Raw genomic sequence first — 56,408 nt, forward strand, 5'->3', positions numbered from 1 at the left:
GGGCGGGGGGGGGGGGGGCGGGGGCGGGGGGGCGGGCGGGGGCGCCCCCCGCGCGCCCCCCCGGGGCGGCCCCGCCCCCCCCCGCGGGGGCGGGCCCCCCCCCCCCCCCCCACGACGCCACGTGCGCGGTGTTCGGAGGCGAACACCTACCGACCGGCCTGGACCCCGACTGCTGCCACTGAGAGTGCCCCGCGGGACTCGGTGCCGGTGTGTGCCGGCCGGGTCCCGCGGGGGTCAGCGGCGCTGCATTCGGTTGGCGATGGCGTGGCCGATGAAGAGGTAGACCACGGCGGCGAGCCCGTATCCGGCGACCACCCGGGCCCACGCCTCGTCGAACGTGAACAGATCGTGCGACCAGCCTGCCAGCCAGGAGGCCGCGTCATGGACGAACTGGACCAGGCTGTTGGCCCGGTTTGCGTCCAACAGGTACATCAGAATCCACAGGCCGAGGATGAGGGCCATGATGTCGGCGACGACCGCGACGACCGTGCCGGCCTGATTCGCGCCAGTGCGATATCGAGACATGAACTTCGGATTGCCGCTTCACGCGCGGTGAAACAAACGGGTGTGCGGGCCAGGTCACCCGGTCGGAGTAGCCCGAGTGGCGCAGTCGCGGCGCCCGGGTGAACCTGCCGGAGGAAGCAGACCGCTCGGGGAGACACGTCCGGAGGACCTCGTGCCCGTACCCATACGGCGCCTCTTCGTGGCGCTCACCCTGTGCTGCGCCCTGGTGGCAGGCTCCACCGCCTGCGGAGGCGGCGAGAAGGCCAGTACGAAGCAAGCCGCGACGGTCGCACCCGCCGTCGACGCGGCCACGCCGAGCCCGACCACGTCCGCCGAACGCCAGAAGTTCGCCAAGACCCGCTTCGTGGCGAACGCGGCGCTCGCCGCCGGCGCCACCTATCAGTGGATCGTGAAGCCCTGGAAGGCGGGCAAGTTCAAGAAGGGCGCCAAGGGCCGCAAGCTGACCCTGGTGAAGGCGGGCCTCGCCGGTGTGTTCGCCTACAACCGGCTCAAGGCGGCCCAGAAGAACGCCCAGGGCGACCCGACGCTCTCCAAGGCCCTCGCGCCACTCACCGCCGGTATCGAGGCGCTGAAGAACCTGCCGTCCAAGCTCCGCAAGGGCGACGACAAGGCGGCGGGCTCCTTCGACGACATCATCGACAAGGTGAAGGACGCGGGCAAGAACGCCGGCGCCCCGGTCAAGGACAAGGTGCCCTCGACCTCCGAGCTGTCCAAGGGCTAGGGCCTCTCGTTTGGCCTAGGAGTTCAGCTCCGCCAGCACCCGCAGTGTGTGGGGGTCCGGTGACAGGGCCAGCAGGTCCGTCACCGGGCCCCGGCGCCACAACTCCAGCCGTTCGGCGATGCGTTCGCGGGGGCCGACCAGGGAGATCTCGTCGGCGAAGGCGTCCGGCACGGCCAGTACGGCCTCCTCCCGCCGCCCGGCGAGAAACAGCTCCTGGATCCGCCGGGCCTCCTCCGCGTACCCCATGCGGGCCATCAGGCCGGCATGGAAGTTGCGGGCCGTGTGCCCCATCCCGCCGATGTAGAACCCGAGCATGGCCTTCACCGGCAGCAGCCCCTCGGCCACGTCGTCGCACACCTTCACCCTGGCCATCGGAGCCACCACAAAGCCCTTCGGCAACTCATGCACCACGTCCCCGTACACCTCGGGCCGGCTCGGCGCCCAGTACAGCGGCAGCCAGCCGTCGGCGATGCGGGCGGTCTGCGCGACGTTCCTGGGCCCTTCGGCGCCGAGGAGCACGGGAAGACCGGACCGCAGGGGGTGCGTGATCGACTTCAGGGGCTTCCCGAGACCGGTGCCGTCCGGCCCCCGGTACGGCAGCGGATGGAACCGTCCGTCCACCTCCACCGGCGCCTCCCGGCGCAGCACCTGCCGTACGACGTCCACGTACTCCCGGGTCGCGGTCAGCGGCGACTTCGGGAACGGGCGGCCGTACCAGCCCTCCACCACCTGCGGCCCGGACAGGCCGAGGCCGAGCAGCACCCGCCCGCCGGAGAGGTGGTCCAGGGTGAGCGCGTGCATCGCGGTCGCGGCCGGCGAGCGGGCGGCCATCTGGGCAACGCCCGTACCCAGCCTGATCCTCGACGTTCGCGCGGCGATCCAGGTCAGCGGGGTGAAGGCGTCCGAGCCCCAGGACTCCGCCGTCCACACGGAGTCGTAGCCGAGCCGTTCCGCCTCCCGGGCGAGCGGCACCTGCCCGGCGTCCGGACCGCGTCCCCAGTAGCCGAGTGCGAGACCGAGCCGCATACGCCTGCCTCCTGACGCACCGTCAGACACGAGCCGGGAGGCGACTGTACGACAACGGCCCCCCGCCCGGAAGGGCGAGGGGCCGGTGCGGTACGGCGTACGGCTCAGCCGCGCTGGATGCCGGAGGTGTCCTGGAGGACGCCACGGCGGCCGTCCTGGGTCTGGGCGACCAGCGCGGCACCGCGCTGCTCGACGGCCAGGTACCAGGTGCCGGGGGCCAGTTCGGCGATCGGGTTCGACGAGCCGTCCTCCCCGAACAGCTGTCGGGGAACCGGCACGGCGAACCAGAACGGCGAGAAGTCCCCGCCGGCCGGCTGCGGCGCCGGAGCACCCTGCGGAGCCGGAGCACCCTGCGGCGCCGGAACGCCCTGCGGGGCCGGCTGCTGACCGAACGGCTGGCCCGGCTGCGGCTGGGCGCCGTACGGCTGCTGCGGCTGGGCACCCGGGTAGCCGTAACCCCCCTGCGGCTGGGCGCCGTAGGGCTGCGGGGCGACCGGCTTCGGGGCGGAGACCAGGGCGGCCTGCAGCGCGGGGACGAGGGGCGTGGCGATGGCGGCGGCCGTGAGCACGAGGGCGGCGATGAACCCGAGGATCAGGCCCGCGCCCGCGTCCGCGTTCTCCATGTCGAGCATGGTCCACAGCAGCGTCCAGGTCGCCATGATCGAGAACGCGGTGCCGACCGCGCCGAGGTCGAGCCCGGCCACCTTGCGCGGCTGCGGCAGGCAGCGGTTGACGACGATGAGAACGGCACCGATCACCGCGCCCATGTAGGTGCCCAGGCCCACGCCCAGGGATTCCCACGCGTTCCGGCCGTACTCGGAGCCGTAGCCGGAGATGGTGTAGAAGTCGAGGAACGACGCGATGAACAGCACCACCGCTGCTCCGATCACCACGCCGTCGCCTCTAGTGAGGGAGCGGATATTCACTTCAGGTCCTTCGTAGGTCGTCTCGACGTCGGTAGACACTACCGTCCGCAAGATCCGGCTGTCCGGCCGGTTCCGCCCGCCGGTCACGACCGACGCAGGAAACTCACGATTCCCTCAGAGATCCCTTGCGCCGCCTTCTGCCGCCAGGCGCCGCTGGTAAGCAGTGCCGCGTCCTTGCTATCGCGCATGTTGCCGCACTCGATGAACACCTTGGGAACCGTTGACAGATTGAGACCACCCAGGTCCGTGCGCGTGACGAAACCGGTACCTCCGCCAAGGTAGTTCGAGGGCGGCTCACCGGTGTCCCGGACGAAGTTGCCCACGATGCGCACCCCGAGGTCGTGGGAGGGGCCGACGATCTTCCGGGTGTCCGCGGCACCGGAGTGGACGGACCCCGGCAGGATGACGTGGAAGCCGCGGTTGCCGGGCGCGGAGCCGTCGGCGTGGATCGAGATGGCCGCGTCGGCGTGCGCCTGGTTCCCGATCCGGGCCCGCTCGTCCACGCACGGGCCCCAGGCCGGGCTGTCCCCGTCGTGCGTCAACTTCACCGTGGCACCCAGCCCTTCCAGGAGCGCGCGCAGCCGGTGCGCCACGTCGAGCGAGAACCGGGCTTCCGGGTAACCGGCGTTGGTGGACGTACCGGTGGTGTCGCACTCCTTCCAGTTCGTCCCGATGTCCACCTTGCGGTTGATCTCGGACGCGTGCTGGAAGTTGCCCGGGTTGTGGCCCGGGTCGATGACGACGACCTTGCCCTTGAGTGGCCCGGAGCCGGCCGGCGTCGCCGACGCGGAGGGCGAGGAGGGCGCGGGGGACCGCTTGCCGTCGTCGGTGGGCGAGGCGGACAGGGCCGACGGCGAGGAGGACGCCGGGGCCGTGCGTGAGGCCGGGGCGGGGGACACGGCACGGTCCGGCCCGTCCGAACCACCGCCGCCCACCGCCTCGTACACCAGCCAGCCGAGCAGCGCGCCGGGCACGAGCGCGGCCATCGCCACGGTCAGCGGGCCACGCCGGGGCCGGCGCGGCTGCGGGGGATCGAAGTCGGGGCCTACGTACGACACGCTGCCACCTTACGGGCCGACGGCGGCGGACGCAGGGACTCACATCCCCCCGCGCGTCCGCCGCAGCACCCGCAGCGAGCCCGTCGCCGAGATCTCGGTGAACGCCCCCGACTCCAGGGCCCGCAGATAAATCCGGTAGGGCGCCTGGCCGGTGAACTCGTCCTCGGGGTGCGGGAAGACATCGTGGATGACCAGCAGCCCGCCGTCGGCCACGTGCGGGGCCCAGCCCTCGTAGTCGGCGCTCGCGTGTTCGTCGGTGTGGCCGCCGTCGACGAAGACGAAGCCGAGCGGGGAGCCCCAGATCGCCGCGATCTGCGGGGAGCGGCCGACCAGGGCGACCACGTGGTCCTCGAGACCCGCCCTGAACAGGGTGCGGCGGAAGGCCGGCAGCGTGTCCATGAGGCCGGTCTCGGGGTCCACCGTCGCCGGGTCGTGGTAGTCCCAGCCCGGCTGCTGCTCCTCGCTGCCCCGGTGGTGGTCGACCGTCAGCGCGGTGACGCCGGCCGCACGGGCCGCGTCGGCGAGCAGGACGGTGGAACGGCCGCAGTACGTGCCGACCTCCAGCAGCGGCAGCCCCAGCCGCCCGGCCTCCACCGCCGCCGCGTACAGCGCCAGCCCCTCGTCCACGGGCATGAACCCCTTCGCCGCCTCGAACGCGGCCAGGATCTCGGGCTTGGGTGCGGCGGGCATGGGCGGCCTTTCGGTCGTACGACTGTGGCGCTCATGCTGCCGCACCCCCTGCCGGCGGGCGACAGGGGGTGCGGGTGACGCCTGGAGGGCGTGCGGGGAACCGCGCGGCAGGCCATCGGGGCGCCGCAGCCGCCGGACGGCGGGGCGCGGCACCCCGGGGGGCGCGGCACCCCGGGGGGCGCGTCGCCGCGCCCCGCGGAGCGCTACGCGCTCACCGTCTCTCCTGGCAGCGACAGGTCCATGCCCACCGTCCCCTGCTCCCCGGAGTGCGTCGCGGACGAGGCGAGCGGCCCGTGGCCGGCGGCCCTCGCGGCCAGCACGTACGCCCCCTGCGCGGGGACGGCGAGGGCGTAGGAGCCGTCCTCGGCGGAGACGGTGGCGCCCGCCTGGCGGCCCCGGCGGTCGATCAGGGTGACCTTGGCCCGCGCCACCGGAGCACCGTCGGCGCCCAGGACCCGGCCGGAAAAGCCCCGCAGCGCCTCCTCGGCGCGCTCCAGGCCGGCGTCCTCCTCGCTGCTCGCGCGCAGCTGGGTGTGCTGGGCCGGCCGGGCCGGCTTCGGCAGGAAGAAGGCCAGCAGCAGGCCCACCGCGACGGCGGCCGTGGCGATCAGGAAGGAGACGCGGAAGCCGTGCATGGTCGGGATCGCGACGCCGCCCACGTTGTCCGCCGTGTTGGCCAGCACCATGCCGATGACGGCGCTGGAGACGGACGTGCCGATGGACCGCATCAGGGTGTTCAGGCCGTTGGCCGCGCCGGTCTCCGAGGCCGGGACCGCGCCCACGATCAGCGCGGGGAGGGAGGAGTAGGCCAGGCCGATGCCCGCGCCGAGGACCACGGAGGTGACGATCGTCTGCCAGGCCGCGTCCATCAGGCCGAGGCCGCCGCCGTAGCCCAGGGCGATGATCAGCAGGCCGGTGATCAGGGTGACCTTGGGGCCGTAACGGGCGGACAGGCGGGCGTAGACCGGCGCCGTGAACATCATGGTCAGGCCCAGCGGGGCCACGCACAGACCCGCGACGACCATGGACTGTCCGAGGCCGTAGCCGGTCGCGGTGGGCAGCTGGAGCAGCTGGGGCAGGACGAGCGAGACGACGTAGAAGCTGACGCCGACCATGATCGAGGCGAGGTTGGTGAGCAGCACCTCGCGGCGGGCGGTGGTGCGCAGGTCGACCAGGGGCGCCTGGATGCGCAGCTCGTACACGCCCCACAGGAGGAGCACGGTGAGGGACGCGGCGAACAGGCCGAGCGTCGTACCGGAGGACCAGCCCCAGTCGCTGCCCTTGGTGATCGGCAGCAGGAGCAGTACCAGGCCGGTCGACAGGCCTGTCGCGCCGAGCAGGTCGAAGGAGCCCTCGGCCCGCATGGGGGACTCGGGCACGACGAGGAGGGTGAGGGCGATCGCCAGCGCGCCGAGGCCGGCGGCGCCGTAGAACAGGGCGTGCCAGTCCGTGTGCTGTGCCACCAGGGCCGCGGCCGGGAGTGCCAGACCGCCGCCGACACCGATCGAGGAACTCATCAGGGCCATGGCCGAGCCGAGCTTCTCGCGCGGCAGCATGTCCCGCATCAGGCCGATGCCGAGCGGGATCGCGCCCATGGCGAAGCCCTGCAGGGTACGGCCCACGATCATGGTGAGCAGCTGGCTGGTGACCGCGCTGACCAGGGCGCCGACCACCATCACGGCGAGGCTGAGGATCAGCATCCGCCGCTTGCCGTACAGGTCGCCGAGCCGGCCCATGATCGGTGTGGCGACGGCACCGGACAGGAGAGTCGAGGTCAGGACCCAGGTGGCGTTGCTGGGGGCGGTGTCCAGCAGTTGCGGCAGGTCCTTGATGACCGGCACCAGCAGGGTCTGCATCACCGCGACGGCGATGCCCGCGAAGGCGAGCACCGGGACCACGGCCCCGCCGGCCCGCCGGGTGGGTTGATCGGTCGTCGTGTGAGTCATTGAGTGAGGCCTCCCGTGGACATAAGTGCTGGGTAAACCTCGTATGCGCAGGCAACTATTCCGTTGCTTCGGGCCTCTAATGAATCCTTGACCATTCCATGAGATTCTGATGCCTCGTCAGGCCGTCGGCACGGCTTCGGGGCGACCCCGCCCACCGCGCGGATCGCCCACTCCTCGCCGGCCGTGCCGGCCGGCGAGGGGAAGGAAATCTCCGAGTCCCGCCGATCGAGGCAACGGTCCGGGCGGCCCATGGACTCCTTCTGACATCAAGGAGGTGCCCATGGGGGACGGGAAGAACGCTCGGAACGAGGAGTTCCAGAGCTTCATGATCGGCCGCTGGCCGCGGCTGATGCGTACGGCATTTCTCCTCACGGGGGAACAGCACGCCGCCGAGGACCTGGTCCAGTCGACGCTCGAACAGGTCTACGTGGCCTGGCGCAGGGTCGGCGCCGCCGACAACCCGGAGGCGTATGTACGGCGCGTGATGATCAACGCACACGCTCGCAAACACAGAAGAAGGCTGAAGGAGTTCCTGGCCCCGAAGGACGACTCCGGCCTGGTGCGCGAGGTGGCCGACACGGGGGACCGGATCGCGCAGGCCGACGATCGCAGCGCGCTGCTCAAAGCGCTCGCCCAACTGCCCGTACGGCAACGGGAGGCGGTCGTCCTGCGCTACTGGGAGGACCTGACGGAGACCCAGGCGGCGGAGGCGATGGGCTGCTCGGTCGGCACGGTGAAGAGCAACGCGGCCAAGGGGATCGCGAAGCTCCGCGCCATACCGGGACTGGCCGAGACGGTGACGTACGGAGGGCGGAAGTGATGAGCGCGGACCGGGAGAACCACGACATGACACAGACGGACATCGCCTTCCTCCTCGCGGACGCCGCGGACGAGGTCGAGATCGGCATAGCCCCGGTCCAGGCGGTCATCCGCGGCGGCCGCCGCCGCAGAGCCCGCCGCAGGGCGGTGACCACGGCGACGACCCTGGTGCTCGCGGGGTCGACGGGGGTGGCGCTGGCGTTCGCCGGGCTGCCCGGCGGACACGGCGACCGGGCGGCGCCTGTGGCGACGCGACCGACGTCTCCGGAGGCGCGGCACGTGTACGAGCCCCAGTCGACCGAGCTGTCGAGGGGAACCGAGAAGGGGAAGAGGTGGTACGTCACCTTCGACGTGTGGGGAGCACCGCGCGACGGCCGGGAGGCGGACCGGCAGTTCGGCCTCATGGCGCAGCGGGGCCTCAAGCCGGCGGTGGACAAGCCGGCCGGACTGGTCGGCAAGACGTCCTACTTCGCGATCTGGTCCTACGGGGACGACCGACGGCAGATCACGTTCGACACGGTCAAGAAGATAGAGCGCCTGTCGGGCGACGACCTGGGCGCAGCCGCCGTCAACCTGGGAGAGCTCAGTGCCACGGGCCCCTTCCGGCTGGTGGTCGGCAAGGTCGCCACAACCGCTCGCGAGGTCACCTGCACCTGGAAGGACGGCCGGACGACCGTGGCCCGTCCGGCGGGACCCGCGCCCGCCGCCCCCGACAGTTCCTCGCTGATCCGCCCGGTCGCCGGCTACCCGGGAGCGAACTGGTTCGTGTGCGCCGGTCCCGCCGGGACCACGTACAAGGACGTGAAGGTCACGAAGTAGGCGCGGCGGGGAGGGGGAGCGGAGGGCCCAGGGGGGGAGGTCACAACCACCCCTGCTGCCGGGCCTCCCGTACCGCCTCCGCCCGGTTCCGGGTGCCCGTCTTGCCGATCGCCGAGGACAGGTAGTTGCGTACGGTCGACTCGGACAGGTGGAGCCGCCCGGCGATGTCGGCGACCGTCGCCCCGTCCACCGACGCCTTCAGCACCTCGCACTCGCGAGCCGTCAGCGGATTCGGCCCGGCGCTGAGCGCGGCGGCGGCCAGTGCCGGATCGACCACCGTCTCCCCGGCGAGCACCCGCCGGATCGCCGTGGCCAGCTCCTCCACCGGCCCGTCCTTGACGAGGAACCCGGCCGCCCCGGCCTCCATGGCCCGGCGCAGATAACCGGGCCGGCCGAAGGTGGTGAGGATCAGCACCCGGCAGTCGGGTGCCTGCTCCCGCAGCCCGGCCGCCGCGTCCAGCCCGCTGGTGCCCGGCAGTTCGATGTCCAGCAGGGCCACGTCCGGACGGTGGGTGAGCACGGCGTCCACGATGGCGTCACCGGAGGACAGCTGGGCCACGACCTCGATGTCCTCCTCCATTCCGAGCAGCAGGGCGAGCGCGCCGCGCATCATGCCCTGGTCCTCGGCGAGCAGAACCCGGATGGACTTCATGCGCCCAGATTACGGCCGACGCGCGAACCCATCACCGGGCCGGGGTGCGGGCCATGCCCCTCCGCTCCGCTACCGCACCGGCCCGTCCGGCCGCCTACCGCAGTCGACCCGACGAGGCGGTGCGCTCAGGCGGCCCGGAGCGCGGTGTCGAGAGTGCGTATCAGCTCGCCCACGCGCCCGCCTCCGGGAGGGGCGCCGGGCATCCGGCCGAGCACCGCGGTGACCGCCGCCGGTGCGTGACGGAGCGCCCATGCGAGGGTGGTCCCCGCGGTGGCGCTCCGGTCCGCCGCGGAGGCCAGCTCCTCCGCGCGTGCCGCATGCGCCGCCGCAGCGAGAATGTGTTTCACCTGATGGGCGTCTGCCAGGGGATGAAGGTACGCGGCAGCGGCCGCATGGCTCGCCGCTCGGGCCGCGGCGACCGCGGCGGGTGAAGCGGCTTCCTGCGCCGCTCTGTACGCCGCCCACGCGCGCTGCCGCAGAGCCGCCGTGCGCCGGCCGCCCCCGGCGAAATCGTCTGCCGCGTCGATGGCGTCGCGAGGGCGCGTGTCGCCGGGGAGGCTCTGTTCGAAGATCGACAGCACCCTGCGCGCACTGTCGGCCGCATAGCCCGTGATCTCACGAAGTTCCTGTTCGCTCAGCTCGATACGGTTCGATTCGGTTGCCACGCCGCAATCCTGCCGCAGACCGCCATCCGTGCGCAGACGCTCTCCGGAGGTCGGCGCCCGCCCGTACCGGGGTTGATTAAAGACTCTCCCTTTTCCGGTGCCGCGGGGGTTGACGGCTTCGGGCCGCACGCAAACACTTCCCCTGCATTTCCAGCAATCCCCGGCAATTCGGCAGGCAAAGAGGTTCGGTATTTCGATCGAACATTGTCCGAGATATCGACCATCGCTCTACGACGAACCCGAGGTGCATCGTGCTCCTGAGAACCCCCCGCGTCCTGCTCTCCCTCCTCGCGATCTGCGCCACCCTCACCGCGCTGCTCGTCGGCGCCGGCGCACCCCCGGCCGCCGCCGCGAGTTCGCTGCCCTGTGACCTCTACGGCGCCGCAGGCACCCCCTGCGTCGCCGCGCACAGTCTGGTCCGGGCGCTGTACGCGTCCTACAACGGCCGGCTGTACCAGGTGCGGCGGGCCAAGGACGGGGCCACCGCCGACATCGGCCTCTCGGCCACCGGCGGATACGCCGACGCCGCCGCCCAGGACTCCTTCTGTTCCGGCACGACGTGCGTCATCACCGAGATCTACGACCAGTCCCCGCGCCACAACGACCTCACCATCGAGGGCGCGGGCGGGGCCGGAGCGGCCGACGTGGGGGCGCCCGCGGACGCGCTGCCGGTGACCGCCGGCGGCCATCAGGTCTACGGCCTGGAGATCTCCGCGGGCATGGGCTACCGGGACAACTCCACGTCGGGCGTCGCCGTGAACGGTCAGGCCGAGGGGATGTACATGGTGACCTCCGGCACCCACGTCAACAACCGCTGCTGCTTCGACTACGGCAACGCCGAGACCAACAACATGGACACCGGCAACGGTCACATGGACGCCATCAACTTCGGCACCGAGTGCTGGTTCTCGCCCTGTTACGGACAGGGCCCCTGGGTGCAGGCCGACCTGGAGAACGGGCTGTTCCAGTCCGACGCCGGATACAGCAAGAACTCCGCCAATACCGGCACCGGTCCGTCGCCGTTCGTCACCGCGCTGCTCAAGAACAACGGCCGGGACCATTTCGCGCTGAAATACGGAAACGCCCGGTCGGGCGGGCTGACGACCACGTATTCCGGTGGTGAGCCGACCGCCGGCGGCTACTCGCCGATGCACCAGGAGGGCGCGATCGTCCTCGGCACCGGCGGCGACAACAGCAACGGTTCCATCGGGTCCTTCTTCGAGGGCGTGATGACCTCCGGCATCCCGACGGATGCCGCCGACAACGCCGTCCAGGCCAACATCGTCTCCGTCGGCTACGGCGGCCCGACCGGCAGCACCGGCACCCTGAACCCCGGTTCGGAGATCTCCCTGCGCGCCACGACGCCGTGCTGCACCACCGACTACATCCGGCACCAGAACAACACGGCCGTCGTCTCCCCGGTGACATCGAGCAGTTCGTCCCTCGACAAGAACGACGCGACGTGGATCGTGCGCCGGGGGCTCGCCAACAACTCCTGCGTCTCGTTCGAGTCGCGCAACTACCCCGGTGACTTCCTGCGCCACTTCGACTACCGGCTCTCCCGGCAGCCGATGGACGGCACCGCCCAGTTCCGGGCCGACGCCACCTTCTGCCCGCAGCCCGGCAGAAGCGGCACCGGCACCTCGTTCGCCTCGTACAACTACCCGACGCGATACCTGCGCCACTACGACCACAACGTCTACATAGCGAGCAACGGCGGCTCCAACGCCTGGGACAGCACCACGTCCTGGGCGGACGACGTGAGCTGGGCGGTCAGCTCCCCCTGGGCGCCGTAGCCGTAGCCGTAGGCGCCAACTCCTCCAGAGTCGGCGGGAGTTCCGCGGTGACCGTGAAACCGCCGCGGGGCGACGGGCCGGCCGTCAGGGAGCCGCCCGCCGCCGCGAGGCGCTCGGTCAGCCCCGTCAAGCCCGTGCCGCCGATGCCCTCCCGGGGCCGGCTGACGGGCTTGCCGGTGCCGTTGTCGGTGACCGTGAGCCGGACCCGCTCGGCGGCGCCCTCTACGGTGATCTCGCAGCGCCCGGCGTCGCTGTGCCGGACCACGTTGGTGACCGCCTCGCGCACCACCCAGCCGAGCAGCACCTCGGCCTGCGGGGCGAGCGGAGTTCCGGTCTGGCGCACCACCGGCTCCACGCTCGCCGCGGACAGCGCCGACCGGGCCCGGGTCAGTTCGGTGGCCAGGCTGCCCTGGCGGTAGCCGGTCACCGCCTCGCGTATCTCGGTGAGCGCCTGCCGGCCCACCGACTCGATGTCGGTGATCTGCGCCAGCGCCGCGTCCATGTCGCGCGGGGCCAGCCGGCGGGCCGCCTCCGACTTCACCACGATCACCGACAGGGTGTGCCCGAGCAGGTCGTGCAGATCCCGGGAGAAACGCAGCCGCTCCTTCTCCACCGCGCGCCGGGCCAGTTCCTCGCGAGCGGCGCGCAGCTCCCGTACCGCCTCGGACAGGCCGAGGATCGCGGCGGTCACCATGCTGGAGAGGAAGGTGGCGTAGCCGATGTTCGTCGCGTCCTCCCAGCCGCCCCGCAGGCCGGAGACGGTGCCCGCGTACACCGAGAGCAGCAGGCCCACGCGACCCAGCCACGGGCCGCGCAGGGTGGCACCCGTCGCCAGTCCCAGCAGCGGGAAGAACATCAGCCAGTTGCCGCCGTAGCCGAGGGCGAGTCCCGTGGTCAGCAGCGCCATCAGGGCGAGCGCCACCCGGGTGGACACCGACTCGCGCTTGTCCCGGTCGAAGGAGCGGAAGGTGACGTGGACGTAGAGGGAGTTGAAGGCCAGCAGGCCCAGGCCGCCGATCCAGGGGTTGGGGGTCTTGCCCTGAAGCAGGTTGGAGAAGGACCCCAGGCCCATCAGCAGCCAGGGCAGCAGGGCGAAGCCGGTGGGCGGCGGACCCGGATGGTCGACGCGCGCGGCTCCGCCGTTCTTGCGGGCGGCTCGTTGCGCGGCCTCGAAGCGCTCGTGCTCGGTCCGCCACCGCAGCCCTTCCGCCTGCCAGGCCGCCACCTGGCACCTCAGTCTCCGCCACCATGTCATCTCTGTGTCCCCCCGGTCGGACGGTCCGCGCACCGAGGCGGTGCGACAGCACAGCGTACGAATGGAACGCTACGAAACCGGACCGGCCTGCGGCAGATGCGCTTTGTACGCAGCCGGCCAGTACAAATGTCCCAGCCCTGACCTCTGCCTCCTGCCCCCGGCGCCTGGCTCTCGCCCCGGCCCCGGCTCCTGGCCCCGGTCCCCGGCCCAGGCCCCCCGGCCCCTGGTCCCCAGCCCCCCGGCCCCTAGCCCAGGCCCTGGCCCCTGGTCCGCAGCCCCCGGCCCCTGGTCCGCGGCCCTGGCCCCCTGGCCCACGGCCACAGTCCTCGGCTCCCGGCCCGGTGGGGCCCACGGCCACGGCCACAACTCCCGGTCCTCGGCCCCCGACCCACAGCCCCGGCCCATGGCCTCCGGCTCCTGGCCCGGGCCCTCTGGCCCCGGCACCCGGCACCCGGCACCCGGCCCCTGGCCCCGGCCCCTGGCCCCGGCCCACGGTCCCCGGCCCCTGGCCCACGGCCACAGTCCTCGGCTCCCGGCCCGGTGGGGCCCACGGCCGCGGCCACAGCTCCCGACCCCCGGCCCCCGACCCCACAGCCCCGGCCCGTGGCCTCTGGCTCCTGGCCCGGGTCCCCTGGCCCCGGCGCCCGGCCCCTGGGCCCCGGCCCACGGTCCCCGGCCCCTGGCCCACGGCCACAGCTCCTGGCCCCGGCCGACAGGCCACAGTCCCCGGCTCCCGCCCGGTGAGGCCCACGGCCGCAGCTCCCGGCCCTTGGCCCACGGCCACAGTCCCCGGCTCCCGCCCGGTGAGGCCCACGGCCACGGCCACAGCTCCCGGCCCCCGACCCCACAGCCCCGGCCCACGGTCACCGGCCCCCGACCCACAGCCCCGGCCCCTGGCCCCCGACCCACAGCCCCAGCCCCTGGCCCCTGGCCCTGGCCCCCCGGCCCGGCCCCCGGCACCCGGCCCCCGGCCCACGGCCTCCGGCTCCCGGCCCACGGCCACAGCCCCGCCCCCATAACCCCCGCCACCGGCCCATGGCGCGCGGCTACAACCCTGCCCCCACAGTCCCCGCTCCAGCCCCCAACCCACGTGACCTGACACAACGTCAGGACGCTTCACAACTGTGGGGCGCTGGGCTATACAGGGGGCGCCGGACTGGAACGCGTTCTAGGTCGGCCCGTGGCGACCTCGGTGCGGCCGACGGTGCGGACGGTCGTGCCGGGGTCTCCCACGATCCGCAAGACGCCCCTTCGCCGCCACGTCAGGAGCCTCATGCCCATCGACGCAGCCCTGGCCCTCGCCGCCGAACCCCGCGTCGGCGAGATCAGCTGGACCCCCAAGGACGTCCAGCTCTACCACCTCGGCATCGGCGCCGGAATCCCTGCCACCGACCCGGACGAGCTGCGCTACACCCTGGAGTCGCGGCTGCACGTCCTGCCGAGCTTCGCCACCGTCGCCGGTTCCGGCTCGCCCGGAGTGATCAGCGGGCTGTCCATGCCCGGCGTCGACGTCGATCTGGCCAAGGTCCTGCACGGCGGCCAGAGCCTGAGCGTCCACCGCCCGATCCCCGCCGCGGGCAGCGCCACCGCCACCGGTCGCATCGCCGCCGTCCACGACAAGGGCAAGGCCGCCGTCCTCGTCATGCGCACCGAAGTCACCGACGCCGACGGCCCGTTGTGGACCAGTGACGCACAGATCTTCGTCCGGGGCGAGGGCGGCTGGGGCGGTGACCGCGGCCCTTCCCCACGCCTTCGACCGCCCACCGGAGAGCCCGACCGGACGGTCGACCGGCCGATCCGCGAGGACCAGGCCCTCCTCTACCGCCTCTCCGGCGACTACAACCCCCTGCACGCCGACCCCGAGTTCGCCAAGCTGGCCGGCTTCGACCGGCCGATCCTGCACGGGCTGTGCACCTACGGCATCACGCTCAAGGCGGTCGTCGACACGCTGCTCGGCGGCGATGTGACCCGGGTCCGCGCCTACAGCACGCGGTTCGCCGGGGTCGTCCGTCCCGGGCAGACCCTGCGCATCCGCATGTGGCGCGAGGAGGGCCGGGTGCGGGTCATGGTGGGCACCGCCACGGGAGTCCCCCCGCGCGAGCGCAGCCGAGAGTGGGGAAGGGACGACACGCCGGTCCTCGCCGACACCGTCGTCGAGCACTCCTGACAGCCCGCCGCCCGCCGCCCGCCGCACACCGCCTCCGAGGGGAGCCGCACCATGCGCGCAGCCGTACTGCACGAGATCGGACAGGAGAAGCTGGAGGTCCTCGACGACATCGAGGCGGTGGGCTTCGGCCCCGGCAAGGTGCGGATCCGCGTCCGCGCCACCGGGCTGTGCCACTCGGACCTGTCCGCGATGAACGGGGTACTGCCCCAGCCGGCCCCCTTCGTGCCCGGCCACGAGGGCGCGGGCGAGGTACTCGAAGTCGGGGAGGGCGTACGGCACTTGAAGCCCGGCGACCGGGTCGTCGTCTGCTGGCTGCCCGCCTGCGGCGACTGTCCGGCCTGCCGGCGGGGACAGACCGAGCTGTGCCTGGCCGGGTTCATGAACGCGGGCACCCCGAACTTCAGGCGCTCCGGCGCCGGCCCCTCCGACGTCTTCGGCTTCGCGGGCACCGGCACCTTCGCCGAGGAGGTCGTCGTCGACGCCGGCTGCGCCGTCCCCATCCCGGACGACGTGCCCTTCGACATCGCGGCGCTGATCGGCTGCGGGGTGACGACCGGGCTCGGCGCCGCGCTCAACACCGCCGACGTGGCGGCCGGTTCCTCGGTCGCCGTCATCGGCTGCGGGGGCGTCGGCATCGCGGCGGTGCAGGGCGCGCGGCTGAAGGGCGCCGCCGAGATCGTCGCCGTCGACCCGGTCGCCTCCCGGCGCGAGTCCGCCCTCCGGTTCGGCGCCACCAGGGCGGTCGCGCCGGACGAGCTGCCCGACGCCAAGCAGCAGGTCACCGGCGGCGAGGGCTTCGACTACGTCTTCGAGGTCGTCGGCAGGTCCGCCACCGCCCGCACCGCCTACGAGAACACCCGGCGCGGCGGCACCCTCGTCGTGGTCGGCGCGGGCGCCATGGACGACTTCCTCCAGCTCAACATGTTCGAGCTGTTCTTCGACGAGAAGCGCATCCTGCCGTCCCTGTACGGCGGCGGCGACGTGCTGCGCTCCTACGAACGCACCATCGCCCTGTGGCGGGCCGGCCGTGTCGACCTGGCGGGCCTGATCACCCACCGGGTGCGGCTGGCCGAGATCAACGAGGCACTGGACCAGATGCGTACCGGGACCGCCCTGCGTACGTGCATCGAGATCTGAGGACACGGCGCATGTCACTGCCACTCGAGGGACTGTCCGCGATCGTCACCGGCGCCGGGCGCGGGCTCGGCCGGGCCGAGGCCCTGGAACTCGCCCGGCTCGGCGCGGCCGTCGTCGTCAACGACTACGGGCAGCCCGGCCGCGACGGCACCGGCGAGGCCTCGGCGGCGCCCGCCGAGCAGGTCGCCGCGGAGATCCGCGACCAAGGCGGCCGGGCGGTCGCGCACACCGGAGACGTGGCCGACTTCCAGCAGGCGCGTGACCTGGTGGAGTGGACGATCGGCGAGTTCGGCACGCTCGACATCCTCGTCAACAACGCGGGCATCCTGCGCGACCGCATGGTGTTCTCCCTGACCGAGGACGAGTGGGACTCGGTGGTCCGCGTCCACCTCAAGGGGCACTTCAACACCACCCGCTTCGCCGCCGCGTACTGGCGGGAGCGGTCGAAGGCGGCCGGGGGGCCGGTGTACGGGCGGATCGTCAACACCTCCTCGGAGGCGTTCCTCGCCGGTTCCGCCGGACAGCCCAACTACGCGGCGGCGAAGGGCGGGATCGTGGGCCTCACCACCTCCACCGCCCTCGCCCTGGCCAAGTACGGCGTCACGGCCAACGCGATCTGCCCGCGCGCCCGGACCCGGATGACCGAGGACGTCTTCGCGGGACTCGAACGACCGGGGGAGGGTCTCGACCCGCTCGCCCCCGAGCACGTCGCCCCGCTCGTCGGCTACCTGGCCTCACCGGCCGCCGCCCGGGTCAACGGACAGCTGCTCGTCGTCCACGGCGGCATGGTCGCCGTCGTGGAACGGCCCCGGGTAGGGGCGAAGTTCGACAGCGAGCGGGAGACGTTCACGTACGACGAACTCGACGCGCTGCTCACTCCGCACTACGCGGACCGGCCGCCGGGGGAGACCTTCGCGGCGGCGGAGGTGCTGGGGCTCAAGCGGGGCTGAGCACGAGAAGAGGGGGCGCCCGTCGGGCACCCCCTCGTCCGCTGCGGCCGGTCGGACCGCCTCGGTCGTGACGACCGTCAGACAGCCGCCTCGGCGGTCTCCTGGGCCGGCTTGCGGTGCCGGCCGTGCGGAGCCGTCTCGCTCTCCTGGGCCGCGATCGGGCCCCGGTGCCGGCCGTGGCCGGCGCTGCCCTGAGAGTCGGTGGACAGCTGCTCCATCGTGCTGGTGTCGCTCATCGGAAGAATTCACCCCGTCAACATGATCTTTCGTACAGCCGAGCGAGTGTAACCGGCACACCACGGGCCGAATCCAGGCGCACACGCCGACCGGCACTACTTCGTTACAAGACGCCCCAGAGGCGCCTGTTGCAGGGGCACGGGACGGGGCGCCGCACCCTCCGGAGGGCCCGGTTCCGCCGCCTTCCGGGACGCCTCGGGCGCCCCGGCGGACGTGCCGTCCCGGACCGGACCCCCCGGTCCCGCGGCCCCCGGACCCGCGGCCCCCGGACCCGCGGCCCCCGGACCCGCGGCCCCCGGTCCCCCCGCGTTCGCGACCGCCGGTCCCCCCGTACCGGTCATGGCCCCTCCGGCCGCCGCACCGGGCGCGGTCAGCTCCGCCACGCCGCACGGAGTGTCCGGTGTGGCGTACGGCAACCGCAGCACCCCGCCCCGCGTCCACAGGCCGGCCCCCGCCAACCACCCCTGGGGCGCCGCACGATGCGTCAGCCGCCGCTCGGCCGGCCGCCAGGTGCCCACCCAGGTGCCGAACGCGCCGTCGATACGCAGGGCCACCGCACAGTGCTCCGGCATCAGCACCTGCCCCGGCTGGATCGCGAACGGTGTGACCGCGCAGTCCGGCAGGCGCAGGCACTCCGGGAAGCGCACCGGCAGCGTGCTGCCGAGCACGCCCCAGCCCAATCGTTCCTGCCCCGGGGAGGGCGCGTCGGAGGAGATCAGCAGCAGCCCGCTGTCGAGGTCGGCGAGCAGCAGCCGGTCGTCACTGCACTCCGCGATCTGCAGCAGGGGCGAGACCTCGCCGCGCTCCAGGTCCACGACGACGGTCTTGGTGCGGCCGCCCAGCTCCCGGTCCAGCGCCAGCATCCGGCCGGTACCGTCCAGCCAGACCCCGCCCGAGCAGCGCCCCGGCACCTCGGCGAGCCGCTCCGGCCCGAAGGCCCCGCCCGCCACCAGCCACACCACGCTGGACCGCGGGCCGACGGCGAGGGCGTACGCCTGCGCGCCCCCCGGTGCCGGCGGCAGCAGGGTGAGCCGGACGCCGGGCTCGGGGCACTCCACCGCGCCCAGCGGCAGCTCGCCGGTGCCGGGACCGGTCGGGTAGAGCAGCGCGAAGACATGCCGCCGCTCCACCAGCCGGTGGATCAGCACCCGGCCGTCGCCCATGGGCTGCAGCTCGGTGCCGGGCTCCTCCGGCTGGTTGCCGGGCAGCGGTACCGCGTACGGCTCCGGGCCGTCCAGCGTCCAGCGCTCGGGGAACCAGGACTCGCCGTCCCGGGCGAGCCGGGCCGCGTAGGCGCCGTCCGCCGTGAGGGCGCACCGCGTCGTCGGCGCACCGTCGGACTCACCCGCCGACGGGGGTTCGATCGCACAGGCCGTCATGATTCGGTCACCTCCGGTGACGAAGCTAGTTTTCGCACGCACAGGCGTGGGACCGGCCCTCTCCCGCTTCACACATACGGGTGGCGCAGAAGCGATTCATCTGAGGAAACCGGGGCCTGTGTGCTGAGCCGGGCCAGAGCAGGCGGATGCGGTACAGCCCCGCCGAACAGCCAGGTAGCCTTTCCCCGTGCCCCGTCTGTCTGAAGTCATCGCCGCGCTGGAGAACCTGTGGCCCGCCGAGCGGGCCGAGTCCTGGGACGCGGTCGGCACGGTGGTGGGCGACCCCGACCAGGAGGTCGGCCGGGTCCTGTTCGCCGTCGACCCCGTGCGGGAGATCGTCGACGAGGCGGTGCAGCTCGGCGCCGACCTGCTGGTCACGCACCACCCGCTCTATCTGCGCGGGACGACCACGGTCGCGGCGTCCACCTTCAAGGGCCGGGTCGTGCACACGCTGATCAAGAACGACATCGCGCTGCACGTCGCCCACACCAACGCCGACACCGCCGACCCGGGTGTCTCGGACGCCCTCGCGGGCGCCCTCGACCTCCGCGTCGTACGACCTCTCGTGCCGGACCCCACTGACCCCGAGGGCTGCCGGGGCCTCGGCCGCGTCTGCGAACTCGACCACCCGCTCACCGTGCGCGAGCTGGCCGCCCGTGTGGCCGAGCGGCTGCCCGCCACCGCGCAGGGCATCCGGGTGGCCGGCGACCCCGAGGCCGTCGTCCGCACGATCGCCGTCAGCGGCGGCTCCGGCGACAGCCTCTTCGACCAGGTCCGTGCGGCCGGCGTCGACGCCTTCCTCACCGCCGACCTGCGCCACCACCCGGCGAGCGAGGCCGTCGCCCACGGTCCCCTCGCGCTGCTCGACGCGGCGCACTGGGCCACCGAGTGGCCCTGGTGCGAGCTGGCCGCAGCCCAGCTCGACGAGATCTCCGACCGCCACGGCTGGGACCTCAGGGTCCACGTCTCCAGGACGGTCACCGACCCCTGGACCGCCCACGCGGCGTCCACCACCACCTCTAGCCCATTGGGAGCCCCCAACTGAACGCCGCGCCCGCCGACCAGATCCGACTCCTCGACGTCCAGGGCCTCGACGTCCGCCTGCAGCAGCTCGCGCACAAGCGGAGGTCCCTGCCGGAGCACGCCGAGATCGAGTCGCTGAACAAGGACCTCACGCAGCTGCGCGACCTGCTGGTGGCCGCGCAGACCGAGGAGAGCGACTGCGCCCGCGAGCAGACCAAGGCCGAGCAGGACGTGGACCAGGTGCGCCAGCGTGCCGCCCGTGACCAGCAGCGCCTGGACTCCGGTGCGGTCACCTCGCCGAAGGACCTGTCCAACCTCCAGCACGAGATCGTCTCCCTCGCCAAGCGGCAGGGCGACCTGGAGGACGTGGTCCTGGAGGTCATGGAGCGCCGCGAGGCCGCGCAGGAGCGGGTCGCCGAGCTGACCGAGCGGGTCGGCTCCGTGCAGGCGAAGATCGACGACGCGATCGGCCGCCGGGGCGCCGCGTTCGAGGAGATCGACGGTGAGGCCGCCTCGGTGACCAAGGAGCGCGAGGTCATCGCCGGCTCCGTCCCCGCGGACCTGCTCAAGCTCTACGACAAGCTGCGCGAGCAGCAGGGCGGCATCGGCGCGGCCAAGCTGCACGCCCGCACCTGCCAGGGCTGCCGGCAGGAGCTGGCCATCACCGAACTGAGCGAGATCCGCGCGGCGGCGCCGGACACGGTGGTCCGCTGCGAGAACTGCCGCCGCATCCTGGTGCGTACGGCCGAGTCGGGCCTGTAGGAGTCAGGAGGCTTCAGGGGTGAGGGAGTTCATCGTCGAGGCCGACGGCGGCTCCCGGGGCAACCCGGGGCCGGCCGGCTACGGTGCCGTGGTGAGCGACGCGGCGACGGGGGAGACGCTGGCGGAGGTGGCCGAGTACATCGGCATCGCCACGAACAACGTGGCCGAGTACCGAGGTCTCCTCGCCGGTCTGCGTGCCGCGCACGCCCTGGACGCCACCGCGACGGTCCATGTCCGGATGGACTCCAAGCTGGTCATCGAGCAGATGTCGGGCCGCTGGAAGATCAAGCACCCCGCCATGAAGCCGCTGGCGACCGAGGCGCGGGCCGTCCTCCCGCCCGGCCGGGTCACCTACGAGTGGATCCCCCGCGAACAGAACAAGCACGCCGACCGCCTCGCCAACGAGGCGATGGACGCGGGCGCCAAGGGCGCGCAGTGGTCCCCCTCCACGTCCCGGGCCGCCCTGGACACCCCGCCCGCCCTGCCCGAGCCCGCGGGCCCGCCCGGGGACGCGGCGGCGGGCGCGGCGAAGGCCCGGACGGCCCTGGCACAGGGCCGGACGACCGGTCCCGGGCAACCGGCCACCGCGCCGGCCGAGGACACCACCGAAGCCGGGGCGGTACGTGGCGGCGGGTCGGTCGGTGGGGCCGAGGTGGCCTCCGGGGCTGAGCCGGTTCGTGGGGCCGAGGCCGACGAGCCGCGCACCTCGAACCCCGGCTGGAGCGCCGCTCCCGACCTGGGTGCCCCCGCCACCTTCGTCCTGCTCCGCCACGGCGAGACCCCTCTCACCCCCCAGAAACGCTTCTCCGGCAGCGGCGGCACCGACCCCTCCCTCTCCGACGCCGGCCGGGAGCAGGCCCACCGCGTGGCCGAGGCCCTGGCACGGCGCGGCACCATCCAGGCCGTCGTCGCCTCCCCGCTCACCCGCACCCGCGAAACCGCCGGCATCGTCGCCGCCCGCCTCGGCCTGGACGTGGCGATCGACGACGGCCTGCGGGAGACGGACTTCGGCGCCTGGGAGGGCCTGACCTTCGGTGAGGTCCGCGAGCGCCACCCGGACGACCTGAACGTCTGGCTCGCCGACCCGGAGGCCCGTCCCACCGGCGGCGGCGAGAGCTTCGCCGAGACGGCCACCCGCATCGCCGCGACCCGTGACAAGCTGGCCGCGGCCTACGCGGGCCGTACCGTCCTCCTGGTCACCCACGTCACCCCGATCAAGACCTTCGTCCGGCTCGCACTCGGTGCCCCGCCCAAGTCCCTGTTCCGCATGGAGCTTTCGGCGGCCTCCCTGTCGGCGGTGGCGTACTACGCGGACGGCAACGCGAGCGTCCGGCTGTTCAACGACACGTCCCACCTGCGTCCCTGAGCCCGGCGGCGGCCCGCGCCAGCTCCTCGACCCGGGCCCAGTCGCCGGCGGCCACCGCGTCCGCCGGGACCATCCAACTGCCGCCCACACAGCCGACGTTGGGCAGGGCGAGGTACTCGGGGGCGGTCGCCGGGCCGATCCCGCCCGTGGGGCAGAACCGGGCCTGCGGCAGCGGACCGGCCAGGGACTTCAGATAGGCCGTGCCGCCCGCCGCCTGCGCCGGGAAGAACTTCATCTCCCGCACCCCGCGCTCCAGCAGTGCGACGACCTCCGAGGTGGTCGACACCCCGGGCAGGAACGGCATCCCCGACCCGCGCATCGCCTCCAGCAGCGCGTCGGTCCACCCCGGGCTGACCAGGAACCGGGCCCCGGCCGCCACGCACGCGCCCACCTGCTCCGGCGTGATCACCGTGCCCGCCCCGACCACCGCCCCCGGCACCGCACCGGCGATCGCACGGATCGCCTCCAGCGCCGCCGGGGTCCGGAGCGTCACCTCGATCGCGGGCAGCCCGCCCGCCACCAGGGCCCGCGCCAGCGGTACGGCGTCGGCGGCGTCGGAGAGCACCACCACGGGCACGACGGGCGCGAGATCCAGCACGGAGGCAGCCGAGGACGAGGGCAGCGGTGAGGTCATGCCCTCATCGTGCCCAGGGAGTGCGTTACGCGCAATGAGCGTTGCGCATGCTGCAACGCCGGTGGTGCGGTCGAGTCGGCCTCAGTGGATCTCCTCCACCAGCACGTCCAGCGACCACGCCTTGCCCGCCCCGGCCGGTGCCGCCGCCTCCACGACGTACCCCAGGTCCCGCAGCGCCCGCACCAGCTCGGCGGGGTCCTTCGGCGCGGCCCCGGCCGACAGCAGGCTCCGTACCATCCGCCCCTTGGTCGCCTTGTTGAAGTGGCTGACGACCTTCCGCGTCGGCGCGTGCAGCACCCGTACGGTCGCCGTCCGCCCCGCGACCTCGCCCCTGGGCTTCCAGGCAGCCGCGTACGCGGAGGAGCGCAGATCGAGGACCAGGCCGTCCCCGGCCGCCTCGGGCAGCACCTCGGCCATCGGCGCGCGCCAGTGCCCGGCCAGCGCGCCGAGCCCCGGCAGTCGCACGCCCATCGAGCAGCGGTAGGAGGGGATCCGGTCCGTCACCCGCACCGCGCCCCACAGTCCCGAGAAGACCAGCAGCGAGTCCGCCGCGCGCCGCCCGGCCGCCGCGTCCAGCGTGGCCAGGCCGAGAGCGTCGTAGAGGACACCGGTGTAGATCTCGCCGGCCGGACGGGTGCCGGCCGTCGGCAACCCGGCGTTCTTCGCGACCTCGCCGCGCAACCCCTCGCTCAGCCCCAGCACCTCGCGCGCCTTCTCCTCGTCGGCCGCGCACAGCTCCACCAGCTCGGTGAGCACGGCCTCCCGCGCGGCGGTGAGCCCCGGCGACGACAGCGACTCCAGCTCCAGCGGGGCACCCTCGCCCGAGTTCGCCTTTCCTTCCGAGGGCGGCAGCAGGACCAGCAACACGTACTCCTCACGTAGACCTCCGCGCCAGGGTACGGCGTGCCACCTCCTGGTCCTCGGCCTACGCTCGTTGCATGCCCCGCCGCCACATCCGCGTGACCGGCGCCCCCGAGGCGCCCCTCCGGGCCGCCCTCGCCGCGCTCCGAGCCGAACTCGGCATCCCGGAGAGCTTCCCGGCCGAGGTGCAGGAGGAGGCCGAGCGCTCGGCGAAGGCGCCCGCGCTGCCGTCGTACGACGCCACCGACATCCCCTTCTTCACCCTCGACCCGCCCGCCTCCACCGACCTCGACCAGGCCATCCACCTGTCCCGGCAGGGCACCGGCTACCGCCTCCGGTACGCCATCGCCGACGTCGCCGCCTTCGTCGTGCCCGGCGGCGCGCTGGACTCGCAGGCGCACCAGCGGGTGAACACGATCTACTTCCCGGACGAGAAGGTCCCGCTGCACCCCACCGTGCTCAGCGAGGGCGCCGCGAGCCTGCTGCCGGACCAGACCCGGCCGGCCGTGCTCTGGACGGTCGACCTGGACGCGGAGGGCCGCACCCGCGCCGTCGACGTGCGCCGGGCCCTCGTCCGCAGCCGGGCCAAGCTCGACTACGCGGGCGTGCAGCGGCAGATCGACAGCGGGACGGCCGAGGAGCCGGTCGCGCTGCTCAGGGAGGTCGGCCGGGCCCGGGAGCGGCTGGAGGTGGAACGCGGAGGCATCTCGCTCAACGTCCCCGAGCAGGAGATCGTCGAGCGCGACCACACCTACGAACCGAGCTACCGCGTCCCGCTGCCCGCCGACGGCTGGAACGCCCAGCTCTCCCTGCTCACCGGCATGGCCGCCGCCGACCTGATGCTGGCCACCGGCATCGGCATCCTGCGCACCCTCCCGGCCGCCCCCGACGGCGCGGTCGCCCGGCTGCGCCGCACCGCGATCGCCCTGCACATCGACTGGCCGCACCACCTGTCGTACGCCGGGCTGATCCGCACCCTCGACCCGCACGACCCGCACCACGCGGCCTTCCTCCAGGAGTGCACGACCCTGCTGCGCGGCGCCGGCTACACCGTGTTCCACGACGGCGTCCTGCCCGGGATCATCACGCACGCGGCCGTCGCCGCCCCCTACGCCCACTGCACCGCGCCGCTGCGCCGCCTCGCCGACCGCTACGCCTCCGAGATCTGTCTCGCGGCCGTCGCCGGCCAGGCCGCGCCCGACTGGGTGTTCGCCGCACTCGACGCGCTGCCCCGGGAGATGGCGGACGGCGCCCGGCGCGCGGGCACCGTCGAGCGGGAGTGCGTCGACATCGTCGAGGCCGCCGTGCTCAAGGACCGGGTCGGGGATGTCTTCGACGGCTGTGTCGTGGACGTCTCGGAGCACCAGCCGACCGTCGGCACCGTGCAGGTGGAGTCCCCGGCGGTGATCGGCCGCATCGAGGGCGACCACCTGCCCCTCGGGGAACGCCTGCGGGTACGGCTCACCCGGGCCGACCCCGGGACGGCGAGGATCCTCTTCGTCCCGGCGTGAGCGCGTCGGCCGGCGCACCGGCCGTCGGCGCGTGGCCGCCCCGGTAGCCGGTGACGGACGCCGGTCCGCGGCGCGGCCCACGCCCGGTACCATGGTCGGCACGGCAGACGAGCCGGGCGGGCGGCCGCGTGGAGTCCCCCTGGGGGGCTTCCCGAGGAACGTCCGGGCTCCACAGGGCAGGGTGGTGGCTAACGGCCACCCGGGGTGACCCGCGGGACAGTGCCACAGAAAACAGACCGCCGGGGACCTCGGTCCTCGGTAAGGGTGAAACGGTGGTGTAAGAGACCACCAGTGCCCAGGGTGACCTGGGCAGCTAGGTAAACCCCACCTGGAGCAAGGTCAAAAGGAGCGCCGTGAAAAGCGCTCTGCGCGGACGATCGAGGGCTGCCCGCCCGAGTCCGCGGGTAGACCGCACGAGACCGACGGCAACGTCGGTCCTAGATGGATGGCCGTCGCCCCGGCGCCCGCGAGGGCACCGGGGAACAGAACCCGGCGTACAGCCCGACTCGTCTGCCGCCCTCATCAGTATCCCGCCGAGCTCGTCGTAACCGAACTGTGAAAGACGGATCCGGTCCGTCGGCAGGGCGCGGTACGGTCGACCAGGGGTTTCCCTGAAGAAGGGGTGGGGACAGTGGAGGTCGGGCTTTGGCGGCAGGAGGTTCGCGCCCCGTGCCCAAGCCGGGACCGCCACGTCCGGTGCAGCAGTGGTTCCAGGAGCGGCCTTCTCCCTTCCCGTGGGAGCAGGACGCCCTCGACCACGTTCGCCGTCTGATGCCGCCCGCCGAGCCTTACCGTGCCTGGGCCACGTTCTCCTTCACCGCGCAGTCGGGTCGTATCAACGAGTGCGACCTGCTGATCGCGGTACCTGCCGGTCTCTACCTCATCGAGATCAAGAGCCACCCGGGACGCCTGGAGAACTCCGGCTCGACGTGGAACTTCCACGGGACCGACCGCACACGGACGATCAACAACCCACTGCATTTCAACGACGCCAAGGCGAAGGACTTCAGGAGCCAGCTGCTGTGGGCCGCGCGCAGGCTCAACATCCCCGAGCGTTCCGTGCCGCGGGTGGAGGCGGCGATCTTCCTCTCCGCGCCGGACCTGGAAAGCCATCTCGACGATGTACAGCGCGTCAGGGTTTGCGGCCGTGACGACCGGAACACCGGCCTGAAGCGCATCTGGCAGGACTTCCTCGGCCTGCCGCCCGACCGTCCCGAGCGCCGCATCACCCCCGACTTCTCCCGGAACACTCTGCCTCGGCTGCTGAAGGCCATCGGTATCCGGCAGTCCACGGCCCATCTCCGGTTCGGCGACGTCTGGAAGCTGCAGCCGCACCCGCTGGACGCCGGAGCCTCCTGGGAGGACCACCTCGCCGCGCGTGACGACGGTCTGGTCCAGGAGGAGGGCCGGGTCCGCGTCTACCTGGTCAGCCAGGTGGCGACCGAGGCGGACAAGAAGTCCACCGAGCGCGCGGCCCGCCGCGAATACCAGGTCCTCCAGGGCATCACGCACCGCGGCATCGTCGAGGCGGTGGAGATCCGCGAGCATCAGGGTGGCCCGGCCATCCTGTTCCGCCACCGCCACACCGATCTGCGCCTCGACCAGTACCTGGCGACCTACGGCGGCAAGCTCACCCCCGAGATCCGGCTCGATCTCGTACGGCAGCTCGCCGAGGCCGTCCGGTACGCGCACAACCGCTCGCTCTACCACCGGGCGCTCGCGGCCAGGTCGGTGTACGTCTCCTTCCGATCGGACGGGCTGCGGCCAGAGCTGCGCATCACCGACTGGCAGACCGCGGCCCGCGACTTCGACAGCAACGCCACGTTCTTCCGCTCCATCGGCGGCTCCGCGCTCGATGCCGCGTTGATCGAGGACGCGGCCCGCGTCTACCTCGCCCCGGAGACCGACCAGCCGTACGCCGTCCTCCTTGATCTCGTCCACCCGGATCTGGGAGGCGTCCAGCACGGCCTGCCGGATCGCGTCGTGGTGCAGCGCGAACTCGTGCCCCGGGTGCCGGTCCCGTGTCACCTCGGCGGCCTTCGACACCGCGCGCAGCATCGTGCGCGGGCTGATCTGCCCCTCGCCGTCCTGGAGGTGGTTGGGCAGCCAGGTGTACGTGTAGCCCTTGCGGTGGTCGGCGCCCATGTACAGGGCCGCCATGGCGCCGAAGACCTCCTCCTGCCGCCCTGGATCGGCGATGACCTCGACGGGTGCGGTGTACCGGCCGTCGCCCTGGGAGTGTCACAGCCCGGTCCGCTCCCGGAACTTCCCGGCCTCCGGCCCCGGCTGGTTGCCGAGCCGGTGGAAGAGCATGCCGTACAGGTTCTCGGGGGTCCAGGTGAGTTCCGCGCGGTTGGATCCGAGCTTCGAGGCGTCGGCGAAGTCCTTCGGCGCACTCTCGTACATGTCGGGACGGACGAAGATCTTCGCCCTCAGGCTGCTGTAGCTCAGCCGAAGGTCCAGCGCTGCCGCGAAGAGCGCCGACACCAGCTTGTCGATCACGGAACGGTCCTGGTGCAGATGCTCCAGCGCGTCGAAGATCAGCAGTTGGGGACGGCCGTTCTGGCGGGCTTCCTGGTCCCTGGCCCACAGGGCGCTGTCGTAGGCCTCGGGATGTTCGGCCACCCAGCCGATCCGGGCCTGCCAGTCGGTGTGCCGCAACACATCCGGGACCTTGAGAGCGGTCAGGATCACCGCGCACGAGAAGTTCTCGCAGAACTCCCTGAACTCCTCGCCGTCAGGTGCCTGCTGGACCAGCTTGCGGATGACTCGCCGGCTCGGATACGCGGCGTCGCTGCCCCCGCCCCGCCCATGGCCCGTGGTGACGGTCAGGCCGCGCAGCCGAGGGATCATGTACGAGGCCGCGGCGACGCTGCGCAGTTCCTCGCTCTCCAGAGCCTTCGTCCAGTACGTCTTGCCGGTGCCGCGGGCGCCCAGAACCACGGTGACATCCGGGTCCAGGGCCCGCCGGTGGCTGGCCGGGGTGAACATCCGCAGCAGGTCCGGCTGTTCGGTGTCGGCGTCGAAGGCACTGCCCGGCGCGTGCAGCAGCAGTGTGCGGTATTCCTCGGGGGTCGGTTCGTGCGTCATGAACGGTTCCGTACGGGGCTTGGGGACCAGTCGGTCGAGCGCGGCGAGGAACCGGGCGTAGGCGGCCTCGATGAAGGGCAGTTCGAGCCAGTCGCGGCCCCGCTGCGGGTCCAGGCCGACCAGGTCGTTGCCGAAGAGGATGGGGATCGGGGAGTGCGGTGCGTCGCTGTCCAGCGGCGCCGGGTGGAAGGCTGCCGGGGCGTCCAGGTCGAGCAGGTCCTCCTCGGCGTCCGGCTCCACGTCGTCGTACAGGAACTCCGAGAACGCCTCGTACGCCTGGTCGCGCAGCGCACCGACCCGTTTGGCGTCGCCCGCCGAGTGGAACATGGCGGCGACGATACGGAGCCGGCCGCGCAGCTCGTCGGCCCGGTCCGGCCGTTGCGACCACTGCCGGAACATCATCCGGTAACCCTCCCAGGTGGAGGGGTTGTTGACCGCGAAGAGCAGGGCGAGCCCGCTGAGCTGCGTAAGAGTGATGGCCGCGATGTCGTGGATTCCGGCCCGGCTGTCCAGCAGCACGACGTCCGGCCGCCGGGACCGCTCGGCCACCAGGTCCTCGCACGCCGTGATCGCGTCCTCCAGCCGCACGCAGAAGGGACGCGGATGGCCGCCCGGCTCAACGGCGGGCAGGTCGCTGTAGATGCGGTTGAGCGGCGAGGCGTGCCGTGCGGTAGTGGTGCTGGCCCGCTGCCCAGAAGTCCGGGGGCGGAGGTATGGCAGGGGCCGGGGCGGGAGTCGTCGGAGCCGTCACGGCGATCACTTTAACTTCACACTTTTGTTGAACGGGAGGGGTTTGCACGGTTTCCGGAGATCGGCGTTGTCCGGATGCGGGCACTGCGCGTGTGGGAGAACCGTAGGGTCGCGACTATGACCGATGACCGACAGCAGGAAGAGGCCGTAGCGGGTGCCTGGGCGAGGATCGAAGCGTGGTTGAGGCAGAACGCTCCACGCTCCTACCGGATGCTTCCTCCACCCGCCCCGGAAGCCGACATCCTTGCGGTTGAGCAGGAACTGGACCTCACCATCCCACCAGGCCTCAAAGCCTTGTACCGGCTCCGCAACGGCACCGGCCATCCCGCCGACTTCGGCTGGACACCCGAACCCGAAACCGGGCTCCCCCTCCAAGGACAGGGAACAGCCTGGCTGCTGCCGATGCAGCATGCGATCCCCCCGGTGCAGCAGCTGCCGTACTGGGACGAAGGCCCCCACACCATCGGCATGCCGGTCGACCCCGCGATGCGGTACCTCGCCTTCGCCGCGACCGACCGCAGTTGCCTGTACGGGCTGTTCACCGACTGCACCCGAGGACCCGGCTACGGACGGATCGGGACCTTCGAGGAGGCCGGCATCCCCAAGCTGGGCGTGTGGCCGTCGTTCGCCGACTACCTCATCGAAGTGGCCGACGCCCTCTACGAGAATCGGGGCGTGGAGTTCGCGGACGGACGTCAGGACACGGCGGTGCCCGGTCTCGTCGATCAGGCCCTGGTGTGGGACGGCCCCCTGTATCCACTGGATCCCGACTGGACACGCTTCGCATAGCACTGTGGCCGGAACACCACGGGGGTGCTCCGGCCACAGGATCGGTCAGTCAGCGGTCAGGTCAGCCGACCTTCTTCCATGCACAGACCGTGTCGGCGTTCTTGCAGTGCTCGAAGCCGGGATTGCTGATGAAGAACCCGTCCTCGTCGAGCAGCCGCATCTGGGGAACGAACTTGATGCCGAGGTCACGAAAAGCGGCTTCGTTCTGCTCCTCCGGCACGGAGGCACGACCGCACTTCTCGTTCCACTTAGGGCCGGTGTAACCGTTGCGGTTCTCAGCGAACAGGCCCCACGTTCCGCCGGTCATCGGCCTGGTGTAGAGCTGTGCGCACTCGTTCCCGGAGCCGACCTGGTTCGGGCCTTTCGGCATGCCGCCGCTCTGACGCGTACTCGCGGGTGCGTACTCGTCGCACGATCCGTTCGGCGTGGCACTGTTCGGCGTCCAGCTGGTGGGGCACACCTTCGTCCGACTCTTCTTGGCGGTCCAGTCACCTCCGTTCGGATCGGCGTTGTTGCCGGGGCCGAGGTAGGTGACGAGGGAGTCGAACTGCGGGCTGCCCGGGTGGGAGGGGAGTTTCTGCTGCACCAGCCAGTAGTAGGCACCGGCCGCTGGGTACAGGTTGGTGTCGACCGTCCAGGTGGGCTTGAAGTACGGGAAGACACAGCCGGTCTTGATGGTGCCTCCGGCGATGTCGTCGCAGCGCGGCGCAAGCTCCCGGACGCGGACGTCGCCGCTGCTGCCGAGGCTGGTCTGGGCGTGCGCGTCTCCGGCGTCGACGGAACCGAGGAGGCTCCAGCCGAGGTCGAACTGCTCCTTGCCGGTGCCGTTCCAGATCGTCTGCTTCTTCGCGGTCATGGCGTACTGGGACCCGACCTGGCCGACGGTCCAGTGCGGCGTGTGGTTGAGGCCGTCGTCGCTCGACCACTGGACCTGCGAGCTGGTGCAGTCCTTGCAGTTGTCGGACGCCCCCCAAGTGAGGTGAACACCCTCCGTGGCGTCATCGATGTGCGTCGGAACCACAGTGAGCTGCTGATCGAACTCCGCCCGGTCGGTGCCGGTGTCCGACTTCTTGTTGTACAGCTTGATCTGCTGGGACAGCGCGAACGTGGCGGTGCCGAACTTCGGCAGTTCGTCCGCGTCGACGAAGATCAGGGTCGCGTAGCCGACATTCTTCAGGCACGCCTCGGTCCGGTTGATGTAATCCTTGCCGCCCGGCTTCGAGGCACACCACGGGACGAGATCGGCACCCCGAAGAGCGTCTTTCATCGCCCTCTTGGCAACCGCTGCGTCCTCGGGAGTCGGCGCATCGCGGCTGATCTCGATGCACACCTTCCGGCCCTTGGAGTCCGGGGCGGAGCACTTCCGGCCGGTGTCCTTGCCTCGCACTCCCTGAATCGGGCCGGGATCGGTGCGCCCGAACTCTCTCGGAGTCTGCGCAACCGAGTCGATGGTGGACGTGGCCTGCGGCGCCGGGAAGGTGACGTACGGCTTCTCGGCCGGAGGAACGCTGATCTTGAAGGTGGAGTACGGGGACCAGCCGCTCTCGTAGACCTTGCTGGTGGCGTCGTACCCGGACGAGCGGACCGCGTAGGTGACACCGTTCTTGAGCTTGCCCGCGGGAACCGGGACAGAGGCCGGTTTGCCCGCGTTCACCTCACCGGAGACGAGAACGCCCCACTGGTTATCGTCGGTCAGCTTCACGACCGTGTCGGTGGGCTTGCCGCTGGAATCGGTGGTGTGGACCTCGAAGGTCGAGGTGGTCTTGTGCCCGCTGGTGGCGTTGACCGTGTTGCGCAACGTCGGCGTGGTGGTGTCGACCTGCCACACGCCGTTGGTCTTCGTGAACGGCGGTCCCGCCTCCGGCGCGTTGGGTGTGGTCGGCGCGGCGGCTGCGACTGTCTGTGCGCCGGGACCGTGGACGGGTGGCGGGCTGTCGGAGCCGGCCGCGTGGCTGGTGGTGGCTAAAGATCCGAGGATGAGCGCGAGGATCGCGCCGAGGGTTATTCGCTGTCTTCTTGCGGCGGGGGGTATCAACCTGTGACCTCTCTGTGAGAACAACAGTGCGACCCCACCAGGTCCGGAGGGTGAGAACCATGGCCAGAATCACGGTTTGAGAGTCCAGGGAAAGAGATGAGCCATCGGGGGATCCCGCCCGCCCCCACCCCGCGCCGAACCCAAGGCCACCTTCACTTCCGGCCAAGGCCGGGTGACAAGCCACTGGCTGGTGTGCGGGGTCCGGGCTGGCAGGATGGGGGGAGGTTTCCGGCCGTGGGCCGGGCTCGGGTGAGGGGCTCCGGCCACGCCGAGGCGACGCCACGCGGTCAGAAGGATGCGAAGAGGACGGTCGCGGATGCGGTTGCGGGCTCGGGTTCGGAGTCCGGTTCCGGGGTGGACAAGGAAGCGCTGCTGAAGGACCTGAAGCGGCAGGTTGGTCGCGCTCGAGGACGACCTGCGCGAGCGCAGCGAGTCCGTGGAGGAGTTCCGCGTCCGGCTGCGCGGCGAGTACCAGCAGGCGCTGGATGCGTCCCGGACCGCCGCGACGTACGGCGCCTGGCGTGACGAGCGGGTCACGCAGGCCGCGGTGGCGTGGGTGCTGGCCTGTGTCTTCGTACGGTTCTGTGAGGACAACGGGCTGATCGAGGAGCCGTTCATCGCGGGCCCGGGTGAGCGGCTGGTGGAGGCGGAGGAGCGGCATGAGGCGTTCTTCCGGGAGTACCCGCACCTCAACAATCGGGACTGGCTGTGCGAGGCGTTCAAGCACGTGGCTGCCGCGAACGAAACGGTGGCTGGGCTGTTCGATGAGGCGCACAATCCGCTGTGGGGGCTGACGCCCAGCTATGAGGCCGCGACCGAGCTGCTGAACTTCTGGCGGCGGTGGGGGCGGACGGGCAGATCCGGTACGACTTCACGGACCCGGAGTGGGACACGCGGTTCCGCGGCTCCTCCGTCGCGGTCATGGTCTGCCCGGCGACGGGCTCAGGGGACTGTGCCTGCCACCACGACGGGGCCGCCTGCACGCGAGGCCGTCTACTCCTCGAACAGGGCCTCCTGCTCCCCCGCCGCGTTCGCCCGCATCCGCCGATTCCGCGCCCCCACCACCAGGGCCGTTCCCGCCGCCGTGACCCCCAGCGCCACCGGCACCATCCAACCGCGGTCGAAGACATGACCAAGGGCATGGTCGAGGGAGAGGCGGCCGGGGCCGGTCACCGCGAGGCCGGCCGCGGCCAGGCCCAGGCTCGCGGCGTGCTCGTAGCCGCCCTCCTGGGCGAAGAAGCCGTTGGGTACGTGGACCGCCGCCGCCCCCGCCATCGCGCCGGCCGCCGCCGCGCCCGCCGCCGGGGTCGCGAGGCCCAGCGCCAGCAGGAGTCCGCCGCCCGTCTCCGCCAGGCCCGCCGCCGTGGCGTTCGCCTTGCCGGGCACATAGCCGACGGACTCCATGAACTGGCCGGTCCCCTCCAGACCATGTCCGCCGAACCAGCCGAACAGTTTCTGCGCGCCGTGCGCGGCCAGCACCCCGCCGGTGCCCAGCCGCAGCAGCAGCAGGCCCAGATCACGTCGGTCGTAACAGGTCACCGTGACTCCCATGCAGACAGGCGGTCAGATCCCTCCCGCGGTTCCACCGTCGCACCCCGCACACCGGTGGGCCCGTCCTGGATGGCGTTCGGGTGGCGGGGCCGGGGGAGCGGTGTGAGCCTGGCGCCATGACGATTCAGCCAGCGAAACTCAGCGACCCGACCGTCCGGGCCTTCGTCAACGCCGTCAACTCCCACGACCGCGAGGGGTTCATGGCCCTTCTGGCCCCCGGCGCGACCATGGCCGACGACGGTTCCGACCGTGACCTCGCCGAGTGGATCGACGGGGAGATCTTCTCCTCCCACGGCCACCTGGAGGTGGACAACGAGTCCAACGGCGGCCACACCCTCCGCGCCCGCTACCGCAACGACACGTGGGGCGAGATGCGCACCAAGTGGACCTTCACCGTCGAGGGGGACGGCCGGATCTCCCGGTTCGAGACCGGGCAGGCGTGACGGGGCAGCACCGCGGGACTTGCCTTCGCGTGCGCTTCAACTCCTAGCGTCCCGGGGCATGGAGACCACCAGGACGCTGGGACGCAGCGGGATCGATGTGAGCGCACTCGGTTTCGGGTGCTGGGCCGTCGGGGGAGAACACCGGACCGCCGACGGGCAGCCCGTCGGCTGGGGTCCAGTGGACGACGACGAGTCCGTACGGGCGATCCGCCGTGCGCTCGACCTCGGTGTCACCTTCTTCGACACCGCCGACAGCTACGGCACCGGGCACAGCGAGGAGATCCTGCGCCGCGCGCTCGGCAAACGACGGGACGAGGTCGTCCTCGCCACCAAGTGGGGCAACGTCTTCGACCCGGACACCCGCACCCTCACCGGCACCGACGACACCCCGGAGTACGCCCGCCGCGCCCTGACCGCCTCCCTGCGCCGCCTCGGCACCGACCACGTCGACCTGTACCAGTTCCATCTCGCCGGCGCCGATCCGGCACGGGCCGCCGAACTCCGGGATCTGTGCGAGGAGTTCGTCCGCGAAGGGCTCGTCCGTGCCTACGGCTGGAGCACCGACGACCCCGAACGCGCCGCCGTCTTCGCCGCGGGCCCGCACTGCACGGCCACCCAGCACGCGCTCAACGTGCTGAACGACGCCCCGCGACTCCTGGAGTTGTGCGAGCGGTTGGAACTCGCGAGCATCAACCGCAGCCCGCTGGCCATGGGACTGCTGGCCGGCCGGCGGAGCGGGACGCCGGCGGCCGGGGACATCCGGAGCCGCCCGCCCGCCTGGCTGCGGGGCTACCAGGGCGACGGGTCCGGTGCCGACCCGGAGTGGCTGGCCCGCGTCGACGCGCTCCGCTCCCTCCTCACCAGCGGCGGCCGTACCCTCGCCCAGGGCGCCCTCGCCTGGCTGTGGGCCCGCAGCCCGCGCACCGTTCCCATCCCCGGCTTCCGGACCGTCGCGCAGGCCGAGGAGAACGCGGGGGCGATGGCGAAGGGGCCGCTCACCCCGGGTCAGTTGGCCGAGATCGACCGGGTGCTCGGCAGGTGAGTGCCGCCGGCGGGCCGTACGGGGAGACCGGTGCGGCTGGTACCGCGCCGCGCCCTGCCCGGTCGGGACGATCTGCCCCGTTCGATTCCAGGACTCGGCACATTCCGGCCGTAGCCGCCCTCCGGCCGGGAACGCCCTGCTGGAAGCGGTGTACCGTCCCGGGGTGCGTGAATGTTCCCGGCTCAGCCGGCGTGCCGTCCTCGGGCTGACGGCCGCCGCCCTTCCCCTGTCCACGGCCACCGAGGCGTCCGCGAGGACCCCCGAGTTCTCGGCTTCGCTCGAGCGGGGAGCCACCCCCACCGGGGGTGCGCGTCTGGCGCGCGGCGGTGTCCAGGTGCGCGGTGCCACCGGACTGCCCAAGAAGCTCGACGCCCGCGCGTGGCTCGTCGCCGACTGCGCGAGCGGGGAGGTGCTCGCCTCGTTCGACGCGCACCGGCGGCTCGCGCCCGCGTCCACGCTGAAGATGCTGTTCGCGGCCACCGTGCTGAAGAAGTTCGACCGCACCGAGCGGTACAAGGTCACCGACGCCGACCTCGCCGACATCCCGGCCGGCTCCAGCCTCGTCGGAATCAAGCCCGGGATCACCTACACCGTCGAGCAGTTGTGGCAGGGCGTCTTCCTGCGTTCCGGCAACGACGCCGTGCACGTGCTCGCCCACATGAACGGCGGCGTCGCCAAGACGGTCGCGGAGATGCAGGCCAAGGCCGAGGACCTGCAGGCCCGGGACACCCATGTCGTCAGCCCCGACGGCTTCGACCACAAGGGGCAGCTGTCCTCGGCGTACGACCTCACGCTCTTCGCCCGCCACGGTCTGAGGGACGGCGACTTCCGCGGCTACTGCGCCACGAAGACCGCCGACTTCCCGGCGGGCGGCAAGAAGACCTTCCAGATCCAGAACACCGATCGCCTGCTGACCGGGGCGTGGGGCCTGAAGACGTACGACGGTCTCATCGGCGTCAAGAACGGCTACACCAGCCACGCCGGTAACACCTTCACCGGCGCGGCCGTCCGCGGCGGTCGCACCCTGCTGGTCACCGTCATGCACCCGGTCACCGGTGGCAACGCCGTCTACGAGCAGGCCGCCGCGCTGCTCGACTGGGGCTTCGGCCACGGGCGTTCGGCGCAGGCCGTGGGGCTGCTCGTCGACCCGCTCAGCGAGGGCGGCGCGAGCGCCGGCCCGGCGCCCGCGCACAAGACGGTCCGGGCGGCGGCCAGCGCAACCGGTGCGGCGTCCGTGAAGGAGTCGCCGTGGCACCTCGCGGAGGGCGCGGCCGGAACACTGGCGCTCGTGGGGGCGGGGGTCTGGGCGCTGCGCAGGCGGCGGGTCCAGGCGGCGACGGCCGCGGTGGAGGACCGGTCGGTGCCCGGCGGCAGGCACCGGCGCTGAGCCGGCCGGGCCGTGTAGGGGGCGGCCGTTCCACCCACCGGCGTGTACCCGCGTCCCGCGAGGTCCACCCCCAACTCCGGTCCGGTGGAACGGCCGCCACCACCCCCCTGGATGTGGCTGTGGAAGTTTCGTGCTCCAACTGTGAAGCTCTTGTGGAGGAAAGTTGAACACACGTCCCCGATCGGCCGCAATGGCACGAATGTTCAAATTCGGTTTCTGAGCGACGGGGAGCCGCCCTCCGCCCCGCCCTCCGCCCGCCCTCAGCCCCGTCCGATGTACGGCATCGCCGTCGCCAGCACCGTCGCGAACTGCACGTTCGCCTCCAGCGGCAACTCGGCCATGTGCCGCACGGTGCGCGCCACATCCGCCACGTCCATCACCGGTTCCGGGGCCACCTCCCCGTTCGCCTGGAGCGCACCGGTCTGCATCCGGGCCGTCATGTCCGTGGCCGCGTTGCCGATGTCGATCTGCCCGACCGCGATCCCGTACGGCCGCCCGTCCAGCGACAGCGACTTGGTGAGGCCGGTCAGCGCGTGCTTGGTCGCCGTGTAGGCCACCGAGTGCGGGCGGGGCGTGTGGGCCGAGATCGAGCCGTTGTTGATGATCCGGCCGCCCTGCGGGTGCTGCTCCTTCATCCGCCGGTACGCCGCCTGCGCGCACAGGAACGCCCCGTTGAGGTTGGTGTCCACCACATGCCGCCAGGCGTCGTAGGGCAGTTCCTCCACCGGCACCCCGCCCGGCCCGAACGTGCCGGCGTTGTTGAACAGCAGGTCGACCCGCCCGAACCGCTCCACGGTCGCGGCGAACAGCGCGGCCACGTCCTCCGGGCGGGAGACGTCGGTGCGTACGGCGAGGGCGGCGCCGCCCGGTGCGAGGGCCGCCGTCTCCTCCAGGGTCTCGGTGCGGCGGCCGGCCAGGGCCACCGACCAGCCCGCGCGCAGCAGTTCGACGGCGACCGCGCGGCCGATGCCGGATCCGGCGCCGGTGACGACGGCGATACGGGAGGGCGTGGCGGTCGGCTCGGTAGTCATGATCCGTAGCGTAGGTGAGTGTCCAGAGTCCGGAACTCATCATTCCGCCATGCGAACGCCTTGCTGCCGAGAGGCCCTAGTAGGCCGGCGCCGGCTCGCCCACCTCGTCCGGGTAACGGACGCCGACGCGGTCGCGGATCGCGTCGAGCGTCCGCATCACGGCGAGCGTGCCGTCCAGCGGCACCAACGGTGACTCCCGCTCGCCGGCCCGCAGCGCCCGCATGACCTCCTTGGCCTCGTGCCGGAAGCTGGTGCGCGGCCCGTCGGCCGGGTCGGCGGCGAACTCCTCGGGGTCCTTGCCGGCGCGGTGCAGCACGAAGCGATCCGGACGGAAGAAGCCGTTCGGGATGTCGATCCGGCCCGCCGAGCCGGTCACCGACGCGGTCACCGCCGTATCGCCGACGATGGAGCAGTGCACCGACGCCAGCGCGCCGGAGTCCCAGGACAGCAGGGCCGCCGTCTGCAGGTCGACGCCCTCGGGGGAGAGGACCGCGCGGGCCGCGATGTCGGACGGCTCCCCCAGCAGCAGCTGGGCGAAGGAGACCGGGTAGACGCCCAGGTCGAGCAGGGCGCCGCCGCCCTGCCGCGGGTCACGCAGGCGGTGCGAGGGCGGGAAGGGGCCGGCGAGCCCGAAATCGGCCTGGACGCTGCGCACCTCGCCGATCGCGCCGTCCTCGACCAGCGCCTTCAGCCGGCGCACCAGCGGGTTGCAGTACATCCACATCGCTTCCATCAGGAAGCGCCCGTGCTCGCGGGCCAGCGCCACCAGCTCCCCGGCCTCGCGGACGTTCAGCGTGAAGGGCTTCTCGCACAGCACGTTCCGCCCCGCCTGAAGGCACAGCCCGGCCGCCGCCCGGTGCGCGGCGTGCGGGGTGGCGACGTACACCACGTCGACGTCGGCGTCCTCGGCGAGCGCGCGCCAGTCGCCGTACGCCCGCTCGATCCCGAAGCGCTCCGCGAACGCCCGCGCCGGCTCCTCACGGCGCGACGCCACCGCCACGACCTCCGCGTCCGGCAGATCCACCAGATCCGCCGCGAAGGCCGCCGCGATCCCGCCGGTCGCCAGGATCCCCCACCGCACGCTCCGCTCGCCCATCGCCCACCCTCGCTCATGCGTTCCCCGGCAGTGTGTACGAGCTGAGAGCATAGGTGCCGTTCGCGTCAGCGAGGCCGTTTCACGCGGGTCACAGAGTCACAGGGTCACAGAGGGAGGGCACATGCCGGAGCACGCGGCGGCACCGACACCGGAAAGGGAACACAGCTCCGGCTCCGCACCGCCGCCGGCCCGTGTCCCGCATCGCGCCGGCCCGCTCGTCACCCTCCTGCTCGGCTGCCTCACCGCGACGACCCCGCTCGCCATGGACATGTACCTCCCGTCGCTGCCGGAGGTCACCCGCTCCCTGCACGCCCCCGCCGTCACCGTCCAGCTCACCCTCACCGCCTGCATGGCCGGCCTGGGACTCGGACAACTGGTCGTGGGCCCCATGAGCGACCGCTGGGGCCGCCGCCGTCCCCTGCTCATCGGCCTCGCCGTCTACCTCGCCGCCACCGCCCTGTGCGCCCTCGCGCCCACCGCCGAGACGCTGATCGCCTTCCGGCTGGTGCAGGGCCTCGCCGGTGCGGCCGGGGTCGTCATCGCCCGGGCCGTCGTACGCGACCTGTACGACGGGGTCGCCATGGCCCGCTTCTTCTCCACCCTGATGCTGATCTCCGGGGCCGCCCCCATCGTGGCGCCGCTCATCGGCGGCCAGATCCTGCGGGTGACGGACTGGCGGGGCGTGTTCGTGGTGCTCACGGTGGTCGGCGCCGTGCTCGGCGCCCTGGTCTGGGTACGGCTGCCGGAGACCCTGCCGGCCACCGAACGGCACGCCGGGGGAGTGGGGGAGGCGCTGCGCGCCATGCGCGGCCTCCTCGCCGATCTGCCCTTCACCGGCTACATGCTCGCGGGCGGCTTCGCCTTCGCCGCGCTGTTCGCCTACGTGAGCGCGTCCCCCTTCGTGATCCAGGAGATCTACGGCGCCTCCCCGCAGACGTTCAGCCTGCTGTTCGGCCTGAACTCCGTCGGACTGGTGGCCGCCGGGCAAGTCAACGGCAAGGTGCTGGTCGGCCGGGTCAGCCTGGACAGAGTGCTCGCGGCCGGCCTCGCGGTGATCGTGCTCGCCTCGGCCGCCCTGCTGCTGATGGCCGCCGGCGTCTTCGGCGAAGTCGGCCTCGCCCCCGTGGCCGCCGCGCTCTTCGTCCTGATGTCCGCGATGGGCATCACCCTGCCCAACGCCCAGTCACTCGCCCTGCTGCGCATCCGGCACGCCGCCGGCTCCGCCTCCGCGCTGCTCGGCACCTCCTCCTTCCTCGTCGGCGCGGTCGCCTCCCCGCTGGTCGGCATCGCCGGAGAGCACACCGCCGTGCCCATGGCCGTCGTCCAACTTTCGGGATCACTGGTCGCGGCGGCCTGCTTCGTGGGAATGTGCCGTCCCTGGAACGCACGCGGGAACACGCGTGCGGGGTCGGAGGGAGACGAGAACTGAGCGCACCCAGACTGCGCACCGACACACCGGAACGGGCCGGGCTCGACCCGGTGGAACTCGGGCGCATGGCCGGCGAGGCGCACGCCCTCACCGCCGGAGAGCGCCCCTGGGCGGCCGGCGCCGTCGTGCTGGCCGGCCGCGGACCCGTGATCGCCGTGGCCGAGGCCGCGGGCTGGGCGGTGCGCTACGCCTCCTACGACGCCCGGACCGACACCGGCGTCGAACTGCCGCCCCCGGCCCGGGTCCCGGCCACCGTCGGCACGCCCTTCGACCTGGCCTCCCTCACCAAGCTGTTCACGTCCGTCGCCGCCGTGCAGCAGATCGAACGAGGCACCCTCGGCATGGACGCCCGGATCGGCGACTACCTGCCCGACTTCCGGGCCGCCGCCGCCCACGGCATCACCGTGCGGCAACTGCTCACCCACACCTCCGGGCTGCGCCCCGACCTCCCCCTGTACGAGTACCCGGACGACGAGGCCAGGCTGGCCGCGCTGCGGGCGGAGGCACCGACCGCGGAACCGGGCACGTACCGGTACTCGGACCTGAACATGCTCCTGCTGCAGTTCGTGCTGGAGCGCCTCACCGGCCGCACCCTCGACGTCCTCGTCCAGGACGGCATCACCCGGCCGCTCGGCATGACCGCCACCACCTTCGGGCCCTGCCCCGGCGCGGCGGCCACCGAGGACCAGCGGCGGCCATGGGCCAAGGCCGACCGGGGCCTGCTGCGGGGCGTGGTCCACGACGAGAACGCCTGGGCGCTCGGCGGGGTCGCCGGGCACGCGGGCCTGTTCTCCACCGCGGGCGACCTGGCGATCTTCTGCCGGACCCTGCTCGCGGGCGGCTCCTACGGCCCCGCGCGCATCCTCGGCCCCGACTTCGTGGAGCTGCTGTTCACCCCGCCGGGACTGGGCTTCACCCTGGACCAGCCCTGGTTCATGGGGGAGCTGGCGGGCCGGGGCGCGGCCGGCCACACCGGCTTCACCGGCACCTCCCTGGTGCTGGACCCGGCGACGGACACCTTCCTCGTCCTGCTGGCCAACACGGTCCACCCGAGACGCCGCCCGGCGGACAGCAGGCCCCGGGCGGCACTGGCCACGCGATTGGCGAGGGCGGTGATCTGAGCCTCACGCGGGGCGGAGCCCCAGCAGGCCGGCACCGGCACCGGGCGCCGTAGAATCGCCGGGTGAACGACCCCCTCCGCACCGCACTGGCCGAGCTGCTCGGCGGTCTGCCTCCCACGGAGGTGGCCGCCGCCGTGGACCGGCTGATCGCCAACTACCGCGGAGCCACCCCCACCGACGCGCCGATCCTCCGCGACCGCGCCGACGTGGCCGCGTACGCCGCCTACCGGATGCCGGCCACCTTCGCGGCGGTCCACTCGGCGCTGGCGGCGTTCGCGGACGCGGTGCCCGGCTGGGCCCCCGGCAGCCACGTGGACGTCGGCGGCGGCACCGGCGCCGCGACCTGGGCCGTGACCGCCACCTGGGACGGGACCCGCCCGGTGACCGTGCTCGACTGGGCCGAGCCCGCCCTCGCCCTCGGCCGGGAGATCGCCGCCGCCAACCCGGCCCTGCGGGAGGCCCGTTGGCAGCGCGCCCGGATCGGCTCGGGACTCTCCCTCGACGCCACCGATCTGGTCACGGTGTCGTACGTCCTCAACGAACTCTCCGAGCCCGACCGTGCCGCCCTCGTCGACGCCGCCGCCACCGCCGCGCGGGCCGTCGTGATAGTGGAGGCCGGCACCCCCTCCGGGTACGCCCGTGTCATCGAGGCCCGCGACCGCCTGATCCGGGCCGGATTCCGGGTGGCCGCCCCCTGCCCGCACAGCGCCGCCTGCCCGATCGTGCCCGGCCAGGACTGGTGCCACTTCTCCGCCCGGGTCGGCCGCTCCTCCCTGCACCGCCAGGTCAAGGGCGGCTCGCTGGCGTACGAGGACGAGAAGTTCAGTTACGTCGCCGCGACCCTGCTGCCCGCCGAACCGGCCTCTGCCCGGGTGGTCCGGCGCCCGCAGATCCGCAAGGGCCAGGTGCTGCTCGACCTGTGCGAGACCGACGAGCGGCTGCGCCGTACGACGGTCACCAAACGCCACGGCGACCTGTACAAGGCGGCCCGGGACGCCGACTGGGGCGATGCCTGGCCTCCCCACGGCTCCGCGTCGTAGCTCATCGGCGGTCCTTGTTACTTTCGACCCCATGGTCAAGAAGCCCGCCCCCGACGCCACCCGCCGCAGCGAGAAGTCCCGCCGGGCGATCTACGCCGCCGCCCTCGCCCTGGTCGGCGAGGTCGGCTACCCGAAGACCACCATCGAGGGCATCGCCGCCCGGGCCGGGGTCGGCAAGCAGACCATCTACCGGTGGTGGTCCGCCAAGGCGGACGTGCTGCTGGAGGCGTTCCTGGACCTCGGGGAGCAGGCGGCACGGGCGGCGGGGCAGGACACGTACGCCCTCCCGGACACCGGGGACCTCGCCGCCGACCTCAAGGTGGTGCTGCGGGCCACCGTGGACGAACTCCTCGACCCCCGCTTCGAGGCGCCGGCGCGGGCGCTGGCCGCCGAGGGGGTGGTCAACGAGCAGCTCGGGCGGGAGTTCGTCACGAAGCTGCTCGAACCGCAGCTTCAGCTGTACGTGGACCGCCTGCGTTCCGCGCGGGCCGCAGGCGCTGTGCGAGCCGACGTTGACCCGCGCATCGCGCTGGAGCTGTTCGTCTCGCCCCTCGCCCAGCGGTGGTTGCAACGGACGGCGCCGATCTCCTACGCGTACACGGACACACTGGTCGAGTACGCCCTGCACGGAATCGCACCGCACTGACTCCCCGCCGGTCTGTGAGCCATCTCTCGCCCGCATCCCCCGTATCCGCCCACCGGCCCCCCGAAGCACACAAAGGTGGGACCATGAGGCATGCTGTCCGCACACCCGCGAGGCGACCACCAAACCGAGGGGATAGATGAGCGCGACGTTCGGCGGCCGGTCCGGCCGGCAGGGCAAACTCTCCCAGTGGCTGCTCGGACGCCGCCCGAAGGACGCCGCCGACGACGGCGGCCGTGAGGCCCTGTTGCTCGCCGCCGCCGGTGCGGGCCTGCCGCTGGCCCCCGCCGCGCACCCGGCCCCCGGCTACCGCTGCTCCTGTGACCGCGTCGGCTGCCCCACCCCGGCCCGGCACCCCGTGTCGTTCGCCTGGCAGACGCAGTCCACGACGGACCGCGGCCAGATCGAGCGCTGGGCCCGGCACCAGTCGCAGGCCAACTTCATCACCGCCACCGGCATGGTGCACGACGTCCTCGACGTCCCCCTGGAGGCCGGCCGCGAGGCCCTGGAGCGGCTGCTCGGCGCCGGCGTCGAGGTCGGCCCGGTCGCCGAGAGCGACGACGGCCGCCTGCTGTTCTTCACCCTCACCCGCGGTACCCCCGAGGACGAGGACGAGTGGTGGCCCTGCGAGCTGGACTGCCATCCCGAGACCATGGACGAGCACCCGGGCCTGCGCTGGCACTGCCGAGGCTCCTACGTCCTCGTACCGCCCGCCCGGCTGCCCGGCGACGACCAGCGGGTGCGCTGGGTACGCGGCCCGGAGCATCCGCTGCCGGACCCGCTGAGCCTGCTGGAGGTGCTCACGGACGCCTGCGCCCGGCACGTCGGCGCGGGGACCGGCCACGAGGGCGCGGCCTGGCCCCTGCGCCACTGAGAGCCGGTCCGGCGGGTCATTCGCCAGGACCGGCGGGTCACTCGCCCTGTGCGGACGTCAGCCCCTGGACCTGCCCCAGCACCCGCACCGGACCGCTGCCGGCCGGGTCCAGCGCGGTCTCGTTGGCGATCGACTCCAACGTCAGGGACTGCTTCACCTCGCCCTTGGTCAGGGCCTGCACGTCCTTGTTGGGGACCGGCACCGAGGTGCCCGTGGCGGCGGTCTGCTTCTCGAAGTGGTGGGTGGTGAAGAACACCAGCGCCCCGCCGTCCACGGTGCGCAGCGCCAGCGGCGCGTAGTCGCCGCGGGTGAGCGGCTCGTCGATGAACTGCCGGACCAGGCCGGGTTTCCTGGCCGCCTTCTCGCGGGTGGCGCGCAGCTCGCTGGTGCTCCGACCGTCCGCGAAATCCTTCCCGCCGTTCTTCAGGAAGGCCGCGTACCTCTCGCTCAACTCCTCCGGCCGGACCGCCGGTTCCGGTGAGTCCGTCGGTACGGCCTCGGCCCAGCCGTCCTTGTCCGTCTTGAACCGCGGTACGGCACCGGGCGCCACGAGCGTCAGATACGCCACCTGCCAGCGCTCGCCGAGCCCGTTGCGGGTGAACACCAGCAGCCAACGGAAGTCGCCGCCCTTGTTGCCCTTGGCGTCGGCGACGAACCAGCGGGGCCAGCCCGGCTTCCTGGGGATCGTGAACTTCGGGTCCGTCAGTTTCAGCGGGGTGTGGTTCGCGTTGCCCGAAGGGCTGTTGACATGCCCCGCCTTCAGCCGCGCGGAGTCGATGTCGGCGAGGGCGCCGGTGACATAGGGCGCGTCCAGCGAGCTGTCGTAGGCCTTGTCGGCCTTGTTGTACGCGTCGGTGAACGCGGTGAGCGCCCTGGCCGCCTCGGCGCGCGTGGTGGCGGGGAGCATCACCCGCTCCCCGTGCACCACCACACATCCACTGGCTGTCAGCGACAAAGCGGTCAGCGAGGCCGCTATGAGTGCGTTCCGGTCACGCCTGCGGTGTTCACGACGACTGCGATCCCTGCTCATGAGGTGCCCTCACCCTCCCCTTTTCCGCAGGCGAACCCTACCGGGACGGGGAGACGGGCCGGTGGGGGAGTCCCCGACCCGCTGTCCTCATTCGGACGTTCGGACCCGGTCCTCGACGGCGGGCGCCGCATCTTCGTCCTGTCGGCCCTTCAGCCAGGCGATGAACTCCGGGGTGATCAGGAAGACCGACAGCGTCGGCACCAGGTACAGCGCCCACACCGTGATCTGGACGACCGTCGGGTCGGGCTGGAAGTTGAACACACCCTTGAGCAGGGTGCCGTACCAGCTGTCCGGCGGGATGGCGCCGCTGATGTCGAAGGCGAGGTCGGTGATGCCCGGGATCCAGTCCGCCTCCTGAAGGTCGTGGAAGCCGTACGCCAGTACGCCCGCCGCGACCACGACCAGCATGCCGCCGGTCCAGGTGAAGAACTTGGCCAGGTTGATCTTCAGGGCGCCCCGGTAGAACAGCCAGCCGAGGAGGACCGCGGTGGCCAGGCCGAGGGCGACACCGATCAGCGGGCGCGGTGTGCCGTCGGAGGCCGCGTGCACCGACGCCCACACGAACAGGGCGGTTTCCAGGCCCTCCCGGCCGACGGCGAGGAACGCGGTGGCGACCAGCGCGCCGGTGCCCATGGCGAGGGCCGCGTCCAGCTTGCCGTGCAGCTCCGACCTCAGGTGCCGGGCGGTGCGCCGCATCCAGAACACCATCCAGGTCACCAGGCCGACGGCGATGACGGACAGCGAGCCGCCGAGCGCCTCCTGCGCCTGGAACGTCATCTCCTGGGAGCCGAATTCGAGCGCGCAGCCGAAGCCCATCGCGATGGCGACCGCGATGCCGATGCCCGTCCAGATCGGCCTCAGGGCGTCCCTGCGGCCGGTCTTGACCAGGTAGGCGATCAGGATGCAGACGACGAGCGACGCTTCCAGGCCCTCGCGCAGGCCGATCAGGTAGTTGGAGAACACGGGCTACGCCTCCTTCGAGAACAGCGTGCGGCCCCACCAGTCGCCGGAGTCCCGGACGCCGGGGGGAACCGCGAAGACCGCCGAACCCACGTGCTGGATGTACTCGTTGAGCGCGTCGTGCGCGGCCAGCCGGCGCTGCAGCGGGATGAACCCCTTGCGCACGTCCCGCTGGTAGGCCAGGAAGAACAGGCCCGCGTCCAGGCGGCCGAGGCCGTCGGTGCCGTCCGTGAAGGAGTAGCCGCGGCGCAGGATGGTGATGCCGTCGTTGGACTCGGGGTGCGCGAGCCGCACATGCGCGTCCGGCTTCATCGCCTTCAGGAACGGGGCGTCGTGCTCCTTGGCCTTGCCGACCGGGGCGCCCTCGCCCTTGTCCCGCCCGAAGATGTCCTCCTGCTCCTGCAGCGGGGTCCGGTCCCAGGTCTCGATGTTCATGCGGATGCGCCGGGCCACCAGGTACGACCCGCCGGTCATCCAGTCCGACCCGCCGTCGACGTCCGCGTCACCGACCCACACGAACTTCTTCAGCCGGTCGGTCTCGGTGCCCGCGATGTTGCGGGTGCCGTCCTTGAAGCCGAACAGGTTGCGCGGCGTCTGCGCGCCCGGGGTGGTCGAGGAGGTCTTGCCGAAGCCGAGCTGGGACCAGCGCACGGCGACCTTGCCGAAGCCGATGCGGGCCAGGTTGCGGATGGCGTGCACGGCGACCTGCGGGTCGTCGGCGCAGGCCTGGATGCACAGGTCGCCGCCGGTGCGGGTCTTCTCCAGGTTGTCCCCGGGGAACGCGGGCAGGTCGACCAGCGCGGCGGGCCGCCGGTCCTCGAGCCCGAACCTCTCGAACAGCGAGGGCCCGAAGCCGATCGTCAGCGTCAGCCGGGACGGCCTGAGGCCCAGTGCCTCGCCGGTGTCGTCCGGCGGCGCCTCGGCGAGCCCGCCGTAGGCGCCCTCGCCGACCGGCTTGCCCGCGGTCATCCGCCGGGCCGCCTCCGTCCAGTCCTTGAGCATCTGCACGAACTCGGCGCGGTCGTCGGTCTTCACGTCGAACGCGGCGAAGTGCAGCCGGTCCTGCACCGGCGTGGCGATGCCGGCCTGGTGGGTGCCGTGGAACTGCACCGCGCCGCCCGCGTCGGCGGCGGCCGGGTCCACGTCGTTGCCGACGTCGGTCATGGCCACCGCGCCACCGGCCACCGCGGCACCGAGCGCGAGCCCGGCCCCACCCCAGCCGATCAGCGCCCGGCGCGACGGGCTGCCGCCCTTGGTCTCCTGCGTCTCGGTCATCGCCCTGCCCCTGTCCTGCTTACTTCACGACCGTGGCGGCGAGCTTCGACAGCGGCTCGGCGAGCGCGTTCACCGCGTCCGACAGCTCCTTGCGCTGGTCCTTGCCGACCTTGTCGTAGGAGACGAAGTCGTAGGAGTTCTTGTCCGAGCGGTACTTGTCCAGCAGTGCGTCGAGCGCCGTGAACTGCTTGTCCAGCTCCTTGGCCAGCGCCGGGTCGTTCTTCGCGGCGACCGGCTTGAGCAGCTCGTACGCCTTCTGCGCGCCCTCGACGTTGCCCTTGAAGTCGACCAGGTCGGTGTGCGAGAAGTACTCCTCCTCGCCGGTGACCTTGCCCTTGGCGACCTCGTCCAGCAGTTCCTTGGCGCCGTTGGCCATGGAGGTCGGGGTGATCTCGGCCGTACCGACCCGCTCCTGCCAGTCCTTCAGATCGGCGAGCAGCTGGTCGGCGACGGTCTTCTCCTCGGCACCGACCTTCTTACGCTCCCACAGGGCCTGCTCCAGGCGGTGCCAACCGGTCCACTTCTGGCCGGCCTCCAGGTCGGGCTTGCGGATGTCGACCTTCGGGTCGATGTCACCGAAGGACTCGGCGACCGGCTCGGTGCGCTCCCAGCCGAGGCGCGAGGGCGCGTACGCCTTCTTGGCGGCGTCGACGTCACCGGCCTTGACGGCCTTCACGAAGGTCTCGACGAGCGGCAGCGTCTCGTCGGCCTGGTCCTGCGCGTACTGCCGGTAGTCGGCGACGGCCTTGTCGAGCCTGGGATCGCGCTCGGCGGTCGTACCGCCGCCGGTAACGGTGAGCTTCTGCCGGACGCCGCGGCCCTTCATGCCGGGGCGGCAGGCGATCTCGTACGCACCGGCCTTCACCTCGGCGGTCAGCGTGTACTTGGTGCCCGGGCCGATGTTCTCCTTCTCGGAGACGATCCGGTCGTCCGGGAAGAGGATCTCGACCTCGGTGGCCTTCGAGCCCTTGTTCTCCACCTTGAGGGTGACCTGGCCGGCCGGCACGGACTTGGTGGACGTCTCGCACGTCGAATCGGCCGCGGTGACCTGGATGGCGTCGCCGTCCTTGGCATCGCTCTTCGCGGTGCAGGCCGAGAGGGCGGTCAGAGCGGCCGCGGTGGCGGCGGCGGTGACGGTCAGTCGGACGGCTCGCATGCAGGCTCCAAGCGGATCTGGTCTGGTGAGGCTGCCCTAACTTACCTGAGGCTTACCTCACCTGTACCCATGCGGGTCGTGATTCAGCTCTCACGGACGGATCACCGACACGGCTTGATCTCATCGGCTCAAAAGAGACGCCAATCGACGGCAAAGGCGGGGTCAAGGGTGAGTGCCGTGGCGGCGCCGGCCGGCGTGGCGATGTCCCACCGCCCGTGCGATGTTTCAATGCCCGCGTGACTGACTATGACGTACTGCGCGTCTTCTGCGGGCCCGACGGCGGCTACGGCAACGAACTCGGCGTCGTCCGCGACGGCTCGGTACTGCCCGAGCGGGACGAACGGCAGGCGCTGGCCGCCAAACTCGGCTTCAGCGAAACCGTGTTCGTGGACGACCCCGAGCGCGGGGTGATCGACATCTACACCCCCACCCTGCGTCTGCCCTTCGCCGGTCACCCCTGCGTCGGTACGGCCTGGCTGCTCGACGTGCCCGAACTCGTGACCCCCGCCGGGGTCGTCGGGGCCCGGCTGGACGGCGAGTTCAGCTGGATCGAGGCCCGCGCGGAGTGGGCCCCGCCGCGCACCCTGCGGCAGTACGCGAGCGCCGCCGAGGTGGACGCTCTCCAGGTGCCGCCGCCAGGGGACTGGGAGTACGCCTGGGCCTGGGAGGACGAGGCGGCCGGCCGGATCCGCGCCCGCGCCTTCCCCGGCCGGGGCGACGGCATCGAGGAGGACGAGGCGACGGGCGCGGCCGCCCTGCTGCTGACCGACCGGCTGGGCCGGGCGCTGAACATCACCCAGGGGGCGGGCTCCCAGATCCTCACGGCTCCGCAGCCGCACGGGTGGATCGAGGTCGGCGGACGGGTCCGTCTCGAACGCTGCCCCGGAACATTTACCGACACCCTGTCGGCAAATGTCTAGGGCAGGGTGAGGATCTCCGCGCCGGTGTCCGTCACCACCAGCGTGTGCTCGAACTGGGCGGTCCGCTTGCGGTCCTTCGTCACGACCGTCCAGCCGTCGTCCCACATGTCGTACTCGTGCGTGCCCAGCGTCAGCATCGGCTCGATCGTGAACGTCATGCCCGGCTGCATGACCGTCGTCGCGTGCGGACTGTCGTAGTGCGGGATGATCAGCCCGGAGTGGAAGGACGAGTTGATGCCGTGACCGGTGAAGTCACGGACCACCCCGTAGCCGAAGCGCTTGGCGTACGACTCGATGACCCGGCCGATGATGTTGATCTGCCGGCCGGGCTTCACGGCCTTGATCGCGCGGTCGAGGGCCTCTCGCGTGCGCTCCACCAGCAGCCGGGACTCCTCGTCCACGTCCCCGACCAGGTAGGTGGCGTTGTTGTCGCCGTGCACCCCGCCGATGTACGCGGTCACGTCCAGGTTGACGATGTCGCCGTCCCTGAGGACCGTCGAGTCCGGGATGCCGTGGCAGATGACCTCGTTGACCGAGGTGCACAGGGACTTCGGGAAGCCGCGGTAGCCGAGCGTGGACGGATAGGCGCCGTGGTCGCACATGTACGCGTGGGCGACCTTGTCCAGCTGGTCCGTGGTGACCCCGGGCGCGATGATCTTCGCGGCCTCCTCCATCGCCTGCGCGGCGATACGGCCGGCGATCCGCATGGCCTCGATGGCCTCCGGGGTCTGCACCTCCGGCCCGGTGTACGGCGCGGGCGCGGGCTTGCCGACGTATTCGGGGCGGCGGATGTTTCCGGGAACGGAACGGATGGGGGACAGCTCCCCCGGTACGAGCAGCGACTGGCCAGACATGCCGGCGAGTCTATCCAGCGGACATGGGGGAACATGTCGTTGGCGAGAGGAGCTGTTCATGGCCCTGTTCAAGAAGCGCACCGCCGGCAAGCCGGGCGAGTGGTACTACTGCCTGGAGCACAAGAAGGTCGAGGAGGGTCCGGACTGCCCGGGCAAGGACCGTTTCGGGCCGTACGCCTCCCCGGAGGAGGCCCGGCATGCGATGGAGACCGCCACCGAGCGCAACCTTCAGTGGGAGAACGACCCGCGCTGGCACGACGCGCCCGCCGCCGGGAACACCGACGAGGACTGATTTCCGCCACCCGCCACCGGTCCCGCCCGGCCGGAGAGCACTGATCACGCCCGCACGGCCGCCGCGCGCCGCTCACGCATCCCTACCGCGTGCTCGTTGGTCCGGGCGTCGTACGTCATGAGTCCCGGCAGGCAGAGCGCGAGCAGCCCCATGGCGCCCGCGCACGCCAGCCCGCCGGAGGCGACGGAGGCCCGTACGTCCGCCCAGGCGGCGAGACCGCCCGCCCGGACCTGGCCCAGCTGCGGGCCGACCGAGTAGGACAGCAGCTCGATCCCGGCGAGCCGGCCGCGCAGCTCGTCCGGGATCGTCTGGTTCCACATGGCCGCCCGGAAGATCCCGCTGACCATGTCGAAGCCGCCGCCGATGGCCAGGAACCCGAGGAGCAGCCACACGTTCCCGCAGACGCCGGCCGCCGCGACCGCCAGGCCCCAGCCCGTCGCCGACAGCAGCACCATCAGCCCGTGCCGGTGGACCCGTGAGGTCCAGCCGCTGGTCAGGCTCACCAGCAGGGAGCCGGCCGGGATGGCGGCGTACATCAGCCCGAGCGACCACTCGGCGTGCAGTTCGTCGGCGAGGAACGGCAGCACGGCGAGCGGCATGGCCAGGGACATCGCCGCGAGGTCGACGGCGTAGGTGCCGAGGAGTTCCTTGCGGCTCCAGGCGTACCGGGCGCCCTCCGCGATGGCCTTGAGCGACGGCTTCACGGCGGCCTGGGAGGCGGGTGAGGAAGCGATCCGCACGATGTACGCCAACGAGACGGCGAACGTCAGCAGGTCGGCGGCGTACGCCCAGCCCAGGCCCGCGTAGGCGACGACCACGCCCGCGAGCGCCGGGCCCGCTACCGCACCCACGGTCCAGCGCAGCGAGTTCAGGGAGGCCGCGGCGGGCATGTCCTCGTGGGCGACGATCCGGGGCCACAGCGAGTCGAGGGCCGGGCGCTGGACGGAGACCAGGGCGGAGGAGAAGGCCGCGACGGCGTACAGCGGCCACACCGCGGGGCGCGGAAGCAGGGCGTTCAGCAGCAGGGCGGCGCTGAGCAGACCCTGGCCGGCCTCCGTCCACACGATGAGCATCCGCTTCTCGAGGGCGTCGGCGAGGGCGCCGCCGTAGAGTCCGCACACGATGAGCGGCAGCAGCTGCACGGCGCCGATCGCGCCCACGGCTGCCGCCGAGCCGGTGAGGTCCTTCAGCTGGACGGGCAGCGCGACGAAGGTCAGGAAGCTGCCGAAGTTGCTGATCAGCCCGGACTTCCAGAGGCGGCGGAAGTCCACGGAGGCCTTCCAGGGGGCCAGGTCGGGGAGGAGAGCGCGGGTCACTGGGGCATGCTCGGCCGCCCGGCTCCGCCGGGCAACCGGTTTTCGGTGGGGTGCGGTTCTTTCCGGTCACGCTCGGTGGGTCGCGCTCGCTGGTGCGGTGCTCTCCGGTCACGTTCGGTGGTGCGGTGCTGTCCGGTCACGCTGGTGGTGCCGTGGCGTCCGGTCACGCTCGGCGGTGCCGTGGCGTCCGGTCAAGTTCGGCGGGGCCGTGCCGGCCGGTCGCGCTCGCCACGTCGGCGTTTTCCGGCCGGGCGAGTCGGACGGCTGGCCGGGGCGGTCACCAAGGGGCCGGGGGCGGTGCCGTCAGGATCTCCGCCAGCCTCGACAGACGGTCACGGAAACCCCGGCGCGCCCTCGGAGCCCCCGCGTTCTCCCCGGCCGCCGCGCTGACCAGGTGCTGCACCGTGTCCAGGTCCAGCTCCGCCCCCTCCGGCACGGCCAGCGTGTCATGGGCCATCGCGGCGAGTTCGCCCCCGCCCGCGCCCAGCGCCAGCACCGTCACCCCGGCCCGCCGGGCCGCATGCACGTGCTCCAGGAGCGGTGCGGGCTCCTCGGGCGCCACGATCAGCAGGGTCTCACCGCGCCGCGCCGCCGCGATCCGGCCCGGCCCGACGGCCAGGTGCGCGGGGTCGGAAGGGTGCGCGTGATGCCGTACCAGGGTCGGTGCCAGCTCGGGCGTGCCCGACCAGGCCGCCTCGTCCACCAGGTGCGCGGCCAGGTGCCAGGGCTCGTACTCGGGCGTGCCCGCCAGCAGCAGGCCGCCCCCGTGCGCCACCACCGACCCGCGCAGCACCCCCGCGAATCTCCGGGTGGCTCCCAGCCACTCGGTTCCGGCGAGCACTTCCCGCAGCAACGCGACCCGTACGGCGTCCATGGGCCCGCATACTGCCGCAACCGAGCACTTGTGACGCGGAGTTCACCCCGAATTCGCTCAACCTGGGGATGGACGGACCGCACCTGTCGCCGTCGCCGTCGCCGTCCCCGCCGCCGTCCCCGTCTCCGGCCGCCTCTCCGGCCGCGTGAGGAGCCCGCCCGATGACCGACGTGACCGTCCCCTTCCGTGCGGGCCACGAGGGATACGCCTCGTTCCGCATCCCCGCGGTCGTCGCCACCCGCGCCGGCACCCTCCTCGCCTTCTGCGAGGGCCGGGTGGCCTCCGCCGCCGACCACGGGCACATCGACATCGTGCTGAAGCGGTCCGCCGACGGGGGCCGCACCTGGGGCCCGCTGCGGGTCGCCGCGAGCAACGGGGAGAACCTCGCCGGCAATCCCGCCCCCGTCGTCCTCGACACCGGCCGGATCCTGCTCGTCCACATCCGGGCCGCGGCCGGCGCCACCGAGGCAGCCATCCTGCGCGGCCAGGTCAGGGAAGCCGACGGGCGGCGGGTATGGGTGCAGCACAGCGACGACGACGGGACGACCTGGTCCGGGCCGAGGGAGATCACCGCGCGGGTGAAGAAGCCCGGCTGGCGCTGGTACGCCACCACCCCGGGGCACGCCCTGCAACTGAGCGGTGGCCGGATCCTCGTCCCGGCCAACCACACCCTGCCGCCCACCGGCACCGACACCGGCGCCGAGGAGAAGTACAGCAGCGGCCACTGCCTGCTCAGCGACGACCGCGGCGCGACCTGGTACCTGGGCTACCTGGACGAGAACACCGACGGCTACGTCAATGTCAACGAGACCACCGCCGCCGAACTCACCGACGGGCGCGTCTACTTCAACACCCGCAACGACTCCCCGTCGCCCGGCAACCGCGCCGACGCCCACTCCCGGGACGGCGGGAGGACTCTGGTCAAGCCCTTCCGGCCACAGGCGGGGCTGACCGCCCCGGTCTGCGAGGCCGCCGTTCTCCAGCTCCGCGACCCCGACCTGCTGCTGTTCTCTGCTCCGGCCGACCCGGCCGCCCGCGCCCTGATGACCCTGCGCGCCTCCACCGACGGCGGCACCACCTGGTGCACGGCGTTCACCGTCGACGGGCTGCCCGCCGCCTACTCCGACCTGGTCCGCGTCGACCGGGACACGGTCGGCCTGTTGTACGAGACGGGCGACTTCGGCGCCTACGAGACGATCACCTTCCGGCGGGTGCCCGTGCACCGGCTGGCCCGAGCCGGTGCGGGCCCCGCAGCGGACGTAGAGTCGGGCCCATGACCTCTACCGACAGCGCACAGAAGGCCCCCGCCAAGGACCCCTGGGACCTGCCCGATGTCTCCGGGTACGTCGTCGGCGTGCTCGGCGGCACCGGACCGCAGGGCAAGGGCCTCGCCCACCGGCTCGCCCGGGCCGGCCAGAAGGTGATCATCGGCTCCCGGTCCGCCGAGCGCGCCCAGACCGCCGCCGGGGAACTCGGCCATGGTGTCGAGGGCGCCGACAACGCCGAGACCGCGCGCCGCAGCGACATCGTGATCGTCGCCGTACCGTGGGACGGCCATGGCGACACGCTGAAGTCCCTGCGTGAGGAGCTGGCCGGCAAGCTCGTCGTGGACTGCGTCAACCCGCTCGGCTTCGACAAGAAGGGCGCCTACGCGCTTCGGCCCGAGGAGGGCAGCGCCGCCGAGCAGGCCGCCGCCCTGCTGCCGGACTCCCGCGTCACCGCCGCCTTCCACCATCTGTCGGCCGTCCTGCTCCAGGACCCGGAGATCGAGCAGATCGACACCGATGTGATGGTGCTCGGCGAGGAGCGCGCCGACGTGGAGATCGTGCAGGCGCTGGCCGGGCGCATCCCCGGCATGCGCGGCGTCTTCGCGGGCCGGCTGCGCAACGCCCACCAGGTCGAGTCGCTCGTCGCCAACCTGATCTCCGTCAACCGCCGGTACAAGGCACACGCCGGGCTCCGCGTCACCGACGTGTGACCCACGGAAGGTCCATGGGGGACACTGGTCGTCGTAGCAGTGTCCCCCGCAAGGAGCCGAGCCCCATGCCCCGCATCGCCCTCTACACCCTGATCGTCTGCCTCCTCGCCGTGGCCGCCGCGGTCGTCTCGTTCGTCCAGGGCAGCTGGCTGGGAATCATCTGGGTGCTGCTGGCGGGCCTGTCGTCCAACATGACCTTCTACTACGTGAAGCGCGGCCGGGCCGCCGCGGCGCAGGGCAAGCAGATCACGGGCTGACCGCGCAGTACGGGTCGCTGTCCCGCCAGAACCGGAACAGGTCGAAGCCGCAGTACGTCTGGTCCTCGTCGATCCCCAGTCCGCGCAGAATCGCGTGGATCGCGTCGAAGAACGCGGTGTTCACCGACGGCACCCACAGCAGCGCGAACACGAACAGCAGGCCGAACGGCGCGAACGGCTCCACCTGCCGCTTCACCTGGTACGACAGCCACGGCTCGATGACGCCGTAGCCGTCCAGGCCCGGCACCGGCAGGAAGTTCAGGATCGCCGCCGTCACCTGCAGCAGCGCGAGGAACGCCAGTGCGAACCGGAAGTCCTGGGGCACACCGTCCAGCGCGTGCAGCCAGAACGGGGCCGTGCACACCGCCGCGAACAGCACGTTCGTCAGCGGGCCCGCCGCCGAGACCAGGCTGTGCCGCCAGCGGCCCCGGATGCGGCCGCGCTCGATGAACACCGCGCCGCCCGGCAGACCGATCCCGCCCATGATCACGAACAGCACCGGGAGCACGATGCTCAGCAGCGCGTGCGTGTACTTCAGCGGGTTCAGGGTGAGGTAGCCCTTCGCGCCGACCGTGATGTCGCCGCTGTGCAGGGCGGTGCGCGCGTGCGCGTACTCGTGCAGGCACAGGGAGACGATCCAGGCCGCGGTCACGAACAGGAACACCGCGATGCCCGGCTGCGCGGCGAACCCCGTCCAGGTGGCCCAGCCGGTCACCGCCGTCACGGCCAGGATCCCGACGAACACGGGACTGACCCGCCGATCGCCGTGGCGGGTGGTGGCGGTGGTCATGGGCGAACTCCTGTGGGGTCCGGGAACGGTCGCGAACTGCGACCGTACCGGCCGCGCACGCGTGGGGAAAACGTCTCGCGGTGACCGTCCGGTTCCAGGAAGGTGGGGGAATGGCACTGATGAGGGTGTTCTACGAGGACTGGCAGTCGGAGTGCTGCGGCACGCCGTTCGCGGTGGGGGACCAGGTGGGCTGGCGGCTGGTCGCCGTCGGCACCCACGCCCCCCAGGGCGAATACCACGGCGCCGAGGCGTGGGTGGAGAACCACGGCGGCCCCGACCAGGAGACCGCCGGCCGCGTCCGAGCCATCGACCTGGTGCGCCAGGAGTACCTGGCCCATCACGACCCGCTTACCGTCGAACTCCCCGAACCGGAACCCGGGAAGGTGATCTTCCGCTCGACCGGGCGCAAGCTGGAGCCGGTGCCCGGCGCACGGACCCTGGAGCCCCTCGAAGGCTGCCCGAAGAGGTTCGACGAGTTCGAGGACGAGGAACAGCCACCGCGGCGGGTCCCGTACCGGGTCCGCCGTGCCGTCGGTGTCCTCGTCACCCTGGAGGTCCCGGACGGCACGCCGCCGCACCCCGGTGACCGCCGCTGACCGCTCCGGAGACAATGGACCCCGTGCGCTATCGGCTGCTCGGCACCACCCAGGCCATCCGCCCCGACGGTACGCCCGTCCCGGTCGGCGGGGCCCGGCTGCGTGCCCTGCTGAGCGTGCTCGCGCTGCGGGCCGGCCGGACCGTCCCGGCCGGCGTGCTGGTCGACGAGGTGTGGGACGCCGACCCGCCCGCCGACGCGAGTGGTGCGCTCCAGGCGCTCGTCGGCCGGTTGCGGCGGGCCCTCGGCGCGGACGCCGTCGCCTCCGCCGACGGCGGCTACCGGCTCACCGCCGCGCCCGACGACGTCGACCTCACCCGCTTCGACCGGCTCACCGGCGACGGCCTGGGCGCCCTCGCCGACGGCGACCCGGCCAAGGCCACCGCCGTGCTCGACGACGCCCTCGCCCTGTGGCGCGGACCCGCCCTCGCCGACCTCCCCGGCCACACGGCCGAGGTGGCCCGCTGGGAGGCCCGCCGCCTGGACGCCCTGCGCGCCCGGCACACCGCCGCCCTCGCCCTCGGCCGGGCCGAGCAGTCACTGCCCGAGCTGATCGCGCTGTGCGACGGCCACCCGCTGGACGAGCCGCTGCAGGCGCTGCGGCTGCGCGCCCTGCGCGACGCCGGCCGCCCGGCCCAGGCGCTCGCCGGTTACGAGGACGTACGCCGGCTGCTCGCGGACCGGCTCGGCTCCGACCCTGGCCCCGAACTGCGCGCCCTGCATGCCGAGTTGCTGAGCGAGGCGCCGTCGGACGCGGAGCCCGCGGCACGGACCGGCAACCTGCCCGCCCGGCTCACCTCCTTCGTCGGCCGGGAGACCGACATCGAGGCCATCGGCGCCGATCTCGCCGCGGCCCGTCTCGTCA

General features: G+C 72.3%; 53 protein-coding genes, 1 other RNA gene and 1 pseudogene (1 of these 55 running past the window's edge). 29 read left to right on the forward strand and 26 right to left on the reverse strand.

The window, feature by feature from the left end; translation table 11 throughout:
- Positions 1-234: 234 nt before the first annotated feature.
- Complete coding sequence (locus AC07C1_RS07795; RefSeq protein ID WP_478937627.1) at positions 235-525, reverse strand: hypothetical protein; 291 nt, start codon at positions 523-525, stop codon at positions 235-237.
- A gap of 151 nt (positions 526-676) precedes the next feature.
- Here AC07C1_RS07795 and AC07C1_RS07800 point away from each other — a divergent pair, with 151 nt between their 5' ends.
- Positions 677-1,246 (forward strand): hypothetical protein, encoded by a 570-nt coding sequence (locus tag AC07C1_RS07800; RefSeq protein WP_478937628.1) that lies wholly within the window; start codon positions 677-679, stop codon positions 1,244-1,246.
- Positions 1,247-1,261: 15 nt separating this feature from the next.
- On the opposite strand, the gene AC07C1_RS07805 is transcribed toward AC07C1_RS07800, so the two are convergent.
- From AC07C1_RS07805 to AC07C1_RS07825, 5 genes are all read right to left on the reverse strand, one after another.
- Positions 1,262-2,272, reverse strand: a complete 1,011-nt coding sequence (locus AC07C1_RS07805; RefSeq protein WP_478937629.1) for an LLM class F420-dependent oxidoreductase — start codon at positions 2,270-2,272, stop codon at positions 1,262-1,264.
- Positions 2,273-2,376: 104 nt separating this feature from the next.
- Positions 2,377-3,198, reverse strand: coding sequence for a DUF5336 domain-containing protein (locus tag AC07C1_RS07810; RefSeq protein WP_478937630.1), 822 nt, complete (start codon positions 3,196-3,198; stop codon positions 2,377-2,379).
- Positions 3,199-3,281: 83 nt separating this feature from the next.
- On the reverse strand, positions 3,282-4,256 hold the full coding sequence (locus tag AC07C1_RS07815) for an N-acetylmuramoyl-L-alanine amidase (protein WP_478937631.1): 975 nt from the start codon (positions 4,254-4,256) through the stop codon (positions 3,282-3,284).
- A gap of 39 nt (positions 4,257-4,295) precedes the next feature.
- Complete coding sequence (locus AC07C1_RS07820) at positions 4,296-4,946, reverse strand: class I SAM-dependent methyltransferase (RefSeq protein ID WP_478937632.1); 651 nt, start codon at positions 4,944-4,946, stop codon at positions 4,296-4,298.
- Between the two features lie 203 nt (positions 4,947-5,149).
- A complete protein-coding gene (locus AC07C1_RS07825) occupies positions 5,150-6,892 on the reverse strand; it encodes an MFS transporter (RefSeq protein WP_478937634.1) in 1,743 nt (580 codons plus the stop codon).
- Between the two features lie 280 nt (positions 6,893-7,172).
- On the opposite strand from AC07C1_RS07825, the gene AC07C1_RS07830 reads away from it, so the two are divergent.
- Positions 7,173-7,712: a SigE family RNA polymerase sigma factor gene (locus tag AC07C1_RS07830; RefSeq protein WP_478937635.1), complete on the forward strand. Its 540-nt coding sequence runs from the start codon at positions 7,173-7,175 to the stop codon at positions 7,710-7,712.
- Positions 7,712-8,530, forward strand: coding sequence for a hypothetical protein (locus AC07C1_RS07835; protein WP_478937636.1), 819 nt, complete (start codon positions 7,712-7,714; stop codon positions 8,528-8,530). Before AC07C1_RS07830 ends, AC07C1_RS07835 begins: the two co-directional genes overlap by 1 nt.
- 40 nt (positions 8,531-8,570) lie before the next feature.
- Here the strand turns inward: AC07C1_RS07835 and AC07C1_RS07840 are convergent, their stop codons facing one another.
- Positions 8,571-9,182 carry a response regulator gene (locus AC07C1_RS07840; RefSeq protein WP_478937637.1) on the reverse strand — a complete coding sequence of 204 codons (612 nt, stop codon included), beginning with the start codon at positions 9,180-9,182 and terminating at the stop codon, positions 8,571-8,573.
- Between the two features lie 125 nt (positions 9,183-9,307).
- Positions 9,308-9,847, reverse strand: coding sequence for a putative immunity protein (locus AC07C1_RS07845; protein WP_478937639.1), 540 nt, complete (start codon positions 9,845-9,847; stop codon positions 9,308-9,310).
- 251 nt (positions 9,848-10,098) lie between these two features.
- On the opposite strand from AC07C1_RS07845, the gene AC07C1_RS07850 reads away from it, so the two are divergent.
- The gene (locus AC07C1_RS07850) at positions 10,099-11,643 is read left to right on the forward strand and encodes an alpha-L-arabinofuranosidase B (protein WP_478937640.1); all 1,545 of its coding nucleotides are present in this window, start codon (positions 10,099-10,101) and stop codon (positions 11,641-11,643) included.
- Here the strand turns inward: AC07C1_RS07850 and AC07C1_RS07855 are convergent.
- On the reverse strand, positions 11,621-12,898 hold the full coding sequence (locus tag AC07C1_RS07855; RefSeq protein WP_478937641.1) for a sensor histidine kinase: 1,278 nt from the start codon (positions 12,896-12,898) through the stop codon (positions 11,621-11,623). The genes AC07C1_RS07850 and AC07C1_RS07855 overlap by 23 nt on opposite strands.
- A gap of 1,273 nt (positions 12,899-14,171) precedes the next feature.
- Here AC07C1_RS07855 and AC07C1_RS07860 point away from each other — a divergent pair.
- Genes AC07C1_RS07860 through AC07C1_RS07870 form a run of 3 tightly spaced genes read left to right on the forward strand, consistent with a single transcriptional unit; the run spans position 14,172 to position 17,152 of the window.
- Positions 14,172-15,065 (forward strand): MaoC/PaaZ C-terminal domain-containing protein, encoded by an 894-nt coding sequence (locus tag AC07C1_RS07860; RefSeq protein WP_478937643.1) that lies wholly within the window; start codon positions 14,172-14,174, stop codon positions 15,063-15,065.
- A gap of 51 nt (positions 15,066-15,116) precedes the next feature.
- A complete protein-coding gene (locus tag AC07C1_RS07865; RefSeq protein WP_478937645.1) occupies positions 15,117-16,202 on the forward strand; it encodes a Zn-dependent alcohol dehydrogenase in 1,086 nt (361 codons plus the stop codon).
- Positions 16,203-16,213: 11 nt separating this feature from the next.
- Positions 16,214-17,152, forward strand: a complete 939-nt coding sequence (locus AC07C1_RS07870) for a 3-oxoacyl-ACP reductase (protein ID WP_478937646.1) — start codon at positions 16,214-16,216, stop codon at positions 17,150-17,152.
- Between the two features lie 77 nt (positions 17,153-17,229).
- Here the strand turns inward: AC07C1_RS07870 and AC07C1_RS07875 are convergent, their stop codons facing one another.
- Both AC07C1_RS07875 and AC07C1_RS07880 read right to left on the reverse strand, forming a co-directional pair.
- Positions 17,230-17,388, reverse strand: a complete 159-nt coding sequence (locus AC07C1_RS07875) for a hypothetical protein (protein ID WP_478937647.1) — start codon at positions 17,386-17,388, stop codon at positions 17,230-17,232.
- A 96-nt stretch (positions 17,389-17,484) separates the two neighbouring features.
- Complete coding sequence (locus AC07C1_RS07880; protein ID WP_478937648.1) at positions 17,485-18,768, reverse strand: hypothetical protein; 1,284 nt, start codon at positions 18,766-18,768, stop codon at positions 17,485-17,487.
- Positions 18,769-18,955: 187 nt separating this feature from the next.
- On the opposite strand from AC07C1_RS07880, the gene AC07C1_RS07885 reads away from it, so the two are divergent.
- The 3 genes from AC07C1_RS07885 to AC07C1_RS07895 are packed head-to-tail and all read left to right on the forward strand — an operon-like array spanning position 18,956 to position 21,919.
- Entirely contained in the window at positions 18,956-19,813 is an 858-nt protein-coding gene (locus tag AC07C1_RS07885) for a Nif3-like dinuclear metal center hexameric protein (protein ID WP_478937649.1), read from the forward strand.
- On the forward strand, positions 19,810-20,553 hold the full coding sequence (locus tag AC07C1_RS07890; RefSeq protein WP_478937832.1) for a zinc ribbon domain-containing protein: 744 nt from the start codon (positions 19,810-19,812) through the stop codon (positions 20,551-20,553). Before AC07C1_RS07885 ends, AC07C1_RS07890 begins: the two co-directional genes overlap by 4 nt.
- Positions 20,554-20,572: 19 nt before the next feature.
- Positions 20,573-21,919 (forward strand): bifunctional RNase H/acid phosphatase, encoded by a 1,347-nt coding sequence (locus tag AC07C1_RS07895; RefSeq protein WP_478937650.1) that lies wholly within the window; start codon positions 20,573-20,575, stop codon positions 21,917-21,919.
- On the opposite strand, the gene eda is transcribed toward AC07C1_RS07895, so the two are convergent.
- Complete coding sequence (eda, locus tag AC07C1_RS07900; RefSeq protein ID WP_478937651.1) at positions 21,891-22,553, reverse strand: bifunctional 4-hydroxy-2-oxoglutarate aldolase/2-dehydro-3-deoxy-phosphogluconate aldolase; 663 nt, start codon at positions 22,551-22,553, stop codon at positions 21,891-21,893. The two genes, AC07C1_RS07895 and eda, sit on opposite strands and share 29 nt — an antisense overlap.
- An 81-nt stretch (positions 22,554-22,634) precedes the next feature.
- Positions 22,635-23,417, reverse strand: a complete 783-nt coding sequence (gene yaaA, locus AC07C1_RS07905; protein WP_478937652.1) for a peroxide stress protein YaaA — start codon at positions 23,415-23,417, stop codon at positions 22,635-22,637.
- Between the two features lie 74 nt (positions 23,418-23,491).
- Between yaaA and AC07C1_RS07910 the strand changes: the two genes are divergently transcribed.
- The 3 genes and pseudogenes from AC07C1_RS07910 to AC07C1_RS07920 form a co-directional block, all read left to right on the forward strand.
- On the forward strand, positions 23,492-24,925 hold the full coding sequence (locus AC07C1_RS07910) for an RNB domain-containing ribonuclease (RefSeq protein WP_478937653.1): 1,434 nt from the start codon (positions 23,492-23,494) through the stop codon (positions 24,923-24,925).
- Positions 24,926-25,033: 108 nt separating this feature from the next.
- Positions 25,034-25,438: RNase P RNA component class A (gene rnpB / locus AC07C1_RS07915), an RNA gene on the forward strand.
- 258 nt (positions 25,439-25,696) lie between these two features.
- Positions 25,697-26,608 (forward strand): annotated as a pseudogene (locus AC07C1_RS07920) (NERD domain-containing protein); the annotation flags it as partial.
- Between the two features lie 558 nt (positions 26,609-27,166).
- Here AC07C1_RS07920 and AC07C1_RS07925 read toward each other — a convergent pair.
- Entirely contained in the window at positions 27,167-28,603 is a 1,437-nt protein-coding gene (locus tag AC07C1_RS07925; RefSeq protein ID WP_478937843.1) for a hypothetical protein, read from the reverse strand.
- 279 nt (positions 28,604-28,882) lie between these two features.
- Here AC07C1_RS07925 and AC07C1_RS07930 point away from each other — a divergent pair, with 279 nt between their 5' ends.
- Entirely contained in the window at positions 28,883-29,554 is a 672-nt protein-coding gene (locus tag AC07C1_RS07930) for an SMI1/KNR4 family protein (protein WP_478937655.1), read from the forward strand.
- Between the two features lie 61 nt (positions 29,555-29,615).
- Here the strand turns inward: AC07C1_RS07930 and AC07C1_RS07935 are convergent, their stop codons facing one another.
- Positions 29,616-31,589 (reverse strand): hypothetical protein, encoded by a 1,974-nt coding sequence (locus tag AC07C1_RS07935; protein WP_478937656.1) that lies wholly within the window; start codon positions 31,587-31,589, stop codon positions 29,616-29,618.
- A 993-nt stretch (positions 31,590-32,582) separates the two neighbouring features.
- Positions 32,583-33,128 (reverse strand): DoxX family membrane protein, encoded by a 546-nt coding sequence (locus tag AC07C1_RS07940; protein WP_478937834.1) that lies wholly within the window; start codon positions 33,126-33,128, stop codon positions 32,583-32,585.
- 128 nt (positions 33,129-33,256) lie between these two features.
- On the opposite strand from AC07C1_RS07940, the gene AC07C1_RS07945 reads away from it, so the two are divergent.
- The 3 genes from AC07C1_RS07945 to AC07C1_RS07955 all read left to right on the forward strand — a co-directional run bounded on the left by AC07C1_RS07945 (position 33,257) and on the right by AC07C1_RS07955 (position 36,012).
- A complete protein-coding gene (locus AC07C1_RS07945; protein ID WP_478937657.1) occupies positions 33,257-33,583 on the forward strand; it encodes a nuclear transport factor 2-like protein in 327 nt (108 codons plus the stop codon).
- 58 nt (positions 33,584-33,641) lie between these two features.
- A complete protein-coding gene (locus tag AC07C1_RS07950; RefSeq protein ID WP_478937658.1) occupies positions 33,642-34,625 on the forward strand; it encodes an aldo/keto reductase in 984 nt (327 codons plus the stop codon).
- 163 nt (positions 34,626-34,788) lie between these two features.
- The gene (locus AC07C1_RS07955) at positions 34,789-36,012 is read left to right on the forward strand and encodes a D-alanyl-D-alanine carboxypeptidase family protein (RefSeq protein WP_478937659.1); all 1,224 of its coding nucleotides are present in this window, start codon (positions 34,789-34,791) and stop codon (positions 36,010-36,012) included.
- A 260-nt stretch (positions 36,013-36,272) separates the two neighbouring features.
- Here the strand turns inward: AC07C1_RS07955 and AC07C1_RS07960 are convergent, their stop codons facing one another.
- Both AC07C1_RS07960 and AC07C1_RS07965 read right to left on the reverse strand, forming a co-directional pair.
- Positions 36,273-37,043, reverse strand: a complete 771-nt coding sequence (locus AC07C1_RS07960; RefSeq protein WP_478937660.1) for an SDR family oxidoreductase — start codon at positions 37,041-37,043, stop codon at positions 36,273-36,275.
- A 76-nt stretch (positions 37,044-37,119) separates the two neighbouring features.
- Entirely contained in the window at positions 37,120-38,139 is a 1,020-nt protein-coding gene (locus AC07C1_RS07965; RefSeq protein WP_478937661.1) for a Gfo/Idh/MocA family protein, read from the reverse strand.
- A 121-nt stretch (positions 38,140-38,260) separates the two neighbouring features.
- On the opposite strand from AC07C1_RS07965, the gene AC07C1_RS07970 reads away from it, so the two are divergent.
- The 5 genes from AC07C1_RS07970 (at position 38,261) to AC07C1_RS07990 (ending at position 43,246) form a co-directional block, all read left to right on the forward strand.
- Positions 38,261-39,568, forward strand: a complete 1,308-nt coding sequence (locus AC07C1_RS07970; RefSeq protein ID WP_478937663.1) for a multidrug effflux MFS transporter — start codon at positions 38,261-38,263, stop codon at positions 39,566-39,568.
- A complete protein-coding gene (locus AC07C1_RS07975; RefSeq protein WP_478937664.1) occupies positions 39,508-40,689 on the forward strand; it encodes a serine hydrolase domain-containing protein in 1,182 nt (393 codons plus the stop codon). The genes AC07C1_RS07970 and AC07C1_RS07975 overlap by 61 nt, the downstream gene beginning before the upstream one ends.
- A gap of 62 nt (positions 40,690-40,751) precedes the next feature.
- On the forward strand, positions 40,752-41,729 hold the full coding sequence (locus AC07C1_RS07980; RefSeq protein WP_478937665.1) for a small ribosomal subunit Rsm22 family protein: 978 nt from the start codon (positions 40,752-40,754) through the stop codon (positions 41,727-41,729).
- Positions 41,730-41,760: 31 nt separating this feature from the next.
- The gene (locus tag AC07C1_RS07985) at positions 41,761-42,375 is read left to right on the forward strand and encodes a TetR/AcrR family transcriptional regulator (RefSeq protein ID WP_478937666.1); all 615 of its coding nucleotides are present in this window, start codon (positions 41,761-41,763) and stop codon (positions 42,373-42,375) included.
- 136 nt (positions 42,376-42,511) lie between these two features.
- Positions 42,512-43,246 (forward strand): bifunctional DNA primase/polymerase, encoded by a 735-nt coding sequence (locus AC07C1_RS07990; RefSeq protein ID WP_478937667.1) that lies wholly within the window; start codon positions 42,512-42,514, stop codon positions 43,244-43,246.
- A 37-nt stretch (positions 43,247-43,283) separates the two neighbouring features.
- On the opposite strand, the gene AC07C1_RS07995 is transcribed toward AC07C1_RS07990, so the two are convergent.
- From AC07C1_RS07995 to efeO, 4 genes are all read right to left on the reverse strand, one after another.
- Positions 43,284-44,276 (reverse strand): SCO2278 family lipoprotein, encoded by a 993-nt coding sequence (locus AC07C1_RS07995; RefSeq protein ID WP_478937668.1) that lies wholly within the window; start codon positions 44,274-44,276, stop codon positions 43,284-43,286.
- Positions 44,277-44,363: 87 nt separating this feature from the next.
- The gene (efeU, locus tag AC07C1_RS08000; RefSeq protein ID WP_478937669.1) at positions 44,364-45,239 is read right to left on the reverse strand and encodes an iron uptake transporter permease EfeU; all 876 of its coding nucleotides are present in this window, start codon (positions 45,237-45,239) and stop codon (positions 44,364-44,366) included.
- A gap of 3 nt (positions 45,240-45,242) precedes the next feature.
- Entirely contained in the window at positions 45,243-46,511 is a 1,269-nt protein-coding gene (gene efeB / locus AC07C1_RS08005; RefSeq protein ID WP_478937671.1) for an iron uptake transporter deferrochelatase/peroxidase subunit, read from the reverse strand.
- 19 nt (positions 46,512-46,530) lie between these two features.
- Positions 46,531-47,667: an iron uptake system protein EfeO gene (gene efeO / locus AC07C1_RS08010; protein WP_478937672.1), complete on the reverse strand. Its 1,137-nt coding sequence runs from the start codon at positions 47,665-47,667 to the stop codon at positions 46,531-46,533.
- A 236-nt stretch (positions 47,668-47,903) separates the two neighbouring features.
- On the opposite strand from efeO, the gene AC07C1_RS08015 reads away from it, so the two are divergent.
- The gene (locus AC07C1_RS08015) at positions 47,904-48,587 is read left to right on the forward strand and encodes a PhzF family phenazine biosynthesis protein (protein ID WP_478937673.1); all 684 of its coding nucleotides are present in this window, start codon (positions 47,904-47,906) and stop codon (positions 48,585-48,587) included.
- Here the strand turns inward: AC07C1_RS08015 and map are convergent.
- Positions 48,584-49,441, reverse strand: coding sequence for a type I methionyl aminopeptidase (map, locus tag AC07C1_RS08020; RefSeq protein WP_478937674.1), 858 nt, complete (start codon positions 49,439-49,441; stop codon positions 48,584-48,586). The genes AC07C1_RS08015 and map overlap by 4 nt on opposite strands.
- Positions 49,442-49,499: 58 nt before the next feature.
- Here map and AC07C1_RS08025 point away from each other — a divergent pair, with 58 nt between their 5' ends.
- Positions 49,500-49,733 carry a hypothetical protein gene (locus tag AC07C1_RS08025; RefSeq protein WP_478937675.1) on the forward strand — a complete coding sequence of 78 codons (234 nt, stop codon included), beginning with the start codon at positions 49,500-49,502 and terminating at the stop codon, positions 49,731-49,733.
- Positions 49,734-49,777: 44 nt separating this feature from the next.
- Here the strand turns inward: AC07C1_RS08025 and AC07C1_RS08030 are convergent, their stop codons facing one another.
- Together AC07C1_RS08030 and AC07C1_RS08035 are read right to left on the reverse strand one after the other, a co-directional pair.
- Positions 49,778-51,049, reverse strand: a complete 1,272-nt coding sequence (locus AC07C1_RS08030) for an MFS transporter (RefSeq protein WP_478937676.1) — start codon at positions 51,047-51,049, stop codon at positions 49,778-49,780.
- 277 nt (positions 51,050-51,326) lie between these two features.
- A complete protein-coding gene (locus tag AC07C1_RS08035; RefSeq protein ID WP_478937677.1) occupies positions 51,327-51,923 on the reverse strand; it encodes a hypothetical protein in 597 nt (198 codons plus the stop codon).
- Between the two features lie 161 nt (positions 51,924-52,084).
- On the opposite strand from AC07C1_RS08035, the gene AC07C1_RS08040 reads away from it, so the two are divergent.
- From AC07C1_RS08040 to AC07C1_RS08050, 3 genes are read left to right on the forward strand one after another with little or no spacing between them, the layout of a single operon-like run.
- Complete coding sequence (locus AC07C1_RS08040; RefSeq protein WP_478937678.1) at positions 52,085-53,200, forward strand: sialidase family protein; 1,116 nt, start codon at positions 52,085-52,087, stop codon at positions 53,198-53,200.
- Positions 53,197-53,901 (forward strand): NADPH-dependent F420 reductase, encoded by a 705-nt coding sequence (gene npdG / locus AC07C1_RS08045; protein ID WP_478937679.1) that lies wholly within the window; start codon positions 53,197-53,199, stop codon positions 53,899-53,901. Before AC07C1_RS08040 ends, npdG begins: the two co-directional genes overlap by 4 nt.
- 14 nt (positions 53,902-53,915) lie before the next feature.
- Positions 53,916-54,158, forward strand: a complete 243-nt coding sequence (locus AC07C1_RS08050; RefSeq protein WP_478937680.1) for a hypothetical protein — start codon at positions 53,916-53,918, stop codon at positions 54,156-54,158.
- Here AC07C1_RS08050 and AC07C1_RS08055 read toward each other — a convergent pair.
- Complete coding sequence (locus AC07C1_RS08055; RefSeq protein ID WP_478937681.1) at positions 54,148-54,948, reverse strand: site-2 protease family protein; 801 nt, start codon at positions 54,946-54,948, stop codon at positions 54,148-54,150. The two genes, AC07C1_RS08050 and AC07C1_RS08055, sit on opposite strands and share 11 nt — an antisense overlap.
- 110 nt (positions 54,949-55,058) lie before the next feature.
- On the opposite strand from AC07C1_RS08055, the gene AC07C1_RS08060 reads away from it, so the two are divergent.
- Complete coding sequence (locus AC07C1_RS08060; protein WP_478937682.1) at positions 55,059-55,544, forward strand: DUF6578 domain-containing protein; 486 nt, start codon at positions 55,059-55,061, stop codon at positions 55,542-55,544.
- Positions 55,545-55,558: 14 nt separating this feature from the next.
- Positions 55,559-56,408, forward strand: the 5' end (the start) of a protein-coding gene (locus AC07C1_RS08065; RefSeq protein ID WP_478937683.1) for an AfsR/SARP family transcriptional regulator. 2,408 nt of this gene lie beyond the right edge of the window; 850 of the gene's 3,258 nt are visible here — the first part of the coding sequence; it begins with the start codon at positions 55,559-55,561; the stop codon falls past the right edge of the window.

It is taken from the genome of Streptomyces sp. NPDC045022, from assembly GCF_056432605.1.

Coding starts and splice junctions, on each gene's coding strand:
- AC07C1_RS07795 (WP_478937627.1), bottom strand. CDS start 525: ATGTCTCGATATCGCACTGGCGCGAATCAGGCCGGCACGGTCGTCGCG.
- AC07C1_RS07805 (WP_478937629.1), bottom strand. CDS start 2,272: ATGCGGCTCGGTCTCGCACTCGGCTACTGGGGACGCGGTCCGGACGCC.
- AC07C1_RS07820 (WP_478937632.1), bottom strand. CDS start 4,946: ATGCCCGCCGCACCCAAGCCCGAGATCCTGGCCGCGTTCGAGGCGGCG.
- AC07C1_RS07825 (WP_478937634.1), bottom strand. CDS start 6,892: ATGACTCACACGACGACCGATCAACCCACCCGGCGGGCCGGCGGGGCC.
- AC07C1_RS07830 (WP_478937635.1), top strand. CDS start 7,173: ATGGGGGACGGGAAGAACGCTCGGAACGAGGAGTTCCAGAGCTTCATG.
- AC07C1_RS07835 (WP_478937636.1), top strand. CDS start 7,712: ATGAGCGCGGACCGGGAGAACCACGACATGACACAGACGGACATCGCC.
- AC07C1_RS07840 (WP_478937637.1), bottom strand. CDS start 9,182: ATGAAGTCCATCCGGGTTCTGCTCGCCGAGGACCAGGGCATGATGCGC.
- AC07C1_RS07855 (WP_478937641.1), bottom strand. CDS start 12,898: ATGACATGGTGGCGGAGACTGAGGTGCCAGGTGGCGGCCTGGCAGGCG.
- AC07C1_RS07860 (WP_478937643.1), top strand. CDS start 14,172: ATGCCCATCGACGCAGCCCTGGCCCTCGCCGCCGAACCCCGCGTCGGC.
- AC07C1_RS07865 (WP_478937645.1), top strand. CDS start 15,117: ATGCGCGCAGCCGTACTGCACGAGATCGGACAGGAGAAGCTGGAGGTC.
- AC07C1_RS07870 (WP_478937646.1), top strand. CDS start 16,214: ATGTCACTGCCACTCGAGGGACTGTCCGCGATCGTCACCGGCGCCGGG.
- AC07C1_RS07875 (WP_478937647.1), bottom strand. CDS start 17,388: ATGAGCGACACCAGCACGATGGAGCAGCTGTCCACCGACTCTCAGGGC.
- AC07C1_RS07880 (WP_478937648.1), bottom strand. CDS start 18,768: ATGACGGCCTGTGCGATCGAACCCCCGTCGGCGGGTGAGTCCGACGGT.
- eda (WP_478937651.1), bottom strand. CDS start 22,553: ATGACCTCACCGCTGCCCTCGTCCTCGGCTGCCTCCGTGCTGGATCTC.
- AC07C1_RS07910 (WP_478937653.1), top strand. CDS start 23,492: ATGCCCCGCCGCCACATCCGCGTGACCGGCGCCCCCGAGGCGCCCCTC.
- AC07C1_RS07930 (WP_478937655.1), top strand. CDS start 28,883: ATGACCGATGACCGACAGCAGGAAGAGGCCGTAGCGGGTGCCTGGGCG.
- AC07C1_RS07945 (WP_478937657.1), top strand. CDS start 33,257: ATGACGATTCAGCCAGCGAAACTCAGCGACCCGACCGTCCGGGCCTTC.
- AC07C1_RS07950 (WP_478937658.1), top strand. CDS start 33,642: ATGGAGACCACCAGGACGCTGGGACGCAGCGGGATCGATGTGAGCGCA.
- AC07C1_RS07960 (WP_478937660.1), bottom strand. CDS start 37,043: ATGACTACCGAGCCGACCGCCACGCCCTCCCGTATCGCCGTCGTCACC.
- AC07C1_RS07965 (WP_478937661.1), bottom strand. CDS start 38,139: ATGGGCGAGCGGAGCGTGCGGTGGGGGATCCTGGCGACCGGCGGGATC.
- AC07C1_RS07970 (WP_478937663.1), top strand. CDS start 38,261: ATGCCGGAGCACGCGGCGGCACCGACACCGGAAAGGGAACACAGCTCC.
- AC07C1_RS07985 (WP_478937666.1), top strand. CDS start 41,761: ATGGTCAAGAAGCCCGCCCCCGACGCCACCCGCCGCAGCGAGAAGTCC.
- AC07C1_RS07990 (WP_478937667.1), top strand. CDS start 42,512: ATGAGCGCGACGTTCGGCGGCCGGTCCGGCCGGCAGGGCAAACTCTCC.
- AC07C1_RS07995 (WP_478937668.1), bottom strand. CDS start 44,276: ATGAGCAGGGATCGCAGTCGTCGTGAACACCGCAGGCGTGACCGGAAC.
- efeB (WP_478937671.1), bottom strand. CDS start 46,511: ATGACCGAGACGCAGGAGACCAAGGGCGGCAGCCCGTCGCGCCGGGCG.
- efeO (WP_478937672.1), bottom strand. CDS start 47,667: ATGCGAGCCGTCCGACTGACCGTCACCGCCGCCGCCACCGCGGCCGCT.
- map (WP_478937674.1), bottom strand. CDS start 49,441: ATGTCTGGCCAGTCGCTGCTCGTACCGGGGGAGCTGTCCCCCATCCGT.
- AC07C1_RS08025 (WP_478937675.1), top strand. CDS start 49,500: ATGGCCCTGTTCAAGAAGCGCACCGCCGGCAAGCCGGGCGAGTGGTAC.
- AC07C1_RS08035 (WP_478937677.1), bottom strand. CDS start 51,923: ATGGACGCCGTACGGGTCGCGTTGCTGCGGGAAGTGCTCGCCGGAACC.
- AC07C1_RS08040 (WP_478937678.1), top strand. CDS start 52,085: ATGACCGACGTGACCGTCCCCTTCCGTGCGGGCCACGAGGGATACGCC.
- npdG (WP_478937679.1), top strand. CDS start 53,197: ATGACCTCTACCGACAGCGCACAGAAGGCCCCCGCCAAGGACCCCTGG.
- AC07C1_RS08050 (WP_478937680.1), top strand. CDS start 53,916: ATGGGGGACACTGGTCGTCGTAGCAGTGTCCCCCGCAAGGAGCCGAGC.
- AC07C1_RS08055 (WP_478937681.1), bottom strand. CDS start 54,948: ATGACCACCGCCACCACCCGCCACGGCGATCGGCGGGTCAGTCCCGTG.
- AC07C1_RS08060 (WP_478937682.1), top strand. CDS start 55,059: ATGGCACTGATGAGGGTGTTCTACGAGGACTGGCAGTCGGAGTGCTGC.